We start from the raw sequence: 56,344 nt of genomic DNA on the forward strand, positions 1-56,344 counted from the left end.
AGTAAGCTCATAGCGTCGTGGGGCCATTGGGAAATCTCCTTCGCATGTCATCTTACTGAATAAGATAACACATTAGAAGTTTTCAGACACTACCTAGTCTTGGGATATTTGAAAATATTTAATAGTTAAAAAAGATCGATGGCTTTAACTAAGATGAAATTTCAACACTCATCTCTTTTGACGATGAAAAAAGCTCTCCTAAGGTGGCAGAGGGTTATACAGATTGCGATGGTCGATTTGATTATCAGCGTAGTTGACAGTATAAACAGGATGTATTAACAGAACGGACTAGGGGTGAAAATGGAGGATGAAGGACCTTGAAAAATTAAATCATTATCTGCGTGTCCATCGATTAGAAACTGTGTTTAATGAGCAGTTAATCCCCCATTTATCACTATACAGATTTGAACGAGGGGATTTTATTTGTTCCCAAGGAGATGCTGCACATTATCTGTATATACTTGTCAAGGGAAAGGTTAAAGTCTATACCAACTCATCAAAGGGTAAAACCCTCATCCTCTCTTTTAGGACGCCCCTTGATATAATCGGAGGTGTGGAGTATGTAAGGGGGATTGACTCAGTTTACACCGTTGCGGTGGTATCGCCGGCCTGTATGATCGGTGTGCATTATCGTTGGTTAGAAAAATACGGAAAGTGTCACCAGCCTCTTCTACAATTTTTACTGGAACATATCACCCAAACACTCTACAATGAATCTCATTCTCTGAGCATTAAACTAATGTATCCTGTGGAGATGAGATTGGCAAGCTATTTAGTATCTGTGTCTTGTGATGAATTTGATTTACCATATGGACAAATAAAGACATCCTGTCTGATAAATGCAGCCAACTTAATCGGGACTAGCTATAGGCATTTGAATCGAATTATACAACGATTCTGCACGGATGGTTTGATTGAGCGCAATATGGATGGCATCTTTGTTAAAGACAGAGAAAAATTAAGAGCATTGGCAGGCCATGATATCTATGAACAAACTTACTCATCCATCTAGAAAGCAAGGTTGGCTACTATCTTTTCTATAATCAACAGGGAGGCTTTTCCTGCTTATTAGACAGGAGGTGATATCATGGACAGAATTATCAGCATCATAATTGATGGAATGAGGCGATAATGAAGAAAAAATATTTAGCTATAGCCTGAAGCAGTCCTTTCTCGAGACAATGAGGAAAGACTGCTTTTTTAGTTTTAGAAAGAGTGATAATAATTTATAAAAATAAGGACGCATGTCCTTTACCAAATATCTATATATATTATTTAATAAAAGGGAATTATTAAGAAAATTAATTAACCATCATGAGGAGGATCACAGATGAAGAAGAACATAGTACCCAAGCTTGTAATCACACTTTTGATTTTCGGATCTGTAGAGACAGGTATGTACAGTACTGCTCTAGCGGCGAACCATGCTGCAACAGAAGCAAATAATAATGTATGGGATATTGTAAAAGCTACGATTGCCCAGAAAGTACAGGCTGGATCTCCTGAATTTAAAGAGATAAGACCAGGTAAAGTGACACCGTTATTGGACAAGGAGCATAAAGAAACCGTTTATTTTGTTGAATTAGTGAAAGCAAGCGAAGCAAAGATCGGTGGTTATATGGTCGCATCCAAAGGAAAAGTCATTGAGTTTTCTCTAGGGGATACTCATCCATTACAAAATGTTGAAAACCCTGTATATTATCTAGGGCCTATCAATTACGCTGAAGATTTAGGCAATCATTATCTAAGAGATTTGAGGACTGGAGAAAAGTTTTCCAAGGATTCGATTGTCGTAAATAAACAGAGAAGGTCGAATGAATCGAATGTCATGCCAGCCTCTAGTTCTCGGCGCGTTATTTCAGGTGTTCCTGACTATCAACAAAGCGATAATACATCGATGAGAAATGACTGTGTTCCTACAGCATCGGCGAATGTAATGATGTATTGGGATCAACATGGATATCCAAATTTATCAGGAGATAACAACTGGAAAACAGTAGCAAATCGCTTTGGAGTCCTTATGGATCATCATGAAACTGGAGTCTATGTATCCGATATTGAAGATGGTTTGGAAGATTATATTGAAGAACGTGGCTACGAGGATCGCTTTACGGTGGATCGGGACTGGCTAATTTTTGATTTTAGTACGATTGAAAACCAAATAAAAGCTGGAAATCCAACATTGCTTAGTATCGATGATTATCGTGGATCGGATGGTGGTCATGCTGTTACAGCGGTTGGAACAGATATTGGAATCACTCATAAATTTGTTGCTGTCCATGATAACTGGGCCAGTACTCCAAAAGAAGTGTGGTTTGAATATGATGCTGAAGACATTGACGATATATTTAAAGTAGAGAGAGAGTAAGATGTTTCGGGGTTACTATCTATCTATTTTTAGAGTTTAGTAGCCCATGCATCTTTTTTGAATCAAACATATATGAAGGGGCTGTGATTATGAGATCAACAAATAAAGGAATTTATTTGTTGTTGGTGATGACTTTGATAACAATAACGCTCATTCCCGTTATATTGCCGATGGAAAGTTATGCTACAGGAAAACTAGATGGGTCTTATCGAATTTTAAGTTATAATGTACACGCAAAAGAACCGATCCTTGAAGAGACATTAGACGATGACACAGAATATCCTATGGATGCTAAGGATCGTGGTGCGATGATTGGTAACCACATTCTAAAAGGGGACTATGATATCATCGTTCTTAGTGAAGTGTTTGATGAGAGCGATCTACCTGATGCCGATTTCCAAGAGGGATTACTGAGCACTCTTAAGGATAAATATCCATATCGAATCGAAGAACTTGGTGATATGGAGACAGCATTCGATCCACTAAACCCTGACGTTGTAAGAGAAGATAGTGGTCTTATGCTACTTACAAAATTCAAACCTCTTGAAAATGATAACCTTAAATCTAGTGGCTCATTTAGTTGTGTGAAAGACATCGATCATGTAGGCTTTACCGAGGGATGTAGCAAGGGATGGTCTCCATACCCTTTAACACCTACTGAAGATGCTCTCGCTCAAAAAGGGGTAGGCTGGGTTCGTTTAGAAAATCCGAACTCCCTCAACCCAATTAATGTCTTTTTCACTCATACTCAAGCCCACCAAAGCGGCCGCGAGATACGAGCGTATCAGTTCCTCCAAATAAAAAAATTTATGAACGAAGTTAAGAAGGGATCTTCTCCGAATAGACCAGAAGACATGGTCTTAGCAGGGGATTTAAATGTTATAGCCGATACAGATGAATATAGGGATATGATGAATGTTTTTAGTGATGTAGGTTTGGAGGATACTTGGGAGCTTGGTTCAAAGAAAGATCCGGGATACTCTTGGTCTGCTCTCAATGATCAGCATCCGGGTTCATCAAATGAACGGTTAGACTATATTTTAGCGAATATTCAAGGTTCTTGCTATCAGCATGCGGCCTTGCGCCGTGATTTTGATAGTAAGGAGGGTCTTGACTTATCCGATCACTATGGGGTAGAGCTGACTATTGCTCCTCATTATGCTTATTGTTCACCGGCAGCTGCTTTAACCAATCCAGGAGAAGACATATCACGCATGCGTATCAATAAGCAAGGGAATTATCAGTGGGTACACTTTACCAATCCAGGAACCTATACCTTTACAGTAGCTTCTGAAACAGATAATACGACACCATTTGAGATTATAGCTTATCGGGATGAGGATCTATCAACTCCGCTGAAACCTTGGAAAGGAGATAGTTTGATTGATAAGGGTGTACAGTTGTCAAAGGATACGGTTTCGTTTGCTCCATCAGGTCCTTTCTATTTGCGAATCCGACCCGTAAATGCGGACCAAACGCACAATAAAACATGGACTGGGGATATTAACTTAAAAGTCCATAAGCATACAGGTGTTTCTTGGGATGATGCCATTGCTTTGCATCCGTTCAAAGAAACCAATGCTAGCATGGCTGCTGACACAGGAATAAATCCGATCCAAAAGAAAACCTATTTTGAACTTCGGACTGAACAATTACTTTCCTTGAAAAAACAAGACTTCTCTTTCACGCTCACCCAGAAGGGTGTCAATAGTTCAGGAGAGTATACGAAACCAGCTTCTGGAACATCCAAAGAAAAATTTGGCTATCAGCTGAAAGCCAGTATAGACGGTCCTGATTTGTTCAAAGTAGATGAGACACAGGTTGGAGCGTTATGGAGTCTACCTTATTTAACCAATACAGCAATTTCTGCAAAATCTGATGAATATCGTCTGATTGTTACAAGACCACAACCTACAAGCAATACACAAGCCCATTTTTCGATGCGTTATACGACGAACTTACGCAACTTGGATATTATGACGCTTCGTTGTAAGGATCAGGAAGATTCCAATATTTTAGATGCTGAAGATGATGACCCTTATCTTAAGCTGAATATTGACGGGGAGTTAACTCGGACACTATGGTATGGTGATACAGATGAAAATCAGTCTCACCACGGTCCCAAAAGGATTCTCGGTGGTAGCTTGAACACGCATAAGATTCCATTTACTTCGGTCGAATCTACTTTGTACGAAGAAGATGGAGATGGTACTCCAGACTACGGAGATCCAGATGCTGGAGATACCGATGAGAATCTCGGATCTCTCAGAATTGAATCCAGTCCTCACGATCCAAATTCCGACGCACTCTCCTATAAAACAACCGATTTCGATCGGGATCCAGATGCTCTTTACAGAATGGGCTATCGGGTCTACCTGCCTGGTGCAGAGTATAGTGGAGAATAGGGAACAACATTCTTACCCAGAAGAATCAATGAATAATTAACAGTTAGGTATTGGTGTATTTTCAACAATACAATGTTTAGTAAGCCCTCTCCAGAAGCTATATCATTACCTAAGGGAGGGCTTTTATTGCTTACTGTATCTTCATTTGGTTCAATTATTGAATGTTATGTGAGATTATCATCTTTCAAAAGGGGACAAAAACGGAAGGATGAGCAAAGATGAAGCAAGTTGATTGGAGAGCACAGTTAGTACCAAGGGAAGTGAATCTTATGAGTGCCAATCTAGTCATACGTGAGGCTACCATTCAGGATTTAGAGAAAATTAGACTAATCTATAATCAAGGTATTGAAGATCGTATTGCTACGTTAGAAGAAACATCTAAGTCGCAAGAAGATATTCAGAAGTGGTATGAAGAACATCAAGGGAGATATTCGATATTAGTCATAGAGTCTGATCAACAAATACTGGGCTGGGCATCATTAAATGCTTACTCCCCCCGTCATGCCTATCAAGGAGTGGCGGATTTATCTATTTATATGGAGCGTAGTTGGAGAGGAAAAGGGTTAGGATCCCATCTACTGAAAGCGATAGAGAATAAAGCAAAAGAAAATCGATTTCATAAGATTATTCTTAGTACTTTCCTGTCTAATTCGTCGGGACAAGGGCTCTATCGAAAAAGGGGATTTCGAGAGGTTGGGGTATTTGAGAATCAAGGTATAGTAGATGGACAATTTATTGATATCATGACAATGGAAAAATGGTTAGGTCTAAAATAATGGGTTGATCTTAGGAAAACATAGTCTAGATCCATAGATGTTTTTTGTTCCTGATAAAAGTCAACTGTGATTCATGTTGACCTGATATAGTGAAATTGTAACACCACAAAGATTAGACGAGATATAATTAAAGCAATAGAAAGTGGTGTTGCAAAGTGAAAAGAAAGAATTACGACCCTATTTTAAAAGAGAAACTGGTGCGCCTGCATCTTGAAGAGGGAAGAAGTGTAAACAGCCTGACAAAAGAATACGGACTGGGAGCAGGAAGTCTTAACAGCTGGGTCAAGAAATACCGCGAAGAATGCAAACAAATCAATGGAATCAATCAACCTAACCAAAAGGATGTATTTGACCAACTAGCTCAATTAAGAAAGCAAAATGAAGAGCTTGAAAAGGAAAACCGCTTTTTAAAAAAGTCAGCAGCATTCTTTGCGAAGGAAAGCGAAAAATAGTTTATCAATTTATTGATCAGTACGCCAAAGAATTTGGCGTTAGATGGTTGCTAAGACGGTTCCAACTCTCCCCTCATGCATACTACAATTATCGTAAGCAACGAAAATCAAACTATCTCAAACAGAAAGACGTAATTCTCACCTGTATTAAAAAATTTATCATCGTTATGGTGGGAAGATGGGTTACCGGATGATCCAGCGAAGGCTGGCTCATGAAGGCCATTTATGTAGCCAAGTAACTGTCTACAAATATATGAAGGAACTGGATTTGCGATCCATTGTGTTCAAGAGGAAACCACCTTATGTAAAGGGTAAGAAACACAGAGTGTTTCCTAATGTCTTAAATAGAGAGTTCTCTGCTGAATACCCCAATAAACGATGGTGTATCGATTTCACGTACCTTCATCTGGCCAGTGGGCAACTTTATTACAATTGTTCTATTTTAGATCTGAACAACCGCAGGATTGTTGCTACCAGAACGGCTCCATACATAACTGCTGATCTAGCTATTGAGACTCTCCAAGAAGCTTTACACAAATACTCACCTAAAAAAGGATTGATTTTGCACAGTGATCAAGGTGTTCAGTTTACTTCGAAATCCTTTACTGAATTCTGTTCGCAGAACGGGATTGTACAGAGCATGAGTAAATCAGGATGTCCCTATGACAATGCTCCAATGGAATCATTCTTCGGAAAACTGAAGAATGAGCACTTGAATCACTACGTGATTAAAGATCTTGATCATTTAAACCAATTAATTGAAGACTATATTTTTCGCTATTATCACCATATACGACCTCACAGTGCCTTAAATGGAAAAACTCCAATGGAGGTATAGTCGATTTGTTTTTTTCAATGGAGCGTTACAATTTTGCTTGACTATGTCAGTGCTTGGTCACATGATGTGCTATGTCTAGAGTCAGAAGCGATTCCCTACTACGAACGAGCCATAGAATTGGGTTTATCCAAAGAAGACGATTTAGAAGGAGCTTTACTTGGATTAGGGAGTACCTATAGAGTATTGGGACAATACGAAAAATCGATCTACGCTCAGAAAAGCTGTAAATGAATTCTCAGATAATAGATCTTTCCAAGTATTTCTCTCCATGGCTCTCTATAATACTGGAAAGTAGCATGAGTCAATGACTCTCCTCTTAAAAAATATAGCTGAGACAACAAATGACTCAGCTATATTATCCTATAAAGAAGCTATCTTATTTTATGCAGAAGATCTAGATAAAGTATACTGAATGAAAACGGTTCTCTTCTTATAAATAATCCGGGAATGTATGACAACTTTTGGCTTGTTCTTGATCGTGTCCGAAGAAAACGGTAGTGGGACGATATTCCTGAATCAATTCCTGCATACGTTGAATGGATTTAGCAGCCATTTCGGGATCAGATGTTAGGAATGGGACTCCATTATCAAAGTTCGACCGTACATAAGCAACATCAACAGTTAGTAGTACATATCCGGATTTTTCGGTTTTAACCAACACGGATTGGTGTCCGGGCGAATGCCCTGGTGTAAAGAGAATCTGGACGCCAGGCCTAACTTCGTAGTCACCTTCAATCGCTTGATACGGTAAATCAGGCAATATACATTCTTGCGGAGCATAGTCATGATTTCCGATGGCAGCGTCAAGTTCGGCTTTCTGAACGAAGATGGGTGCTTGATGGAAATGTCCGTTCCCACCTGCATGATCCAAGTGCAGGTGGGAGCTAATAAGCGCTTGAATGTCCTCTGGTCGATAGCCAACGCGTTTTAGCACATTTATAATCCGATCGCCATCTGACATATTTGGAACAACTCGACCCTCTCTTTTTGTCCCTTTATAATAGTCGGGGTTATTCACAAAGGAATCAGGCATTCCCGTGTCAATTAGGATGGGCCCATCGCTTGTTTCTAAGAGAAAAGACCAAACTGGCATTTCGATTAATTTACCAGGTGGAAGAGTCCGATTGACTGCTGATTGATCTAAAAAACAAGATCCGGTAGGTAAAAAGAATAATTTCTTAACTGACATAAATAATCATCCCTTCATAGATAACTATATTAATAATTAGAATGGTATTAGTTTGTAACTATGAATATATTTGTTTCATTTAAGATATTTATATCACATCTGAAGTAAATACCATAAAGGAAACGTATATTATAAAATGGAACATTGAATATTTCAGAATTATACTATATAGTTAAACTTGTGTGTTAATTTGTTATGTAACTAGGTGTCCGTACTACATAAGGAGAATGATATGAAAAAGATATCTATTATCCCAATTATGGCTTTGTTGGTATCCGTAATTCTATGGGGTTACAATTTTATTGTCACGAAGCTTCTATTATCCGTATTAAGTCCGTTTGTATTAGCTTTCTATGCCATTTTTGGGGCAGCGATTGTATCGGTTGTTATCTTTTGGAAAGGGTTATTTAGCTATGATAAAAAAATCTTAATCAACATATTTTTCGCTAGCTTTTTTGGGATTTTTTTGTTTAATGTACTCGTAAATTATGGGATGAAAAAAACATCTTCTGTTGATGCTGCTCTGATTATCGCCTTAGTTCCATTAGTAAGTAATATCCTAGATGTTATTTGGCTAAAGAATAGATTACGAGCGATAAATCTATTTGGAACTTTGCTATCTATTACAGGAATTATTTTGTTGGTTACAAATGGTGACTTTGGTTCGATCTATTTTAGTAATGATCATTTATATGGTAGCCTCATCTTGTTTGTAGCCGTTATTTCGTTCGTGATCTATATATCGCTCGGGAAAAGCATTATGAATTCTATTAATCCGATCCACTATTCTACATGGTGCTTTATATTTGGGAGTATATTGCTTTTTATTCCGGCATCGATATTTGGAGATTTGACAGCGTATAAAAAGCTTGATCTTACCTCTCTACTGTATGTACTGTTTGCTATTTTGTTTGCAAATTTAGTAGCAGATATGGCTTATAATTTTGGGGTTAAGAAAACCAACATTATTATTCCATCGTTGTTTTCTAATTCCATCCCTATTTTCACTATGTTATTTTCGATTGTAGTTTATAACGAACCTATTTCAAATGTAAAAATAGTAGCGGGTTCTTTAGTAATTATTGGCTTAGTACTACCTACTATTGCAAACAGAAACGAGAGCGTGAAAATATGAAGGTGATTGTTTTTGATTTGGATGAAACGCTATGTAATCATACTCGGGGTGAACAGAAGAGCCTAAGAGAAATTTTTAACATCTATTTTTATGATCGTGGCCCTTCATTTGAGGAATTCCATGAGGCTTTTTCTAAGTTTAATCGAATGGCTTGGACGAACTTTGAGAAGGGGATCCATGATGTAGAAGAGACTTTGATATATCGCTTTAAGTTACTCTGTGATTTTTATGGAATGGAACAGAAGTTAAAGGAAGTTTCGACGGATTATAAGGTAGCTTATATAAAAAATTGTGTGCCATATCATGGAGTTGAGCCATTACTAAGCAAATTAGCTGAGAATTTCTCACTTGCTGTTTGTAGTAACGGAATGGAACAAATCCAAATGGGTAAGCTGCGATATCATAAAATGGATCCGTTTTTTTCTTATTTTCTTTTTGGGAGTTATCATCCATTTTGTAAACCTCATCCCCCGTTTTTTCAACGCTTAGTGGATGATCTTTCTACCGATCCAAAAGATATTTTGTTCATTGGAGACTCTATCACTAATGATATAATGCCAGCTAAAAAATTAGGGATGAAAACTCTTCATATTAAGGAAGAACATGTAGTGGCGGAGGTGCTCCAATGGAATCTAGTATTGAACCAAATAGAAGAGCTGACAGGATCATTTTAAAAAATGCAATGTATTACTCGGATCAGCACGATTTTCGCCTTGCGGATATTGTTATTTCGGACAATAAAATTGAAAAAATATGCCTTCCCAATTCCATTGATGGTGGTAATGTCATGGAGTCTACAAACCTTATCATCTTACCCGGACTCATTAATGCGCATTTGCATCCAAGTAAAGAGCTATACGGAGGGTTACAAGCATTTAGTAGCATAAGTGATGTTTTGGATGCAGTTCATCGGAATAATCATTTGGAAACCGAAGAAATTCAAGGTTTATCTTCTTTATACTCGATATTAAATTCGTTGCGTCAAGGTATAACCACTCTAGGGATTTTTACGAGCCGGGCTGAGGTTGATGCGGAGCAAGCCAAAAAAGCGGGTATTAGAGCCGTTATTCATTTTTCACAAAATGATCAATGGCTAGGGAAAGAGTCAAAGCCGAGTTCGTCCTCCCTTGAAGATGTTATAAAGCGCTACTCTGATTGTGTACATAAGTATGAATCGGATTTGATAAAAGTCCATCCAGCTACCGCTTCAGAGCTTTCTGCAACTCCAGAGCTAATGAAGGAGCTTCATAAAATTGCCTATCAAGAAAATAAGAAATTTGTTATGCATGTTTGTGAGGGCAAAAGTCAAGTTGAGCAGTGTGCTTCACATTATGGGGAATCTGGGATTCAGGTTCTCGAGAAACTAAATTTACTAGACTCGTCCACATTATTGGTTCATGCTTCAGCACTTTCAGATGAAGACATTGGTGTGTTATCAGGAAAAAAATTGAATTTTATACACTGTCCAGTCAGTAACAGTTTTACAGGAGCAGGGCGCTTCCCATTTAAAGCTTTATTACACAACCAAATTGGATTAGGGACCGATGCAGCGATGGTAAACCCGTTTCATAAATTGGCTTTCGATGCTGCCTTCTCTCTGTATTTTCATGGTGAATCGAACTTGGACGAAAAGGTGAATGTGATCGACCTAGTTGACTCGATTACAAAGACGGGAGCATCGGCATTAGGCTTAGATTATGTAGGGAGTATACAAGAAGGGATGTTCGCCGATATTTGCTTTTTTGAGCGAGGTGATGTGATGGTTGAATCACAGGATCCGAGCTTACTATTTTTGGATACCATTTTGAATCATAATCCGGCTCATGTGATGATAAATGGGGAGTTTGTTGTTTTGAATGGAAAGTTTCTTCATTGTGATTTTGATCTAATCAAAAATCACTTTCTAAAAAACAAAAAATTTGAAAGGTAGAGATTATATGAAAAAGAGAGTAGCATTTCTTTTCTCTGGGCGTGGATCATTAATGGGAGCGGTGCAAGGCGGTTTAAGTGGGACATCAAGTGAACTTGTTTTAGTGATTACGAACAATCCCAATGTTGATTCTTCACAACTACCCATACCAGAAGGCTGTGAATTTTATTGCATTGATCACAAAAGTTATCATAGTCGAAGTGACCACGAACAAGAAATTGCCTTGCTAATGGATAGATGCCAAATTGACTTGATTGTGTTAGGCGGATATCGTCGGATTTTTAGTACTGAATTTGTTGAGAAATATGGCCATCAAACCATTAATACCCATCCGTCGCTACTTCCGGCATTTGTAGGAGATAAGGCACAGTTAAAAGCCATTCAGAAGGGTGTTAGAATTACAGGGGCTACTGTACATTTTATCAATAATGAGGTGGATCAAGGTCCGATTATTACCCAAGCAGCCGTTGAGGTAAAACCACATTATACAGAGTCTGATTTGAGGGAAGCCATTATAGGGGTTGAAAGATTGGCGTTAGCGAGGGCGGTAAAGTTATTTCTAGATGATAAACTTGAGATTCAACATAATGTGGTTCATGTAAAGAGTGGGTATGAAGATGAACTTTTTGTTTAAAGAGAATGGGAGGGTCATTTGTTGAGGTGGAAGTGAGGGATAAAAAATGAAGTCCGATTTACCATTTTCAAGTCTCTATTCAATGGCATATATGAATCGCAACGTAAATAAGAATTGTTGTTTTGTATTTGTTCATGGTTTCTCTGAATCGGGTGTGTGCTGGGATGACATCATAAATCCGATCAAGGACCATGCTAATTTTGTAACATATGATTGTGTAGGACATGGGAATAATGCACATTTGTGGGAGCGTGTTTCATTCCATACATATGTTCATCAATTAGGCGAACTTGTTAGCTACTTGAAAGAAAGAGAGTGCTTTTGCAACATCATACTCGTTGGCCATAGCCAAGGAGCAGCTATTGTTTCGCAGTATGCAATCAACAGTGCAAAGAACGTAGATGGACTTATTCTTATATCCCCCTTTTTCTATATAGGAGCACCCCTTAAAGCACTTTGGACAAATTTTCTTCAGTTGGTAGAACAGGGAGAAATAAGACGGTTTTGGGATGTAAACAGTAGCCTGTTGCTCGGTCCTAAATCGGAGAGCTGGGCTCAATATAGAGAAGACTCTATACAGCAACGTCTCAACTTTTTTACGAAAGAACAATTGACGGTTTTGATCAAAACGTTGCTGAGTCTTCAGATAACAGGCGAAATCTCCACTTTTAATCATAAACCGATGTACTTGATACATGGTCAATATGATCTTATGTTTCCAAACTATTACAGCAAAGAAATACAGAAACAGGTGCCTGTGGCAAAGTATATAGAAGTGGATGGCGCTAATCATTTATTAATCGAATGTGAATCAGAAATTCGCCAAGTGTTGCTGGACGTAGTCAATTTGTGAATTGATAAACGAAAAGGAGGGAATTGTCTTCCAGGGTATGTGTCGGTGCTAAACTGACATATACCCTTTCGTGTGCGCCCGGCATGGGCGTAGTCTATAGGGTGAAAGTCCCGAATGGTGAAGGTAGCAGTAGTCATTAGCTTATGACAAGGGTGTCCACCGTGAGGTGGAATCTGAAGGAAGTCGGCGGCAAACCTCCGATCTGAGGAACACGAATCTCATATAAGGCTAATATTCGTTGGATGAGTCTGCATGACAAGACAAAGTCCTTGCTACCGAAGGCGAATGAGAGTAGATGAGACAGATAGGTGGAGGGAAAGACTACGTTCTTACCCGGGGAGATCTGCATGGCAAGCCATGCTCACATGGTAACCTAAGCCGAAAGGCTTAACTGAACATGCAGAATTCGGCAGATGCCATAGTACCTGAGTAAAGGACGCTTGAAAAGGGAAGGGCTGAACATTTAGGAAGAACGATCCACTATGCGTTCACTCTTTACGTTGATACAGACAACCTATAATAGGCTTGCCTAGAGGAGGAAGTGGTGAAGTCCATGGGGGACTCTAGGAGGGTAGAGTAAGGAATGGTACAAATAGAACGGAGCGTTCACGAGGAAGGTTATATCGATGTTAATGAAACGGCTACTCTCACGAGAAAATCTCTTGAAGGCACTCAAACAAGTGGAAAAGAATAAGGGTAGCCATGGGATGGATGGAATGTCAGTAGAATTCCTACGAGAACACATCCAGGGAACATTGGACTTCAGAGAGCACTGTGATTATTTAGTCGATCGGATTCTAAACATGTATGATGACCAAGCTCCCCTTCGTTTTTATGATCATGTGCCGATTCGTGATAAAATGACGACTCATACGAATGCTGGACTTTTAGGAGGAGTATCAGGGATTGCTCTGGTGTTGCTAAGTTTGATTCATGATGATGATCCAGATTGGGATAGTGTATTCCTAATAAGTTGATACATGGTCATAAATAGTAAATGTTTGCTATACTTGGTATGAGTATAAGGGTAAACAGTTGTATAAGTAATGAGGCTGTCCAAAGGGATCAGCCTCTATTTTTGTGCCGATTGTTAAGGAAAACGGGGGATATCAGTATATGAAAATGAGACCAGTAGAGAAGTCCGATTATTATAAAGTTATTTCCGTAATCGATGATTGGTGGGGTGGTAGACGGATGGCCGATATGCTTCCAGAGTTGTTTTTCGATCACTTTAGAGATACCTCCTTCGTAGTCGTTGAAGATCATGATGTTCTCGCGTTTCTGATTGGATTTGTTTCACAATCAAGTCCACAGGAAGCATATATCCACTTCATTGGAGTTCACCCAGACTATCGAAAAGAGGGGTTAGCAAAGAAGTTGTATGAAAACTTTTTTGCGATAGTCAAAGAAAAGAATTGCTGTACCGTCCATTGTGTTACGTCTCCTGTCAATCAAGTATCGATTGCATTTCATAATAAAATGGGATTTTCCATGGTGGGGGGGAAATGGTACCGTACAAGGTGTGCCGGTCCATACGAATTATGATGGTCGAGGGCAAGACCGGGTTTTATTTGTGAAGGAGGTTATAAGTTTATTTTAAAATCTTAAGGTTGATTATGGAAATATAGAACCTCTTACAATGAAGTCCCCTTAAAATAAAACACGTTACTCGTGTACTGTACATAAGTAACGTGTTTTTAGTTAGAGAAAATACCTGTATACCAAGAGATAGACTAGCCCTTGTAGAAACTAGTTCCCTTTTTTAAACGATGCAGAAGCAAAGTTGACGGAAAAGCGTTCACACCAAATCGAAACGGTCTGGTACTTGTTTAAGTCAACATTGTCAGGGATTTCATAGTTTTGATCTCCCTTGTTCCCCTTTATTTGCCCCAATGAGATAAAGTTGTCTTTGGTTACCTCTTTACTTTTTTTGATTTCTGGAAGGGCAACGAGATAGATCTTTACGTCAGGACCGTTATCTGTCTCAAACTCTGTAAAACGTAAAATGCGCTTCCCATTTTCCAGCTGATGAACGGTTGCAGTTCCTTTGCCTTTATGAAAAGTATCTCCACTGTGAAACTGACTTTGGTATAGAATTTTCGATGCTTGAGTTTTTCCAGCAGGTGTTTGAAGCGCTTCATTTACTGTTTTATCAATAAACAATTTTTCGGGACGGAATATAAACCAAAGACCCGCAAGTAGGATAAATATAATGGATATGATTTTCCAGGTTTTCTTCTTCACACAAGAAACCTCCTTAATTTCATCTTTATTAAAGTGCTACATTAACAGATTACATTGTTTGTTTTTTTATTCAATAGATTTATATTTATTCAGGTGAAAAAGTTAACCCTCATGAAATGGAGTTTAATTGATGATGAAGTGATCAGGAATACTTAAATTGAATGTAATTTTTGTTATTATGACTTTTTTATAAATATGAAAAAAGTGTATGTTTATACTACAGTAGGGGTAATGGTTTTTGGAGATTCGATCTGCCCGCCTATGGTTCAGAAACCGCAGTTGACGATGGAGCAGTCTTTGGACAGCCAATTTGAACAATGGAAATAGATGATAGAATGAAAAGGATCGACGATGTCAAAGTTGCAAGCTTTCCAATCGCTTGCGCGTGTATACATTGCGGATGAGAATCTTACAGTCCTAGAGAGTACCATTCATCAGATTGCATCTCAGCTTCACTTTCATTATGAGTAATCGGAGTGACTTTTCGAAAAATAGAGTTTGAATGAAGAAGATTGAGGGGTATATGTGTTAAGGTTGTATTTGTAAAGAACTATAAATTTTTAGATTAGGAGGAAGTGAGTTATGTTTTTTAAGTTGATTCATAACGAAAATATTAAGACATCTTTTCGGTTATCTACATGGATTATGATGGGTCTCTTGGTGGTATTTGTACTGCTAAGCACATTTTTTGGAGGGTATAAACAGCCCGCAGATGGACAAGCGGACTTACAGAAGGGAATCAAGAAGAATACAGCAATACTAAATGAAAAGGATGTAGATGAAGATACGAAGGCAACGGCACAAAAGGAAATAGCAAAAAGTGAATATCTCTTGGCCAATAATATCAAACCATACACGATCCATACATATTTAAATGATGGGCAAGGGATGATTATTTTCTTTGGTGCTTTCTTTGGAATCATTATCGCTGCTAACAGTGTAGCAAGTGAATTCTCAACGGGAACCATTAAATTATTGTTAATTAGGCCTATCCATCGGCTTAAAATATTACTTTCAAAATACGTTTCTGCGCTCTTCTCTACAGCTTTCTTATTACTATTAGGGGTTCTTCTCTCCTTAATAGCAGGTGGATTATTGCTTGGCTTTGAAGGAATCACTGCATCTCATGCTGTGATGCAAGGGGACCATATGGTAAAGGAAACCTTCCTTTATACTTGGGGTAAAAGCTTTTTGTTATCGCTTATTTTACCATTTTTCGTCATTACATTTACGTTTATGATTTCAACGGTATTTCGCAGTAATGGATTAGCAATCGGCCTCTCAATGGCTGCTTATTTTGGAGGTAATATTGCAACAGTATTCCTGCTAAAATATACGTGGGTTAAGTATACGCCATTTATCCATATGGAGTACTTGGCTTCAGAGGAATCCCTTATTAAGGGAATGACTACTTCCTTCTCCTCAATCGTACTCGGTGCCTATTTCCTCCTCTTCTTGGCTATTGCTATGATTACTTTCAAAAAAAGGGACGTCGCCATTTAGAGAGAAAGGGGAATGGATCATATGAAAAAAGCAATTGTACAGATAAAAGACTTGAAGAAGGTAATAAAAGGAAAAGAAATCATTAAAGGTTTAACATTTGATATCTATCCAGGTGAAGTCTTTGGTTTTCTAGGACCAAATGGAGCCGGAAAAACAACAACGATTCGGATGATGGTAGGTCTCACCTCGGCTTCAGCTGGAGATGCCATCATTGATGGTAACAGTATTCAGAATAATTTCGAGAAGGCCGTTTCCAAGGTTGGGGCCATTGTAGAAAATCCGGATATGTATAAGTTCTTATCTGGATATCAAAATTTAAAGCAATATGCTCGTATGGTGAGCGCCACAGACAGCCGTATTGATGAAATCGTGAAATTGGTCGGTCTAGAGAATGCGATTCATAATAAGGTAAAGACGTATTCGCTCGGTATGAGGCAACGTCTGGGATTGGCCCAGGCACTTCTTCATCATCCATCTGTTCTAATCTTGGATGAGCCTACTAATGGACTCGATCCAGCAGGAATTCGCGAATTACGTGATTATCTCCGGAAATTGGCTCGTGAAGAGGATATAGCTGTGATTGTTTCGAGCCATTTACTAAGTGAGATGGAACTGATGTGTGATCGAATTGGGATTGTGGAAAAAGGTAAGCTGGTAAAAGTAGAGGATATGAATGAGTTTATCCATGGGGATAATCAAGAGACTCAAGTTACGTTCCAAGTAGAACCGCTTGATCTTGCAGAGCGCCACGTGAGAGAGCAGTTTCCGAATAGTCAGGTGGCCATAAAAGATAATGGACTCGTCCTCTCTATTAATAGAGAAGAGATTTCGGAAGTAAGTAGTTTTCTCCTTCACAATGGAGTACGTATATATGGCATTCAAAGCAAAGCGAAATCTTTGGAGGACCGCTTCCTAGAGGTTACGAGTCAATGATGAGAATAATGGTCTATGTCAAAGCAATAGTCTATTTTGCATTTGGTTTAGGAGTAGGCTTACTTGTTACAAAAACCGTTTTCTAGTATATGTTATGAAGAGTTAGGAAGGAGATGCTCATATGGCGTTTCAATTTCAAGGGTTTGATCATATCCAATTGTCTGCACCAGTAGATAGTGAAGAGAAAGCTCGTGCTTTTTTCAGTGATATCCTTGGGATGAATGAAATCCCAAAACCAGATAATTTGAAGAAGCGAGGGGGAGTGTGGTTTGAGGTGGGGACACAGCAACTGCATATTGGAATTCAAAAAGACTTTTCTCCAGCTCAAAAAGCACATCCTGCATTTCAGGTTAAAAACTTAGATGGATTGCGTGAACAGCTCATTCAAAACGACATCGATGTAATAGATGATGAACCATTAGAAGGTGCTAATCGTTTTTATGTTCAGGATCCATTTGGTAATCGGATAGAGTTTTTAGAAAGAATATAGGCTTTCAACAAAAAGCCCTCACTTCTCAAGTAATAGAGATTGTGAGGGCTCATTTTTTCTTCATAGAACCGGTGTGTATCTAGGAGATGAAGTCTTTTTTTAGTGTTGGATTTAGGAAGTTTTTACTATGTTTCAGAGATTTAACCCAGTGGTATGTACAATAAACGTAGTCTATTGTTAAAAGGATTCGTTTAGGGATAGTTTGAATGTGAAATTGTACTCATTTTCAACAAAACTATTACATAGCTTGTTTTCGCTTTTTGATAGAATGAAGGTACTACATAGACGGAGGTAATGGTATGTTTAAAAATTTGCTTGCTAAATTTGGTCATGGTTCTGCGAAGGTTGATTTAGTGTTGGATAAGCAATCTTTTACACTGGGCGAGGCTGTTAGTGGAAGCCTTATGATTCAAGGTGGAGAGGTTGAGCAGAAAATCAACCGGATTGACATCGATTTCGTGGTGGGTATCCGAAAAGATAGCCATGAGTATAAACAAGTGATTCAAACGTTTCCTTTCCATCATACATTTCATATTCAACCTTCAGAGAGACGTACTTTCCCATTTTCATATACGATGCCGAATAACTTACTTGTATCGGGCACTTCGGTTGCGTACTTCTTTAAGACTCGTTTAGACATCGCAGACGGAGTTGATTCTTCGGATCGTGATTTTGTTCACATTGACCCTCCAGTCCGTCTTCAACAAGTCATTCATGCTTTCCAACAGCTGGGCTTCCATGAAAAATATGATTCACGTTCATTTGATGGATATATGCAAGAGTTTGCGTTTGCACCAACTAACTATTTCCGAGATAAAGTGCAGGAAGTAGAGTTTAAAGCCGCGATCGAAGAAGGCGGAATTCGGTTGCTTCTAGAGGTTGATTTATACTCTTTCTTTGGAGAAAGAGAGATCAAGCGGGAAATCTGGCTTACGAACGAAATGCTAAATCAGACTTCAGATTTGGTCCAGTATTTGAACCAAGTGATTACAGAGATCGTGAATGATCCAAGTATGTACTCTCAAGGGTATTCGGGATATTTCCATCACGGACATCATGGGCACCATGGACATCGTCATCATCATCATGGACATCATCGTAGTCATTCCTCCGGTGGAATGGGCAAAACGGCGATGGGCGCTATCGGGGGCTTTGCCGCGGGTATGATCGCAGCTGAGGTAATGGACGAGGTCTTCGATGGTGCGGAAGATATGGCAGGCGGATTTGATGACTTCTTTGGTGATGATGGGGAAGTTTAATGCTGTAAAATTTTTTAAAACAAAAAACATTCGTTTCTCACTTTGAGGAATGGATGTTTTTTGTTTGTTGATTTTTGGGTATACAATACTAGATTTGTTGTTGATGTATTATAGTATTATATTAACTTTATGAAAGTAGCAGGTTCTTAAGGTATCTTACAAAATAGTAAGTTAAGCGTAAGATTATCCTATGGTTTTTAGTAGGGTTTCCATTTACTATAGAGTGGTAGAAAACGGGATTCGTTTGTTTTATCAACAATGAGGGGGGACAAATTTATGATGAAAACACTATTTACAAAGTCTAATCTAATAGCGCTTGCTTCCATTTTGTCGATCCCATTGCTAGGACTTATCTATCAATATCTGAATCATCCACAGGAAAAAGTATATAGTTTAGTAACGAGTTTCGATCAACAAACCCCTCTACTAAAAATATTTGTGATACCCTATATGTTTTGGTATGCTTTTGTGTTTATTACATTGCTTTACTTAATGTTTAAAAATCGCAAGGTTTATTATGAAACGTTATTGCAATATAATCTCGGACTATTAATTTGCTATAGTATTTATATCATTTATCAAACGCATGTACCGCGTCCTGTAGTTGAGAGAAATGACTTTTTAAGCCAAATGTTGCAATGGATTTACCAGAGTGACGCACCTTATAACTGTTTTCCGAGCATCCATGTCCTGACTACCTATGTGGTAATGAGAGCTGTGCTGAAAACTGATGTATCTCGCATGATGAAATCCTTGATAGCAGTGATGGCAGTTTTGATTATTGCTTCGACCGTATTTATTAGACAACATGTGATCTTAGATATAGTAGGTGCTGTTCTGGTAGTGGAAGGATTAATGGTGGCTACGTTATTAGTGAAACAAAGTCGACGGAGAGAAGTTTTCGTTGCAGATCAACGAATGGCGGATACAAGTACTTTCAAGACGTTAAAGCGTGGAGCATAGGTAGATGGGAATTGGATAAAGCGTAGTTGTATTCATGCAACTACGCTTTATTTTTTTGCATATACATATTTTGATGACCTTTTAACATATAACAAATTCTCAATAATAGGATGGTGTTGTTGAGGTGAATAATATGAAATCCTTATCAGGAGATGATTGGGTACCTCCTATTATGGGTTCTTATATTGATGGTATTGGCCATACTCCGCTTGTGAGATTGTGCTCCCTGTTTAAAGAGACAAATATTTGTTTATATGCAAAGCTTGAGATGTTAAATCCTGGAGGAAGTATGAAGGATCGTCCAGCGAGATATATCATTGAACAAGGCCTTCGTGATGGTACTTTTCAACCGGATACTCATCTTATTGAAAGTACGTCAGGGAACTTAGGAATCGGCCTTGCGCTGGTAGCCCAGTTTTATGGGTTGCCATTTACGTGTGTAGTGGATCCCAAAATTACCAAAACAAACTTGCATATGCTGGGTTGTCTTGGAGCCCAGATCGATATGGTTCATGAACCTGACGAGCACGGTGGATACCTACAAACGCGGATTCGTAGGGTCCAGGAGTTAGTAGAAAAAATCCCGAATTCTTCATGGATAAATCAGTATGCAAACCCACTAAACTGGCAAGCTCATTATTATGGCACAGGGAATGAAATTGTAAAACAAATCGATGGCCCAATTGATTATTTGGTTTGTGCGGTGAGCACGACGGGGAGTATCCTAGGGATTTCGCGCAGAGTAAGAGAGACGTTTCCTGATGTGAAAGTGATTGCAGTCGATGCGGTCGGATCTGTGATCTTCGGTACGCCTTCTCTTCCACGGGAGCTTCCGGGAATTGGTGCCAGTCGTGTACCCGAGTTGTTTACGCCGGATGAGATTGATCAAGTGATTCATATAAATGATCGAGAATCAGTCGAGGGTTGCTATCGGCTGTTGGAGCGAGAGAGGATTTTTGCCGGAGGGTCATCTGGATCGATTGTGGCGGCACTGCAAAAGCTAGTACCTCGTTTGCCGAATCATTCTAGGGTGGTTACGGTACTGCCAGATCGTGGGGAGAGATATCTGGATAGTGTTTATGACAAGGAATGGGTGAGTAAGCTCCCTTAACGATTCATTAATTTAGAATGATTAGTTAACTAATTCTTGTGAATCGTTTATAATGAGGATGAATCTACCAAATAATAAATAGGTAGATTGTAAGAGTTCATTGTAAAAGTGAAGGGGAGAGCTTTGTGAAGGGTAAAGGTAGAATCATTTTTGTTACGATACTTCTAGTAGCAAGTACCATTTTTCCGCTTCAAGCTTTAGCGCATGTAGATCCTTCTCATTCTATAAACCCTAATTGGTCAACGGGTCATCCACACGAGGAGGGAGCAAATTCCCATCTGTGGATTGTTTCACGTAGTATCGACATTATGTCAAGAAGTAACGAAGTACAGTCGCAAGAAGTATCGCTTTTGAAAAAATGGAAAGCTGATCTGGCACAAGGTTTATATGATGCAGATCATATCGTAACGTATAATAATTTTGGAACGTTTAGCTCTCACTTTTATGATCCGGATACAGGTAAAAGCTATCTTGATCTACCCGGTGTGAAAACAGCTAAAGAAACAGGGGCTAAGTATTTTCATTTGGCGGGAGAGGCATATCGAAGCAACGATGTAAAACAGGCTTTCTATTATCTGGGGTTATCACTCCATTTCTTGACAGATTTGACCCAGCCTATGCATGCATCAAACTTCACAAGTGCGACAATGCCATGGGGATTTCATTCTAAGTTCGAGGATTTCGTAGATAGCTTTAAAGATAAATACAAGGTTACAGATCATATTGGGTACTGGAATTTCTCAAATACAGTTGAAGGATGGCTACATAAAGCGGCTGTTCAGTCGAAAAAGGATGCTCCAGGGATCTTAAATTCACAAGTTTTTGATTGGTATACGAGAGCGACCTTCTCGGATACCTATGCCGCAAAGTGGCGGGAAGAAGTGACTCCAACTGCTGGAAAAAGATTGATCGAAGCGCAACGCACAACTGCTGGATTCCTTCATTTTTGGTTTGAGACGTATGTGAATTAGGTTTATAAAAGAAAGACTCCCGCAACTTATCATGTGGGAGTCCTTTTTATGTGTAGTTTTTCACTTTACATACCCTAGTGGGGTATAATAGAATCGTAATGTACACCGCTAGGGTATGATAATGGAATCTATGAAAAAAGAAGATAAAGGAGATAGATAATATGATTCAAATTCTACAAGTAGAGGGTATGTCTTGTAATCATTGTGTGAAGACGATTGAAGGGGCATTGGAGAAGATTGAGGTAAAGGCGAACGTGGATTTAGTGGGTAAATCTGTAACAGTGGAGTTTCATGAAGAAAAGGTAACTCTAGAACAGATTAAGGAAGCAATCGAAAATCAAGGATTTGATGTGATGTAGGGTTGACTCGAAGGATTGAGTTCAAAGGATAGAATGTCTATATGGGATAGAAGATAGGAGGGGAGGTTTGAGTATGACCAAGCAAACAACCTCGTTTCAAGTGACAGGGATGACGTGTGCCGCGTGTGCGAATCGAATTGAGAAGGTATTAAGTCGATTAGAGGGCGTGGAGAGTGTAGCTGTTAACTTTACATTAGAGACAGCCAAAGTCGAATATTCTTCAAGCGTTGTGTCAGCAGAGGGAATTATGAAGAAGATTGAACAAATCGGCTTTCAGGCGAGGGTAAACGAGGAAGATAAAAAGCAGATGGAAAATCGCCTACAAGAGACTGAGAAGCAGAGAAGGAGATTTATTTGGGCCGCTATATTCTCTTTTCCGCTTTTTTGGGCGATGGTAAGCCATTTTTCCTTTACTTCGTGGATTTGGGCACCTGATATTTTGATGAATCCGTGGTTTCAGTTTATATTAGCTACGCCTGTCCAATTCATTCTCGGGTGGAATTTCTACATGGGTGCGATCAAAGCACTAAGGCATAAAAGTGCTAATATGGATGTTCTCGTTACACTAGGGACTTCCGCGGCCTATTTTTATAGTGTCTATCTGACCTTGATAAGCTTTTCACATGTAGGGGATTATGTAGAGTTATATTACGAGACTAGTTCTGTGTTGATTACGTTAATCATTTTAGGAAAATGGTTGGAAGCGAGAGCGAAAGGGAGATCCTCCGAAGCCATTTCGAAACTGATGGGACTGCAAGCGAAATCGGCTCGTGTGATTCGAGATGGGCAGGAGATGTTGATTTCTACGGAGCAAGTAGTGGTTGGCGACCATGTTATCGTAAAGCCTGGAGAGAAAATTCCGGTTGATGGAGAAGTGGTAGATGGAATTTCGGCCGTTGATGAATCGATGTTAACGGGTGAAAGTATTCCGATAGACAAAAGAGTTGGCGATACAGTGATTGGAGCTACTTTAAATAAAAATGGTTTGCTGGTCATACAAGCTACAAAGGTTGGAAAGGGTACAGCCTTAGCGCAAATTATTAAAGTGGTCGAAGAGGCGCAAGGGTCCAAAGCGCCTATTCAACGGATAGCAGATCGAATCTCGGGTGTGTTTGTCCCCATTGTAGTGGGAATCGCTATGATCACATTTTTGATCTGGTATGTTCTGGTGGAGCCGAATCAATTTGCAGGTGCTCTGGAAAAAACAATCGCTGTGCTCGTTATCGCTTGCCCGTGTGCATTAGGATTAGCCACTCCTACCTCGATCATGGCTGGTTCGGGGAGGGCGGCAGAGATGGGGATTCTGTTTAAAGGTGGAGAGTATCTAGAGTCTACCCAGTCCATTGATACAGTCGTGTTAGATAAAACAGGCACGATTACAAATGGGAAACCGGTCCTCACAGATGTCATCTTTACAGATGAATGGAATGAAGATTCGTTTTTATCGTTGATAGGTACGACTGAGAGGAATTCGGAACATCCCTTGGCGGAAGCGATTGTGGCAGGTGTGATAGAGAAGGGGTATAAGCTGGGAAGACCGGAGGAATTTGAAACGATTCCGGGGTATGGAGTTCGTGCTTTCGTCCAAGGGGAAGAAATCCTCATTGGAACAAGAAGATGGATGAATCAACATGGTATTGCGCTTCAAGAGGCGGAAGAGACGACGATGTCTAACTTGGAGAGCCTGGGTAAAACAGTGATGATCGTTGCGATTAGATGCCAGTATGCGGGATTGATTGCAGTGGCGGATACGGTTAAGCCTACTTCACTCGAAGCGATTCGACGTTTAAAAGAGCTTCATTTAGAAGTGATTATGGTAACAGGAGATAATCAGCGTACGGCACAGGCGATCGCGGATCAGGTTGAAATGGATCGCGTGATGGCGGAAGTACTCCCTGAAGGTAAGGCTGATGTAGTAAAGAAGCTTCAAGAAACTGGCCGTAAAGTTGCGATGGTGGGGGATGGGATTAATGATGCTCCTGCACTGGTAACGGCAGAAGTAGGTATGGCCATTGGAACGGGTACAGATGTTGCGATGGAAGCGGCCGATATTACCTTAATTCGGGGTGACTTGGGTAGTGTGGCCGATGCGATGATGATGAGCCGAAAAACGATGTTAAATATCAAGCAAAATCTGTTTTGGGCACTTGCCTATAACATGCTTGGAATTCCGATTGCGGCACTGGGTTTGTTAGCGCCATGGCTAGCAGGAGCGGCGATGGCATTTAGTTCGGTTTCGGTTGTTTTAAATGCGTTGCGCTTACAACGAGTTTCGCTTGAGAGTAGTAAAGGCAAGTAATATTAATCTAGCAAGATTATCTTGGTTTCTTTTATCGAAAATAGATCAATATATTGGTATAAAAATAAAAACAACCTTTAAATGGTTGTTTTTATTTTTATAAATAATCCTACTATTTGAGAACTATTGACTAAATCATTCGTGGCTGATACATTTATTTCTAATTGCTTTAGTCCGATAAAATGATAAAAATAGAAGGGAATGGGAATTAGATGCAGCAACAGAATGGGTTGCGGAGAGAATTAGGATTTATTCATGCTTTTTCTATTGTAGTAGGATGCGTAATTGGTTCTGGTGTATTTCTAAAACCAGGCGTGGTTTTAGGATATACAGGAGATTCAACTATTGCATTGTTAGCATGGCTATTTGGTGGAATTATTACGATTGCATCAGGTCTTACCATTGCTGAATTAGCTGTAAAAATCCCGAAAACGGGTGGACTATATACCTATATTGAAGAAGTATATGGATCGACTTTAGGATTTCTAAGTGGATGGATGCAAACGGTTATCTATGGGCCTGCACTCATTGGAGCCTTGGGATTGTACTTCGGATCGTTGTTAGTTCACTTTTTCTCATGGCCTGAAAGTTGGCAGACGGTTGTCGGGATTATCACGGTTCTGTTTTTAACGGGGATGAACTTGCTAGGAGCTCGTTTTGGCGGGTGGATCCAAACTCTTACTACTTTTGGTAAACTGATCCCCGTTTTCTTGATTACAGTATTTGGATTATGGTATGGAGATTCTCAAGTTCTAAATGTTTTATTTAAATCAAGCCAAGAATTTAGCTTCTCTTCAGCGGTACTTGCTACTCTATTTGCGTATGATGGTTGGATCTTAGTTGGTTCGGTTGCGGGAGAAGTGAAAAATCCTGCAAAAGTATTACCAAGGGCTATTACGGCAGGGCTCTTGCTCATTATGGCCGCTTATATGTTAATTAACATTGCGATTTTGCATGTACTTCCTGCAGATCAAGTGGTATCTCTAGGTGAAAACGCTGCTGGAACAGCATCCACCATCTTATTTGGAGACTTTGGCGGTAAGCTACTAAGTATTGGAATTTTGGTATCCATCTTTGGTAGCTTAAATGGAAAAATTTTAAGTATGCCACGTGTACCTTATGCAATGGCGACTCGAAAACAATTACCTTTTTCCTCTGTATTTGCGTATGTTTCGAAGCGTTTTGGGACTCCAGTGAATTCTATTTTTCTCATTACTGGGATTGGAATTATTTTTATGTGTGTCCTAGATTCAAATCGCTTAAGTGATATAGCTACGTTCTCGATTTTTACCTTCTATATTTTTGCCCTGGTGGCGGTATTCCGCTTACGCAAGGGGAGTGAAATGAAGCCAGGAGAATATCGTGTACCTTGGTATCCATTTATTCCGTTAGTGTCGATACTTGGTTCTCTGTTTGTCGTATTTAGCACACTGTGGGAAAAGCCGATGGATAGCTTGCTATCGATTCTACTTACTTTAGTAGGGCTCCCATTATTTTGGTATCAAGGTTCCAAAGAGAAGAAAAAAGAAGTTTCATCTAATTAAATAGGAATGTATGAAGCCCTTCTAAACGATTTGTTTGGAAGGGCTTGTCTATAGATGAATAATGATTCATAATAGATGTTGACAGGTATTTTTGCATTTTCTAATATTGTTATATGATTTTCAGAATAAATGGCGAGGTGGACTAATGTTATCTGACATGAAGCCGATGGAATTTAGTGAGCTAGAGTGTAAGATTATTCAGATGATTATACAAGAAATGCCAAATAAAGAGATTGCAAGAGAGCTACATTGCTCACAGCGAATGATTGAGTACCGTATCCAAGGTATTGCAAAAAAGATGGGTGTTTCTACCAAAATTGGGATAGTGGCTGGTGCTTTTCGGAGTGGATTTGCAAGTTAAAACAAAAGCGAATCATTTGTTAATATATAATTATCAATTTCTTCGGAAAAACGAAATTGAGCCTATATACTATATACTCTATAATTTATATGTGGATAAAGATAAAGGGATATAAACATATGGAGGTAGATATATAATGGGTTGGTTATCAAAAGCAAAAGCAATTGCAAATGCAATTAAGAAACATGGTCCTAAAGCCTGGGACGCAATTAAGAAAGGCGCTGGAAGCGTTTATAACTCAGCAAAAGCTGCTTGGGATAAAGGATTCTGGTCATTTGTTTGGTGGCTAGTCGAGCACACAAGTACTCTAGGTATCATTTATGATGCACTACAAAAAGCAGGTTTGCTCTAATAAAAAGAAACTCAATTTTACACTCCTTCGACTTAGTGTAGAAAACTGAGTTCCCTTTTCATGATATTATAAAGATAAATACCCTTTATCTTTATCCCTAAACACTCTAGAGGTGAATTTTCACTATGTCCAATGTTGAACTTGCAGTCGATGTACGTGGATTATCCAAGTCATTTGGTGAAAAAGCGGTATTAAAGGATATAAACTTTACGCTTAAAAAAGGAACCACAGCAGTCATAAGAGGAAGTAATGGCATAGGGAAGACCGTTTTTCTTAGTTGTCTATTAGGTTATCAAAGTGTAGAACAAGGGGAAGTTGCGATTTTAGGAAAGAGTATTAGGGATCGCGTTTTTTTACGTAAAAACACAGGATTCATCTCATCGGATCGACACGAATTTATGGATATTTTAACACCGAATGAATATTTTCGTTTTATTATCGATATTTATCAGTTGAGTGTCCCTCAAACTAGAATTACAGAGCTTGCGGAGCAGTTACGAGTAACCCATGAACTGAATCATTTAATTAAGGAATTATCTTTTGGAACGAAGAAAAAAATTCAACTGATAGGTTGCTTGTTATATCAACCAGCCTTATTAGTGTGTGATGAGATTTTTGAAGGGCTTGATGCTGATACAGTAAAGTATGTTCAAAAGTCCTTTCAACAACGAAAAGATTCAGGTCTTACTACCTTGTTCACCACTCACATTATGCATCACGCTGATTTTGTAGATGAGACATTCTCTCTAGAGAATGGAGAAATTATTCCTGCTATGAGCATAACAGCATGAGGGGATTGGGAGTAGGAAATGGTAACTTTATCGATTTATAGAGCGATATGGAATAAGGCGAATGAAACAGAGAATAGAAGTAAAACGCAGGCATGGATCGAACAAATTGTGTTCTGTTTCATTGTAGCGATTGGATTAACTTGTTTGGTTCATTTTTTTGGAACGAAAAGCGCTATTATCATCTATTTTTTTAGTTTGTTTTTCTTACAGCTGTCCTATTACTTTGTAACAACCCATGTGTATGAAAGTACATCTACAACGATTAGCTTTGCCAAGTCGATGCCGGTTTCGGTACATCGCTTTTTTTGGTATTATGTTTCGTGTAATAGCAATTCATTGATCTTTATTATCATCGACTCTCTTCTGGCGGCTTCGGTCTTGCTTTATTTTGATGCAAACTTTATGCAGGTCGTGATGCTACTTGTTCGGATTCAGTTAATGAATTTCGTATGGTCCTCGCTGAGCATTTATAATATGTTTCGGAAGGGCACAAATCTCTCCCCACTCATTTTTAAATCGTTCTTTTTTGCTTTTCTTATTATTATTTATAATGTGTGGAATCGATTTCATGTGAGTTTCTCGATGGATAGCGTCATGTTATTTGTAGACATGATCCTCGTTTTTCTGAGTATACTCATGTTAGTGTTTTATCCTTACATGGTACAGCGATGTCTAGTAGAGAGTGCTCACACAAGTAGTTCTAGGCTAAAAGTCCCGGCAAGAGTAGTAGGGTTCTGGTCCTCTCTATTCCCACATAAAAGCCTATTGGGTCCTGCTTTAAAAATTCACTTGCTTCGTCTCTTGCGGAGTGAAGAGTATCTTAGTAAGCTGTTAGGCATTGGAATCATTTTATTTTTTGTTAAATCTGTTTCTTACATATTTTTAGGAAAATCTGGTTCGAAAGATCATTTTGATTTGTTGTATCCTTCTTTTATGATTGTCTATTTTTCATTTAATAATCTACGTGTGGATTACCAGTTGGAAGAGAAGAACAACTTACAGGATTATCCCATTGCAAATAGATTAGACCGCTTAGGTTTAAATATTATACACGGCCTTTTTGTCTTCCTATTAGGATTGCTATTTTTCGCAGTCGAGATTCTCTCAGGGATGCTAAACCCAAGTCAGTTGCTTGATCCGATTTTGCTATTAGTTTGTTTGTATATAGCGACGTTGGTTGTAAAGGTACCCAAAGGCAAGTTGAAAACGGGGCAAAAAATGAAAGTTAGCTTTTTTTGTATATTGACTTGTTTATCGATTGAGATCCCTTGGCTCATATGGTTCAACTTCATTTATGTCAAATGGTTGCTTATGGGGATCGTCATTGTATGGGCTTATCTAGTTTCTTACCGAAAAAATGTTGAGCCTACATCATCTTAATATCATGAGGAGTGATCAGAATGAAAAAAGTGATCCGTGTAGCGGAGGTTATTTTTGTACTTTCATTTGTGACATACTTACTGTCCAGATACGTAATTGAAGGGTTACAACCATACTCCAATTGGTTCTTTACATGTGCAATTGTTGGTTTAGTATTAAAATTAGTACTCTCATTGGGTTCCAAGAAAGAAGAAAAATAAGGGATTGGCTATCTGCAGAAACGAGCAACTTCGTTTCTGTTTTTTATTAGCTTTGATCATAGATAGATATCGAAACAAACGAACTCTAGTGAATCGATTTATCTCACTAGAGTTCGTTTTGTTTGTTCGATTGAATGGTTACTTTCTTGGTTATTACTATTTAGGCATGATTGTAATAAAATCCCAAACAGGATGACGATGGCAATGGCACCGATCAGATAGATCCATTTTTTCTTAGGAGCTTCACCTGTACGTTTTCTTCTCAGTTCTAATTTCGTTCTTTGCTGAGCCTGAGCTGGTGCCTGTGGATTGGAGCGAGATCGATCTGCATTCGAGATCGAGTAGGCTTTTGAGTTTGACCTCGTTTTGGTAAGGCTCTCTGATCTCCTGCTAGTCGGATTTTTCTCCTTGGATGTAGCATGCAGAGCCGATTGAAGTGCTTTTTTCATTTCTTCAGCTGTTTGAAAACGCTTTTTAGGATCTTTTTCCATCGATTTGCGCAACACCTGTGTGAACTCAGCTGGGATGTCTGGATTGATCTTACGGGGGTCTGGGACGGGGGTTTGGATATGCTTTAATACAATTGCAATATCCTCCTCGGCGTGAAACGGGACCTTACCTGTGACCATCTCATACATAACAATACCAAGTGAATATAGATCTGAGGGAAATCCGATTACATGCCCCCTTGCTTGTTCGGGAGAGAAGTAGTGGATTGAGCCCATGATCGTTCCGGTCTTAGTAAGGTTGTTCGTGTTGCGTAATAGGCGTGCGATTCCAAAGTCAGCCACTTTATATCGTCCTCCTGGAGAGCACATGATATTATGTGGTTTGATATCGCGATGAATGATGCCATGGTTGTGTGCGTGTTGAAGGCCACTACAAATTTGAATCGCAATTTGCATAGCTTCTTTTGCGCTTAGTCGTTTCTTGGACTGGATCAGTTGCCGCAGTGCTTGTCCTTCTACATATTCCATCACCATGTAGTAGAGAGGACCTTCCTGCCCGGCATCGTACAAATTTACAATGTTTGGATGGGACAATCGGCCAGTGGCTTGTGCCTCCCATACAAAGCGTCTGACATACTCGTGATCATAAATGAGACGTTGATTCATAATCTTGATCGCAACCGTGCGATCTTGAATCTTGTCATAGGCTTTGTATACAGTTGCCATCCCACCAGTGCCGAGGATATGATGTATTTGATATCGCCCAGCTAGTAGCCTTCCTTCCATCGGCATCACCTTTTTCTGAGATCGGATGGCTTATCATCTATCTTATAATAAAATTAGCATCGTTAAAGGATAACGTACATATCTATTATTCCGAAAAAACCCTCGTGTTACAAGTTTTTTTCCTCCTTGTTAACAGAAAGGACACGCTAGACTGGTTTAAATCACTTTTTTATAGTGGAGGCTCGTATGGAAAAACGTAGATGGTATGTAGTCGGATTAGTGATTCTCTTCTTCCTTGTGCTCGGGAAGTTATTGAAGTTAACGTTTGCTGCATTAGCGATATTTGTGATGCTGGGTGTCCTTCTCCTATATTTATTTAAAAATAAATCTTGAATGGCTGAACAAATCTAGCTAATATAGGTATGACAGGAGAAATGCCTTATCTAATAAGGCTGTCCTTGATTGTTAGGAGGGTTAAGCTTGAACAAAACCGAATTGATCAATAAAGTTGCAGAAGTTGCTCAGCTGACGAAAAAAGATGCAGGTCTTGCTGTAGATGCTACATTGAACGCGATTACAGAAGCTCTAGCAACAGGCGAGAAAGTTCAACTGATTGGCTTTGGTAACTTTGAAGTGCGCGATCGTGCAGCTCGTAAAGGCCGCAATCCGCAAACTGGAGAAGAAATCGAAATTCCAGCTACAAAAGTACCAGCATTCAAACCAGGTAAGCAGTTAAAAGACGAAGTTAACGCTTAATTTGGAGTACATAGAGGAAACCAGCACTTACATTTGTGGATGCTGGTTTTTTCTTATCAATATATAGAATCTGGGTGATGATGGATGAAACGTTATATCGGTGTGGATCTAGGCGGGACTAAGATCGCTGCGGCATGTGTAGATGAGAGTGGGCATATTACAAATGAAACTCGAATCGAAACCGGTGCCCATGAAGGGGCCGAAAGCGTATATGAGCGGATTAGGCAAGCGATTATGCGTGCAAGTGGGGAGGAACCCATTCATGGCATTGGGATTGCGGTCCCAGGATTAACAGATCCTCGTACAGGAACCATCTTAACTTTGTCCAATATACCAAGTCTGGATGGGTTTCCACTTGCCGACAGATTAGCGAAAGAGTTTGGCGTTTCTGTTCAGATTGACAACGATGCTAATGCGGCTTCTTGGGGAGAATATCATTTTGGATCAGGTAAGGGAGCCGATTCACTCCTCTTCGTTACTATTAGTACGGGTATAGGTGGCGGAATCGTTCTAAATGGGCAGACGATCCAAGGCAAGCAAGGCTTTGCTGGGGAGCTGGGGCATATGGTTGTCGATCCAGAAGGCTTTGCATGCGGATGTGGGCGAAAAGGTTGCCTAGAGGCCGTCGCTTCGGGTACAGCGATCGCTCGCTGGGCTAAAGAAGCGGATCCACAAGCTCTCTTCTTCCAGTACGCGAAAGAACAGAATCGAGAGGTACGTTCTGAAGATGTATTCCAAGCGTGGGAAGCGGGAGACTCCATTGCAAATGAGATTGTGGAAAACGTAATTCGTTATCTAGGAATGGGTTTTGCAAACTATATCCATATCTTCAATCCAGAGCGAATCGTAGTAGGTGGAGGCGTCTCAAAGGCAGGAGTACGATTTTTTGACTTGCTACGCAAACAAGTGGAACAAGAAACGATACCTGTTTATAAAGGTACCTTTGAAATCGTTCCAGCGGAGTTGCTTGAGCGTGGTGCGATCCTAGGAGCGGCTATGTTGGGTGGGAAATAAGGGGCCTAGGTATCAGCCTTGACTAACACGAAAAAGCCCCTCAGACAGTAGCTGAAGGGCTTCTATGCTTTATTCAAGTATGGATACCGTACCAGCAGGCGACTTCTTCACCATAATCCGTGAGATCCTACGATTTTCAATGGTTTCTACTTCAAACGTATATCCAAACGCGTCATGTGAATCTCCGGTGTTCGGAATGGCTTGTAGTTGAGAGAAAAGCCATCCGCCAATTGTATCATTATCTTCATCTTCTATTCTTAGTTTAAAGTGTCTATTTACATCTTCTAATAGCAAGCGTGCATCAATCGATGTATGTGAACCTGTACTACGGAATAGGGGTAGTTCTTGGTCAAACTCATCTTGAATCTCTCCAAAAATCTCTTCCATGATATCCTCTAAGGTGATAATACCTGATGTACCACCAAATTCATCGACCACGATGGCCATCCCAACGCGATTTTTTTGTAAGGTAAACATAACATCTTTAATCTCCATCGTTTCGGGCACAAAGGAGACGGGACGAGATAAATCTTTTAATGTGGGTTTTTTTCCTTTGGCCAATGCTTCAAATACATCTCGTATATGGATAATCCCGATAATCTGATCTTTGTCTTGTTCACAGATCGGAAATCGAGTATGTGTCGAGTTGACGATAATATCTAGGTTTGTAGCGAAATCATCTTCCGAATAGATACAGGTCATCTGGGTTCGGGAGATCATCACTTCACGAGCAATCCGCTCAGTAAAGTCGAATACATTATCAAATAGCTGCATCTCTGTTTTATCAATATAACCGCTTTTATGGCTCTGCTGGAGAACCAAGCGAATCTCTTCTTCGGTATGGGCAGAGTGATGTTCATTCATCTCAATTCCACTTGCACGTAAGAGCCAGTTGGCGGAACCGTTGAGGGCAAAAATAAAGGGTCGAAAGATAGAGTAAAACAGGTGTAACGGTGTAGCGATCCACAGGGTAACTTTCTCAGCTTGACGAATCGCGAGTGTCTTGGGTGCCATCTCACCTACTACAATGTGTAAGAAGGTAACGATCAAGAATCCAATGGCCACAGAGATCGTGTGGATCAACCATTCGGGTGTTTGGAAAAGTACGAGCATGGGTTTTAGAAGCCTAGCAATAGCTGGCTCTGCTACCCAACCAAGTCCAAGGGAAGCGAGGGTAATACCTAGTTGTGTGGCTGATAAATATGCATCTAGATTGGCAAGCACCTTTTGCGCAAGTCTACCGCGTCGATGCCCTACTTGAGCAATTCGAGTGCTTCGAACTTTCACGATAGCAAATTCAGCAGCAACGAAGAATCCGTTGAGGAAAACGAGGAATAAAGCGAATAGCAAATACAGTGAGTTACTTATGACCCCTTCCAAAAGGTCAACCTCCTAGTAAAATAGAATATAGTGTTACAACTTTAATCATAAGTCACTTACGTAATGAAAGTAAATAAAAAATATTGTTTTTTTAATTGAATTAATAAAAAAATAGACCCTATGGAGAGTCTATTTTTTTATTAAGAGCTTCGTCTAAGCGAGGTATGCTTCTCGGATTTGTTCGTTTCCAAGTAGTGCATCGGCATGGTCTTGTAGAGCGATGGAGCCTGTCTGGATGACGTAGCCACGATCGGCTATTTGTAGGGCTTGATAGGCATTTTGTTCGACTAAGAGGATGGTCATCCCGGTCTGATTTAGTTTTTGGATGATCTCAAAAATCTGTTCGACGACGACGGGAGCTAGGCCCATAGAAGGTTCGTCGAGTAGGAGAATTTTAGGGTTCATCATGAGCCCGCGTCCGATGGCAAGCATTTGTTGTTCCCCGCCGCTCATCGTTCCTCCTTTTTGAGAGAGTCGTTCTTTTACTCTCGGGAAATATTGGAAAACTCGTTCCATCCGCTCGGTAATTTGCTTTTTATCTTTTACTTGGAAAGCTCCCATCTCCAAGTTTTCTTTTACTGTGAGTCCGGGGAAGATACGTCGCCCTTCGGGAACATGAGCAATCCCTAATTCGGCGATGGTGTGGGGCGGATGGCTTTGAATTTCGTTTCCTTCAAATAAAATCTTTCCTGTTGTTTTCACTTGTCCACAGATGGCTTTGAGAGTGGTTGATTTTCCGGCACCGTTGGAACCGATTAGGGTGACAATTTCTCCTTGCCCAACGTGTAGGGATATGTCGTGTAATGCCTGGATCTGGCCATAAAAGGAGCGAATGGATTGTAGTTGAAGTAGACTCATAAGGGTCTCCTTTCCTATTTTTCTATACTGAAAGTGCACTTTTCCCTAGGTAAGCTTCGATGACATTGGGATTGTTTCGGATCTCTTCGGGTACACCTTGTGCGATCAGCTGACCGTGATCTAGCACATAGATTTGCTCTGAGATTCTCATCACGAGTTTCATATCATGTTCGATTAAGATAATGGTGATTTGTTTATCATCCCGGATTTGTAGGATGAGATCGGTTAATTCAGTGGTCTCTTTTGGATTCATCCCAGCGGCCGGTTCATCAAGGAGTAGGACTTTGGGATGGGTCGCTAGCGCTCGGGCAATCTCTAACTTGCGCTGTGCTCCGTAGGGGAGATTTTTTGCTTGATGGTTTACCCAATCAGCTAGGCCGACATATTCGAGAAGAGAATACGCTTCATAGCGGGCTTGTTCTTCTTCGGCGCGAACTTTAGGTGTGGAAAAGAGTGTGCCGAGGAAGCCGGAATTTAGATGAATATGCATACCAACCATTACGTTTTCGAGGACGCTCATTTCTTTGAACAAACGGATGTTTTGAAATGTGCGTGCAATCCCTTTTTCGGCGATGAAATTAGGCTTTAGACCGGTGATTGTTTTTTGATCGAGATGGATCTCTCCGCCGTCAGGGGAATAGATTCCGGTGATCATATTAAAAAATGTCGTTTTACCTGCTCCATTTGGTCCGATGACGGCAGTGATAGATCCTTTTTCAAAGTTGATGGAGACGTCTTTGACAGCGGTGAGGCCGCCGAAGTGTTTGGTAATGCTGGTGGCGGTTAACATCGACATGGATTGATTCCTCCAAACATTAGATGGAAGTAGTTGTTTCCTTGGACTTACCTTTTTTCTGTGTGAGCTTCGCTTTGAGATCGGCGATTTTGTATGTTTTGTTTTTGGCGGGGATGAGTCCTTGGGGCCTGTAGATGGCGATCCCGACGAGGACGAGCCCGAATAGTAGACGTTGCATTTTAGCTGGCGAGAATACCTCAGGTACATGTAGGTTTTGGGTGAGAAATAAGGTAATCTCCGTTAAAATTTGTAGGTTGAGAATGGAGATGATCGCAGCTCCTAAGATGACGCCGGGAACGCTGCCCATTCCTCCTAAGATGACCATCACTAAGATGGTGATGGATTCTAAGAGAGTGAAGCTGGTAGGATCGACGAATTGGTTTTTTGCGGCAAAGAGAACGCCCATCATACCGGAAAAGGAAGCGCCCAGAGCAAAAGCCCATAGTTTGGTTTTCACTAGGGGAATTCCCATGGCCTGAGAAGCGATCTCGTCTTCTCGTATGGCTTTCCATGAGCGCCCTAGTTTGGAGTCTTCAAAGCGTCGAACGGCGTAGATGACGAATCCTAAGACAATTAAAACCACGAAGTAAATGTGGGAGGATTGTGTAAAGGTGAAACCAAATAGCTTGGGTTGGGGGATCCCGGAAATACCGAGTGCTCCGTTGGTAATATTGACGGGCTTATCCAAGTTGTTAAATACGATACGGATGATCTCACCAAATCCTAAGGTGACAATGGCTAGATAATCCCCTTTTACCCGCAAAACGGGAACGCCCAAGATAATACCAAATAACGCCGCCACCAGTGCTCCTATGATAATAAAGAGCCAAAATGATTCTCCACCGAGTGGGAAAATGGAGGAGTTTTGAAAGAGGGCTTGTGCTTGTGGGGAGGCAAAAATCCCATACACATAAGCTCCGAGTGCGAAGAAGGCGACAAATCCTAAATCGAGTAAACCTGCAAAGCCGACTACGATATTTAGCCCGAGTGCCATCGCGATATAGATTCCAGCCATGACGGCGACTTCCATATAAACTTGCTGGGAAGGACCGCCAGAAGCAGCAACTGGAATAACGGCAAAGGCGATTAGGGCACCAACGCCCCATTTGATCCAGTTGGAAAAGGTTGTGTAGTACAGAAGTAAGAAAGAGCAAAGTAAAAGTAAAAAGGATGTGACTGATTTATCCATGAGATAGAGGCTGGTGCTCGCACACAGGACAATGAGAAGAATGAGAACCGACTGGAAAGTGCGGCTGTTTGAGAAGAGAGAAGTTAATTTTTTCATGATTTTCACCTACACTTTCTCTTTTACTGCTTGGCCGAAGAGGCCTGCAGGTTTAAAAATGAGGACTAGTATGAGAATAATAAATGCAAATACATCTTTATACTCAGCGCCTAAGGCTCCACCAGTGAGAATACCTAGGTTAGCGGCCGCAAATACCTCTAATAATCCAATTAAAAGTCCACCAAACATGGCTCCGCGGATATTTCCAATCCCGCCTAAAACAGCAGCGGTAAACGCTTTCAATCCAAGGATGAAGCCGATAAAGGGGTTAATGGTAGCATATTGTTGGGCATAGAGAACGCCTGTCGCTCCACCGATCGCCGAACCGATAAAAAAGGTGAGTGAGATTACTTTGTTTACATTGATCCCCATTAGGGCCGCTGTAGCGCGATCTTGAGCCACGGCACGCATGGCGATTCCCCATTTGGTACGGTTTACGAAGATATCGAGTACAATCATGATTAGAACTGCGATTCCGATTACAATCAGTGTATTTGACTTGATAGCGGATGCATGAACCTCATACCCACCTACCGAAAATGCAGGGATTGCAATCTTGTTTTCAAAGATGGTTTGTCCGGTCACGATGTAGTTTCCTGTTTTATACTCCGCGACGAATCGGACGACATCTTGAAGGATAAAGGAGATTCCGACAGCAGAGATCAAAGGAATGAGTTTGGGAGCTGTTCGGAGGGGACGATAAGCGACACGTTCAATCCCGACACCTATCACACCTGTTAATAAAGAAGCAAAAATGAGAACGAGTACTAAGGTTACCCAGTTTAAGGCAAGGCCAATGTCTACAAATCCAAATAAGAGAGCGGTTCCGATAAAAGCTCCTGCCATAAAAATCTCACCGTGTGCAAAGTTGATCAGTTCCAAGATTCCATATACCATGGTATATCCAAGCGCGACAACTGCATAAATGGCACCGAGGGTCAGACCGTCCAAGAGTACCTGGGGTAGTGTGGAGAGGATCTCTTGCATAAGGGTCCATTCCTTTCTAGAACGTATAGTTTTATAAGTTTTTTTGTAAAAAGGAGATGAAGGTTTGATCCTTCACCTCATAGAAAAAGGACTACTGTTTCTCTATAACTCCAACTTGCTTGCCTGGATATTTGTCTTCAAATTGGAAGACGAATACTTTTGCGTATTTGTTATCACCTTTCGCGTCAAAGCCTACTTTGGTTGCAATTCCTTGGTAGTCTTGGACTGCCCGGATTGCATCTCTCACTTGCTCACGCGATGGTTTTTTGTTGCCATTTTTCGTGATGGAGTCTTCGAGACCTTTGAGGATAACGCCCATACTGTCATATCCATAGTAGGAGAAGGATTGAACTGCTTTCTTCTCACCAAATTTGGCTTGGTATTTCTTCACGAAATTTTGGCCCTCTGGAGTATTGGAGATGTCAGCTGCTACCGATGTGTAAAAAGTGTTTTTCACGCCTTTACCAGCGATTTTCACCATATCGGAACTATCGAATCCGTCGCCCCCCATGACTGGCATATTAAGTCCTTTTTCACGAGCTTGTTTGACAAGTAGGCCGCCTTCACCGTAAAGTCCACCAAAGTAGATGAGATCCGGTTTTTTGGCTGCAACTTGGTTCAAAACGCCGTTAAAGTCCTGCTCGCCGACTGTAATGGCTTCATAGGCCGAGATTTTCGCCTGTTTTTGTTCGGCTACTTTTTTGAAGTTTTCAGCCAGACCTTGTCCATAGGCTGATTTATCTTGAATAATGAAAATATTTTTTGCTTTAAGATTGTCTGTTGCAAAACCATAAGCAGCAGGTCCTTGGAAATCATCGCGTGCCACGATTCTGTTAACTGATTTTTTCCCTTGTTCAGTTAATTCAACAGCTGTGTTGGCTGGTGAAACCATCGCGATGGAATTGTTTTCATAAGTAGATGAGGCAGGGATGGCAACTCCTGAGTTTAAGTGTCCTACGATCCCGAGGATACTTTGGTCAGCGGCTAATTTTTGCGCGTTGGCCACACCCACTTTTGGGTCTCCTTGGTCATCATATGGGACAAGCTCTAGAGTAAAGCCTAGTTTCTTAAACTTTTCTTGGTTTTCTTCCAGTGCTAGCTGAGCTCCTAATTTAATTGCTTCCCCTAAGGTGGAGCTACTTCCGGACAGCGGGCTTTGTGTTGCGATTTTGATTGTGTTATTGCCTCCAGCATCGGTACTACAGCCGACCACTGTGGTGGTAACAAGCCCAATAGCAGTGAGAATAGTAAGGAAATTACGTTTCAAAAGGGTAAGCCTCCTCTTTAATGTTGTAACTATAGATATATCATACACGCAAAAGGTTTAGAATTCACCACGAATTTATATAAGAGTTAAAAATAAATTTATTTAAAAAATTATAATTAATAGATATATCTTTTTATAAATAGCAAATGGAGAACGACTAGTGATCGATGAGAAATTTCTCAACTAGTTCATTCTCCATTTATTGTCTGGTATTCATTTTAGATCGCAACCTAGGACTGGAACTGTCCATAAGATCACTCCTATGCGTTTTTAAAAATAATCAATGGGAGTTAGATATGCAAAATTAACTGAGCCATCGTGAAGTAGATGATAAGTCCTGTTCCGTCTACTAAAGTAGTAATGAGCGGGCCCGATACGACGGCAGGATCGATTTTGAGACGGTGGAGCATGAGTGGCAAAAAGGATGATACAAGTGATGACCAAAGCACGATACATAAGGCAGAGATCGAAACGACATATGTGACATTGAGATCTACACCCATCATCCATGCCCGGACTAAAGCGATGACGCCAATCGAGGAGCCAATAAGAGCACCCGTGATTAACTCTTTACGCATAACCCGAAACACATCTGAAAATTGGACTTCTCCGACTCCAAGTGCACGCACGAGAGTAGAGACAATTTGGGAACCTGTATTTCCTCCGGTGCCGGTAAGAAGTGGGATGAAAAAGGATAAGGCTACCACTTGGTGCATAGCGGACTGATAGGATTCGATTACATTCGATGTGTAGGCTCCCCCTATAAATAAAATGAGTAGCCATATGATTCGTTTGCTGTAGAGATTCCAGACGGTTGCTTTGAAGTAGGGTTCTTCTAGCGGCTGACTACCTCCAAGCATTTGGAAGTCTTCTGTCGCTTCTTCTTCTAATACGTCTACTACATCATCGTGTGTGATAATGCCGACGAGACGTTTCTGGGTATCGACAACGGGGAGTGCATATAAATCATAGCGGGATAAGATTTTCGCTACTTCTTCTTGCTCCATCTCAGCGGGTACGGAGATGAGTTCCGCTGTTGCGATGGTCCCGATTGTCGTATCGAGGCTTGCTAAAATCATTTCTTTCAAAGAGGCGACTCCTACTAGCTCACCACGAACATTGGTGACATAGATATAAGAGACGATTTCCGCTTCATGCCCTACTTTCCGAATATGCTCTAGGGTGCGATCACAGCTCCAGTATGCTCTAGCAGAGATATAGTCAACGGTCATGAGACTGCCGGCTGTATATTCTGAATAGGACATCAATTGATTAATTTGTTGCCGATAATCTTCTGGCAACAGGCGCAAGAGGCGTTCTGCTTGATAAGGATGGATCGCGAGCAACGTATCTACTACTGCATCACTAGACATTTGTTTCAATAATAAAGAAGAAACGGAGTTGTCGAGATGCTGTAGGATGTTGTATTGTACCTCTGGTTCTAGGTATTCGAGTGATTCTGCAGCGATCGGGATAGGTAGACTTGGAATCAATTTAAGTTGCGCTGGTTCCTCTAAATGACCGATAATTTGCGAGATATCATACGGCTGTAGCGGTTGGATGGCCTCTAATAACTCGGCCGAATTAGGGCTAGTGTCGAGTACGGTTTGAATCCGATTTTGAACTAAGGTGTAGTCCATCTAGTTCCCCTCCTCACAAAAGGCATAGAATAAAAAAAACTCTCAATCCATTTGATGAGGGTTTTTAAGAGAGATGGGGCCCTAAAAATGCCACGAAAAAAATAGCAAATAGACCTAATCCCTAGTTGTCCCCCTCATTTGAGCTTTGGCACTATACGGCATAGGTCTTCATGACCAGCTACATTAAGAAAGACCTTCTCTCCGATCTTTCCTGTTGACCCATTGGCGTCTCTCGACATTGCTGGGCAGTAGCGTCTCTCCGTATAGGAGCCTCACCTAATAGAGACAAAATATAAAATTGTCTAGACGACACGGAAATTATACTCCTCGTCTTTTTTGATGTCAATGTTAACTTTTTGGTAAGAAAGAGATTGGTTCTGTATGTCAAGAATGTTCTGTTTTTGTTATAATATTTAGAAAGATACTGGTGTGTGCTGATAAGATCGATAGACCTGATATGCGGTATAAAACCTACATGGAAAGGGATCGATTGCTGATGACTCATGAAAAACAAGCTCTTGAAAAGGCAATTGCAGAGATAACGGAAATCGCAGAAGGGTTTGGACTTGATTTCTTTCCGATGAGATATGAGATTTGTCCAGCAGACATTATTTATACATTTGGAGCGTATGGGATGCCAACGCGCTTTTCCCACTGGAGCTTCGGTAAGATGTATCACAAGATGAAGACGCAATATGACTTTAATCTAAGTAAGATCTATGAATTGGTGATTAATACAAATCCATGCTATGCCTTCTTATTAAAAGGAAACAGCTTGCTTCAAAATAAGCTGATTGTAGCGCATGTCCTCGCGCATAGTGACTTTTTCAAGAACAACGTTCGCTTTGGCAATACATCCAGAGACATGATGGAGAGGATGTCTGCTAGCTCCGAGAGAATTCGTGAATATGAGTTTCGCTATGGCAAAGAGGAAGTGGAGACTTTTATCGATCATGTCTTAGCGATTCAAGAGCATATAGACCCCACATTATGGAAAGCGACACGAAAGCCACCCCAGCTGAAAGAAAAGCCACCTAGTAAGATGACTCCGTATGACGATCTGTGGAATCTGGACTCTCCTAAGTTACCAGCTAAACCTTCCACAAATGAACCAGCGAAAAAAACATTTCCTGAGCATCCACAAAAAGATCTTCTATTATTCCTCATGAACCATAGCCCAGACCTGTCCGAATGGCAGCAGGATATCTTAACAATCATGCGGGAAGAGATGCTGTACTTCTGGCCACAGATTGAAACCAAAGTGATGAACGAAGGATGGGCGTCCTACTGGCATATTCGGATTATGCGAGAGTTAGACCTAAGTGAAGCAGAGACCATTGAATTTGCTAAGCTAAATGCTTCTGTGATCCAACCTTCTTCCACTTCGTTGAATCCGTACTATTTGGGATTGAAGATGTTTGAAGATATTGAAGAGAGATGGGACCATCCAACGAAAGAAGAACAAGATTTATATAGAAGAGTTCCGGGGAGTGGGCGTAAGAAAATCTTTGAAGTCAGGGAGCTTGATTCGGATCTTTCTTTTATACGAAACTATCTAACAAAGAAATTAGTAGAGGACTTGGACTTATATGTATACGAGAAGAAAGGGAATGAATGGATTGTTACGGATACGGCATGGGAAAATGTGCGTGAACAGCTAGTAGCGAGCCGGATTAATGGGGGGAGCCCTGTTATTCTGGTGAAAGACGGGGATTATCAAAATAGTGGGGAGCTATTACTCGCTCATCGATTTGAGGGAGTAGAATTAGATGTAAAGTATCTAGAGAAAACATTGCCGCACGTCTATGCTCTTTGGGGAAAGGCGGTTCATATGGAGACGATGGTAGAGAAACGGAATGTGATTTTTAGTTTTAATGGGAAAAAAGTGATTAGGCGGTATGTGTAATAGACAAGGGAAGGGCCGTGTAGGGTTACACTCTACACGGCCCTGTTCTTTACAAGAAAAAGACCAAAGCGGTCTAGAGACTTACGAAACCGCTTCGGTTATAGATTGATAGAGCTAATCCCACTTATATTTGGTTGAACGATCTTTTTTAGTGGAGCTGTCTTTTTTATTAGAAGGAATTTCTGCTGTAACGATTTCGTCTGTGGAATGTACATCAGATGAAGTGATTTCCGCTGTAATGATTTCATCAGAGGAATCTACTTCCTCAGAGATAAGAGTTTCTTCTATATTAGATGAAGTGATGTTTGCTGTAATGATTTCGTCTGTGAAATCTACTTCCTCAGAGATAAGAGATTTTTCTTTTTTAGATGAAGTGGCTTTCGCTGCTTTCGGGATATCTTCTTGTACTGATGAGATAGAGGATATTTCCACAACTTCTCTTAATAAGTCCTCTGGAGCAATCTGCGTAGATACGTGGGTGGGAACAGTAGCGATCCATGAAATATATCCTGAGATCAATGTAGAGGACTTGGGCCCTACGTGTTGAACGCTGATTATGAATTTGTCTGGGGTTTTTCGATCCAAGGTTGCAAAACAAGATGGCTGATTGGTCATCGCTACCACGATATAATCATCTGCTGCCGAAAATGGCACGTGGATTTGGATGCTCTTTTGGTTTTTATCTAGTGCGAAGGGGCAGATTCCTGAGAAGACGGAAGGCTCGATTTGTTCTTTTAATTGTGGGGAGAGATGGCTATATTGAATGGCTCCTGGTTGAACGTGATTTTCATTAATAGAGAAGTCTTTGAGATGTAAGGATTGAATGACATGAGGTGCGATTTTTTCGGTCACGATCGAGTAGTTTGCGATATGTGAGGATTGAATAGAGTCGGGTTGGATGTGTCTAGATGAGATGCTTATGTCAGCAAGTGAATCCTCTGTGATCGATTTTTTGGCTAGATGCGAAGATTGAATGGAGTTATCGGCGATATGGCTCTTGGTAATCGCTTCATTTTGAATATGGCGGGTGCCGATGGAATTGGGAGAGACGAGTTTTTCTGTGATCGCCTTTTCTTTTATATGTTTGGTGCCGATGGAGTCAGACGCAATCTGTTTGTCCGTGATTGCTTCTTCTTGTATGTGCTCCGTGTGGATCGCATAAGGAGCGATCAGCTTATCCGTAATGGACTCCCCTTGAATATGACAAGTAGCGATGGAATCAGGAGCAACGAGTTTTTCTGTGATGGATCCTTCTTGAATATGATCTGTGCGGATTGATTCTGGAAAGATCAGGTCTTCCGTGATGGATTCCATTTGAATGTGATGGGTGCAGATAGATTCAGGAGCAATCAAATCTTCCGTAATGGCCTCTTTTTGCATGTGATTTGTGCCGATAGAGTCAGGAGCGATCAGCATCTCTGTGATTGCTTCTTTTTGTATGTGATTTGTACCTACGGATTCAGGAGCAATCAATTTATCTGTGATTGCCTCTACTTGAATATGATTTGTGCGGATCGAATCGGGAGCAATGAGATCTTCTGTGATGGACTCCTCTTGTATGTGGTCTGTGCCGATGGAGTCAGGAGCAATGAGTCTCTCTGTGATCGATTTTGCTTGGATATGATCTGTGACTACGGAATTAGACGAAATGAGTTTTTCTGTGATGGACCCTTTTTGTATGTGATCTGTGCTGATGGAATTCGGAGCGATGATTTCTTCTGTAATCGAGTCTTCTTGCATGTGTTTGGTGCCAATGGTGTGAGGAGCAATGTGATCTTCACAAATGGCTGCATGATGGATATGTTCTGATTGAATGGAGTTTAGTGCGATTGCTTTCGCCGTAATCGCTGCTTCATGGATATGGGTAGATTGAATGGATGAAGGAATGATATGTTCTCCGTGAATTGATTTATCAACTATTTTCTCTCCATTAATCGCTTTATCAGCAATTTTCTCTGTGGTGACAGATAAATTGATTAGCTTAGAAGTGGAGACTGATTCAGGAGATAATTTGGATGCGGTAATCGAAAGGTCTATTAATTTAGCTCCGGAAATGGATTGATTGCGGATGTGTTGTTCCATGATGGATTGCGGCTGGATGTGATTTTTTCCGATAATCTCAGGTGTGAGATGTTCTTCGTGAATGATGTTAGGTGCGAGATGGTAATGTTGAATACATTTGTCTTGAATCATGCCTTCATCAATGGCTTCTGGGGCGATCAACTCATGGGTAATGGCTTGATTTGCAATATGTGGCGTGTGAACAGCTTGATAGGAGAGATGGCGGGTTTGAATGCTATGATCAACGAGGTGCTCTGGTTGAATCGATAGATCAGCGAGTTTTTCTGCTGTGATCGCTTGATTTTGTAGGTGTTGTTCATGGATAAGATGGTGGGTTAAGTGATTGGTGGATATGGATTGATCCGATATTTTATTTCCAGTGATGGCTCCATCTTGGATATGGGTATTGTGAACGGCATTGGATTGAATTTTTTCAGTGGATATAGAGGCATTGGCTAATTTGGCATGATTGACAGCTTGATTGGTTAGATGAACGGTTGAGATGGAGCCATTTTTAATTTGTTCTGCTGAAATAGCCTGTTCCGAAATATGTTCTCCTTCGATATGGCCGGGTGCAATATGCTGTGCGAGGATGGCATATTCTTGAATTTTGGACGAGTCAATGGAACGATCTGCTAATAAGTTTGATTGAATGGAACGTGGTTGTACATGTTTGGTGGTAATGGTTTCTTTTTTGATATGGTTCCCGGTAATCATTTCTTCTGCTAAATGCTCTTGGCGAATCGAGTTAGGAGCAATTTTGGACGATGTAACGGCTTCAGAGGCAATCTTAAATTCATCGATTACTTCATTGATAAGATGCTCTCGGTGGATGGATCCTCTTCTAATCTTGGATCCGTTTACTGCTTGATTGGCGATTTTTTCCGTTGTGATAATCCCATCGGTTAGATCGTTTGTGTATAAGTAAGGTTCTTTGGAGTTATGGATTTGAATTTGATCTTTTATAGATATTCTAGTGCTGCCTGGAGGGGATGGAATGATTTTAGACTTGCGGGCATGAATTTGGGTAGAAAAATCTTCTGAATAGGGTTGACTGGTCGAAAGAGATAACTCTTGTGATAGGTCATAGTCGCTTAAGTCTGGAGTTTTCTCCTCGTAGGAAGTTTCGCTATCTGTTAGAGTAGGATTTTTTTCTTTTAGTGGACGCCATTCAGAAGTGCTGTTATTTGATAAATCTAAGGTGACTAACCCTTGATCTTCCGGTGAGGGTGAATGGTAGGGTTCAATGATGGGGTCATTTCCATCGAAGGCAATATTTGGGAAGAGAGTACGCTTGACAGAACCTGGTTTACGCTTACGATTTTTCATTAGACAAGACTCCTTTCCATCCATAAAAACACTTATGTTTCTAGGTATATTCACTTGTGCCCAGATTCGTCACAAATGTATCAAAAAGAACTAAAAAAAAGAGGTTTATTTCTGTGAAAAAGGAGTTTGTTTCTGTACATATTATGTAATTTTACTTATTGTGGTAAATTTTACATCTAAAACAAGGTTTAATTTATGTTACGATGGTATCACTTCGGAGGGGACAACCTTACCGGAGAATAAAATTTTATATCCTGAGGAGGATTTGATGCTTAACGTTAAGACTTTCAAGAAAGTTGCCGTTACTGCTACTGCTGTCTCTGCTTTAGGTTTAGCTGCACTGTTCCCAACCCACACCACGAGTGCTCTCGCGAGTACAGGCTCGGATGCCAAAAAAGGTACATCCGTAACGAGTGGACAATCTACAGTGACTGTCGCTGACAAGATTATTGCTACCGGGGAAAAATACCTGGGGACTCCTTACAAATATGGAGCACCATCTGGCCAGACGAAAGTATTTGATTGTTCAACGTTTACACAGTACGTGTTTGGACAATACGGGATTAAACTCTCAAGAACTTCTGCAAGTCAATACGCTACGGCAGGAACTGCTGTTTCGAAGTCAAACTTGCAAGTAGGAGACCTTCTATTCTTCTCATCCAGTAAGTCTGGAAAAGGTAAAGTAGGTCACGTTGGAATCTATGCAGGTAACAACAAAATTCTTCACACATACGGCTCGGGCGGGGTTCGTTATGATAGTCTAAGCACCAAATGGTTACAAGACTCCTATATCGGAGCAAAACGTGTTCTTAAAGGTAACACAGGTTCAACAGGTAACACAGATAAGCCATCAACAGGTAACACAGATAAGCCATCAACTGGTGGTAACACAGGTTCAACAAATAACGAATCTTCACAAGGATCTCAAGTTGCAGATAAAATTATCTCTTTAGGTAATAAGTACTTAGGAACTCCTTACCAATTCGGAGCAAAATCAGGTCAAACCAAAACTTTTGACTGTTCTTCGTTCCAACAATACATCTTTGGTCAAAACGGGATTAAGCTTCTACGTAGTTCTCGTCAACAAGCTACCCAAGGAACTTCTGTATCCAAAGATGAACTTCGTAAAGGTGATTTGATCTTCTTTAAGACAAAGTCTTCAAATGGTCAAATTGCACACGTAGCTATGTACGCTGGAGATGGTAAGATTCTTCATACTTATGGTCCAGGTGGAGTGCGTTACGACAAACTAAGCAACTGGATGAGCACATACCTATTTGCGAAGAGAATGATTAAGTAATTGTAAGCTAATGCTTTAAAAAGATTGGCATAGTAAAACCATTTATCCGACTGATCCGATGGGATTTAGGATAAATGGTTTTCTTTTTTATTTAACTGATTGATTCCGGTTGTACGACGTCCTCTTTTACAAAGTTTCCTCCGCCTAGCCATAGAGTGGGCTTTCCTGTAGGGCCTTTAACAAGATGAAATGCTTTTAATCCACATGAAAAGCAAAGTTTTAGGCTAGGAATGTTATCACATGCGACTCGTGTATAAACCTTACCTAGCTGCTGTAATGCTTGGTTAAGTAATGTTTCTCCAATCCCATGCTTTCGGAAATCTGGATGTACGACAATCATTGCTTCTTTTCGTCCATAATCCCCCATAATCATCGCGCCCGCTATTTTGTTATCTTTCCATGAAATGGCGACCCAGTTTCCATCTCTGACTTCGTTAATAGGTAATTGCCGAAACCATCTAATTCCTTTGGCTGTGATTCGGCCATCGCTATATTTTTTTAGAAAATGGATAAGAGGATCTCTCACGCGACCTACTTCTTCAGATGAAAGCGTTTTTGTTCTCATGCTCTTGTCTCCTGATTCTTTTTAGCCTTTTCACTTAGATAGAGGCAGTATTGAATGAGTCTACGCAGAGATTTTTCACGAATATTGGGTTCATCAAATTTCATCGGTTTTGCATTTGCTTCGAAAAACCACGGACGACCGTTGCTTTCAAGTCCGATATCCATTGACATCTCTCCTAGAGGATATCCTTGCTTTTTTTCAATGGTTTTGGCAATCGTGATACCGATTCTTTCTAATTTATCGCGAAGTTTTTTTGCTTCTTGGTCACCAAATACGGATGTAAATACTTTAGCGGCACTTTCAATTCGTCCGCCCATCGGAACATGTGTCGTAATGGATTTTTCGCCTGCTACCCGAATGCCAACTCCTGTAAGTCCCCATTCCCCATTCATGTTTTTTTGACATAGCATCCGAACATCAAATGGACAATTTCCATAATGAGCGAGAGGGATATATTGTTGGCCGATGTAGGCACGACGTTGTAGATGTGGGGAAATTACGCGCCATACGTCGGATATAGTAGCGAGATTGTAACGCTTTTTCTCTCGTAGGGTTTGGATGATACATTCATATCCCGCTGGTTTTTTCGTGACTTTCATCATCCCGATCCCCGCTTTGCCTTCAATGGGTTTTAGCATAATGGAATTGTGGGAGGCTAGGAGAGTTTTTAAGACGGACTCTTGATCAATTCGCATCGTGGCAGGAAGATATTTGGCACAGTTTTCATCTGAGGAGAGCTGTTTGTGTAAGGTCCATTTGTCGAAGTAGTGAGGATTAAAAATAGGAGTGGATGAATGCTTAATTTGCTTTAATACGGCTTGAACGCTCACTTGTTTTTCTGCTTTTCGACTCGGAATGCGGTTATAGATCACATTTGGCCTTGGAAGGATAGCTGGAACCCATTTGATTCGCTTTGATCGGCTATCGAGTAGATACCCCTTTACGACATCCCCTGTTTGGGAGAGGTATTTGGGTGTGGTTACATAAACCGTGACACCCATTTTTTTTCCCATTTTGATAATATCGCGAAAGTTATAGTGATTCCCGGAGAATGGATATCGATGATCGGAGCTGAGGATTGCAATAAATGGGCCAGCTAATATTTTTCCATTTTCTTTTTTTCGTAATCGAGTCGGCACGACCTGATGTAAGTTATGAGGTGGAGTCAGATTGATCGGGAGATCTACTTCTGATTCTCCATCAAAAGAGATCGGTAGCTTTTTTCGGTTTTGTAGGGAGCGATGAAAGGAAGGGTGAGGAAAAAATGTATGAGGCTTTCCGTTGGCGAGGGAAAGCCAGCCAGTAGGTAGATGATCCATATATCTATCCTCTCCTTAAATAAATTCTGCTAACTTCAGACTATATTCGGTAATACAACGTGCTGATTTTTTACCAGCATCTTTCAGGCTTGGATGGAGGAAAATGTGTCTACCTGGTTTGGAATTGGATTCAAACATCCATATTTTTCGATTCTGATCAATTCCCATATCCAATCCTAATTCTCCAAGGGGCTCTTGAAGTTGTTTTTCGAGTGATTCCGCAATCGTGATAGAAGCTTTTTCTAATTGACTTTTGATTCGTTGTGAGTCTTCGCCAAAGGTAACACGGAACAGATCTTCAGTAGGGACTACGGTGCCGCCTGTGCGCATGTGAGTGGTAACACTACCGCTACCGGCTGCTTTAGACCCTACGGCCACGACTTTCCATTTGCCGGTATAGTCTTTGTGCAAGTGAACCCGGAAATCGACCGGATTATCTTTTATTTTAATCAAATGGATCCCTTGCTGAGCGAGATAGCCTTGAAAGCGGCTTCCTCCTCTTCCAAACATATGAGTAATTAATTTGGAGAGGGAAGGGAAACGATGGACGAAGCTTTTTTTCCCTTGATTAAAACGGCAATTGTACCCTTTTTGTGGGTGACGCGTCACTTTAAATATGCCTAGACCTAAGCTCCCTCTAGCAGGTTTTAGATAAACCATTGAGTGTTGGTCCATCATTCTTTGTAGAGTGGATAAAGAAGGGGCTAAGACGGTCTCGGGGATGTATGGATTGGCTTTGGGATGAGTGCTCAGATGTTGGTGAATGGTCCATTTGTTAAAGAAACCTTGATTAAAAATGGGGATTTGAGCTATATTTCGTAGTCGACTTACAGTCGATCCTATGGAATATGAGGTTTCTGCTTTACGATTTGGAGAGCGTTCATGAATGACGTCTGGGAAAGGGAAAGTCTTCTGGCTCCAGCTACTATTCTGGTAATGCCATCCCTGTATTACTTTTCGCTGCCAATCAATCATGTTTGGAGTAAATACATACATACATGGATATAAGGCGGAGCCAGCTGAAGTAAAGTAGCTGAAGAGTCTAGAGCGTGATCCAAACGGTTTACTAGGATCACCTGTAAATCCCGTGGTGAGAATCCCGATTACGGGCCCGATCCGGAGACGACGATCTTGATAGGTAACCAGAAGTTTCCCGCTAAAAGAAAGAGCGAGGCTCTGAGCAAGCGAGCGGGAAACATTGATTTTACCATCTGGCGATTTATTGAGAACCACCCGTGTTTCAACGCTTTTTTTCCCAAATCCAACTTTTATGGTCTGACCCTTCGTAATTCGAAATTGCTCCATTAAGCTACGGGAAAGTGCGATGGTAGGTGATTGTAAATGAGAGGTAATCGATACTTGGCAAATGATCGGATTCATAAAAACCCTCCTACTAGTTCACTAAAAGAGATTGTGCATACTGCATAGGTAACTGAATAGAACGTTTTCGTATTTCGTGTTCACCTGTGCGCAAAAAGATCATGCGTCCAGGCTTGGAATTGATCTCTAGAATCCAAACTCTCCCATTACGATCGATTCCAACATCAAGGCCAAGCTCAAGGAGGGTGCCATGATTCTCTTCGATAAAGCTTGGAACCACAGATGCTAGTTTTTGGATATCCTCGTTGATTTTTTCAACTTGTTCGGATGTAAAATGTTGCTTGATAAAAGGTAAGAGTCGATGAGCATTTCCGCCGCCATGTAGATTGGAAGTGATGCTATTTGGCTTTCCGGCTCGGATGGCCATGCCCGTGGTTTCCCACTCCTGCTCTTTATTTTTCTGGATGAGGATTCGTAAGTCGAATGGCTGACCGTCTGGAGTAGAAAGGGTTAGGTACGGTTGAATGACGAAGCGGGTTGTGCCGATATACTGCTGGATCCAATTGCGCAATTGTGTTTTGGTTTCCACGATGGTTTGGAAAGCTTGATTCTTTCGATCGCGACCTTTTATATAAAATCCTTTTCTTTTTATGAGCTGGAAGACAGCGATGACTCCGACTCCATGACTTCCGCCATTTGGTTTGATCACAATATGGGTATAGCGATCTAGGAAATCAAATACTTGAGCTGGAGATTGATATGGTACGGTTTCCGGAAGATAGGGTGTGATTTCTTTATTCGCTCGAAGGATGGAATAGGTTTGGATTTTGCCACTGAGCGGACGACCTAAAATTTTAATAGAGGGGTCTTGGTTTAGGAGTGCGAGAAAGGGTCTATAGGTGAGATAGTGATTGCTTGTGTTGTAAAAACAGCGATCATAGATAAGATTCGGGATCGGTTTGGTTACCATTTCCCATGAATCTTTTTCGGCAGCTGGAATATAACCTGTGGCTGTCCGCCGTTGCCAATTCATCTTTTTCGGATTAAATACGAAGATATTAATTCCTAATGGTTTTCCAGCTTCAGCTAGGAGGCGAAAATATCCACTTTCGCCAAATGGGCGCTTTTTCTCGGTTTTTCCTCCACATATTAGTATGCCTAGTACCTGATTGTTAGCAGTTGGTTTGCGTAGTAGAACATCCTTCATCTCGGTTTCCTCCTTTTTGATATAGATTGTAAATAGCCTTGGTGTGGAGGATGTGAGTGCCTGTTACGTGTATGTTCGCTAGTAAGGTGAATAGTGTATTCCATAAGACGGACCACAGAAGGCCTAGCAGATAATGTTGGATTGTGAACGGTGTCGTCAGTTTTGGATGGCTTAGAGTTTATTTCGATTAACCAAAGGCGTCCATTTTGATCTAATGCAAGGTCGATTCCCAGTTCGGCAAAGTGTCCGTCTACTTGATTTTCAAATGATGCGGCAATGGATTTTGCGACACTTCGAATGTGTGCGCTTGTTAGTTTGTTAGGTAGATCACCTAATTCAGCTAAAATATCCTTGACCCGGCGAAGAGTCCCCCCTTTTGCGACATTGGAGACGATTTGCTGATCACCCGCTATTCTGGCTATAGAGGAAGTAACAGCCCATTCGCCGGTTTTGTTTTTCTGTACGAGAATTCGGAAGTCGAGCGCGCGATTCTGAAAGCGGACCAATTGTAGACCTTGTTGGACGAGATAGGCGCGTTTTTTAACCTTGGTTCTCAGGATATGATTTAGTTCGGTAAAGGTTTGCGCTGTATGACTGGTCGTCGTGCCATTTTGTACAGATGATTGAGCAATCCACTTATCGTCTTTTCGCGTGACCCGAATAATTCCATCACCCAGACTGCCGTTGGTCGGTTTTAGATAAAGAATCGGATATTTTTTCGTCATATTCTTCAACGTTTCAATGCTTAGATAGTGGGTTTCAGGAAGCATTTCGACCGCGTCTTCATCTTGAATTAATAGCTGATGGACCTGCATTTTATTTAGGAACCGATCGTTGAAAAATGGGATAGAGCAAGAGTTTTTGAGATGTTCCACCATTTTTTGTACAGATTCCGTTCTTTCGATGCGTCTAGAGGTGATTCGATTATAGATCACATCGGGTAAGGGAAGTGAAACGCGTTTCCATTTGCTCTGGTCTTTCACATAGCCTTGGATACTCCGACTTTCTAGATGAATCAGATCAGGAGAAATGACTGCAATTCGTAACCCATGGCTGTCTCCTGCTTGCACACATTCGTCGAGAAATTTGGTAATCTCTCCAAATGGAGAATCTGTCCCCTCCTTGGGATGTGAGTTAATCAAGATACCCAGGAGAGGGCCAATCTTTAATCGTCTTGTTATGTTATCAAAATAGGCGGAAATGGTGGTTTCATTTTCAATTCGTAAATGTGCAGCAAGTTTGGAGCTGATTCGTAAGACGGGGTTATTACTTTGCCGAATCGATGCGTATCCCGTTTCTGTTGCTGATCCGAATGAAATCCTAAAGGGGGAACCTTGGATTCCTAATTTTTCAGCAAGCGTCTGGCTTAGTACCATGTTTATATGAGCGGGAAAGTGGCGTTCATGTAGAACCTGGATTTGGATTTTTGCTTGCCCCATGACAATCCCCTTCCGCCAGAAAAATCACTACTGCAATCTATGTGGGCAAGTATAAGAGGGTGCTGAAAAAGGGCTTGACCAACCCCATGACTAGGCGCTTTTTCGTTAATGGCCAATTTATAGCTCTTTTGTCCATAGCCCGAAGATGATAAACTAAGATGGAAGTTTCTTGAAAACGAAAGGATGATAATGATGAATAATCCATACGATTTTGCACATGGACTAGCTCGTTCGCTAAGAGAATCTGATGTGTTTGTAGAGATGAAAAAACTAAAAAGTGAAATTGAGTCCAATGAAAGCTATAAAGAGATGTTGAAAGGCTATCATCAATTACATATCGAAATGCAGACAGTTCGCATGCAAGGAATTGAGCCAACGGACGAGTTTAAGGAGAGAGCAGAGAAAACGACGCTAGCTATTCAAGGAATTCCGGTTATTATGCAATATTTACAAGCAGAAGAAAGGCTTAGTATCTTGCTGAATGATATCCAGAAAATTATGCTAGAACCTGTTCAAGAGATTATGGATTTTTCTTAAGATAGGCTTCAAGGGAGAGTGGAAACATTGAAAATTACATTTCACGGTCATGCGGCGGTTGAAATCGTTCATCAAGGACTCCATTTTTGGATTGATCCATTTCTTACTGGAAATCCAGCTTCTACTGTCCAGGTAGAGGATCAAAAAGCAGATGTGATTTTGCTTACACACGGTCATAACGATCATGTAGGAGATACGATCGCATTGGCTCAGAAATACGACGCTTTAGTAATTGCTCCTTATGAACTCGCAATCTATCTAGAGGGAAAAGACGTTGCCCGGACTCACGGGATGGGGATTGGAGGTCCATATGATTTTCCATTTGGGAGAGTTATGTATACAAATGCCATCCATGGCAGTAGCTTTGTAGACCCAGAGACAAATCAAATGGTCTATACGGGCCAACCGGGTGGGATTCTCCTTACACTCGGCGACCGAACGATCTATCATGCTGGAGATACCTCCTTATTTTCAGATATGAAACTGATTGGGATCGGGCAAAAAATAGATCTCGCCCTTCTTCCCATCGGTGGAAATTTTACCATGGGTCCGCAAGAAGCTTTGCTTGCGGCTGAGTGGATTGGGGCAGATCAATATGTGCCGATTCACTATAATACGTTCCCACCGATCAAGCAGGATGGAGAAAAGTTCGTGAGAGATTTACAGGAAAAAGGCCTAACAGGGGTTGTCCTAGAGCCTTATGAATCAATCCATTTATAGAGATTGCTAAAAAGGTAGACTATGTCCTATTTAAGGAATGGTCTACCTTTTTTGTTGCACTTGCTCATAACTAAGAAATTTCGAGGAACCTTTTATTCGTATATTCATAGAATATTGCAGATCGATATTATGGCTAGTGGAGGCGAATCATATGGGGCGATTAAAGGAATACTTTGATTCAAACAATAAAAGATTAATTGATAAGTGGATTCATTATTTTGATGCATATGAGAATCACTTTCAGCGCTTCGTTAATCAGAAAGTCAATATTCTAGAAATTGGTGTGTTTCATGGTGGTTCACTTCAAATGTGGAAAGATTATTTTGGCCCACAAGCCACTATATACGGCTTAGATATTAATCCTCAGTGTAAATGTATTGAAGAAGACCAAATCAAGATCATTATTGGAGATCAAGGAGATAGGGATTTTTGGAAAAGAATCACTCCAGAACTTCCTCAATTTGATATTATCATCGATGATGGTGGTCATTTTGCGAATCAACAAAAGATAACGTTTGAAGAAATGTTTCCTCTTCTTTCAGATAACGGGGTTTATCTTGTAGAAGATCTTCATACAAGTTATTGGAGTGAAGCCGGAGGAAGTTTTGTTGATTATTCTAAAAACATAATTGATTCTATGAATGGATGGCATCAGAAACCACCAAATGTAGATTCCTTAACGTCTTCTGTGGGGTCAATGACATATTATGATTCTGTTTTAGTTATTGAAAAAAAACCTAGGAGCGCACCTTACAGATATACGACAGGAAATCTTTCTTACTAGGAGTTTCGATGCAACTGTTTGATAAAGAGAGATGGTTAACATGCCATCTCTCTTTTTATGTCATGATCTAGAAGCTTGGACATATAGTGTAGAGGAGAAGCAGAGGAGGTTTCGTATGACGATGCGTTGGATTGGAGTCAAAATATCGGCTGTTTTAGCACTGTGTACGGTTTTTATAACCAATATGTCCAAACAGACGACTGAACTGAAACAGTTATATTTTTGGGGAGTGTGGGGTGCTTTCGCTCTGTTAGTCCTGTTGGCGTATAGGCAAGAGTGGCAGAGATTGAGCAAGAAAATGAAGATTCAAAAGGAATACAGACAACGGTTAGAATGGATGCATAAAGAACGGGAATATGATCAAGAGAAGAAGAGAGTGCAAAGATCCTTTTATACATAAGAGACGCTAATCGATCAGATTGGCGTTTTTTGTTCTGATCTAAAAAAACTGTAGACTCGTCTCTTAGAGACATAGTCTACAGTTTTTATCAAAAAGATTAGGTCTAGACTCTATCATATGATTCTTTTTGTCTATGATTAAGCATTTTCAAGTGTTAAATTGTATAGGTTTGCAATTTCTTCCATGATTTCTTTATTCCTCGATAAGACTCCTAATCCAGCTGAATGGCTAAAGTAGCAACGATACAGGTTAGCTTCATCGTAGACTTGCTTTACGGATGGGAAAGAGATTACATCGTGCATCAACATAACTCCGTTTTCTTGTAGATGAGGTAGCCAATGAAGGAAGTCTGCTTTAGTACTATCATATGAATGAAATCCGTCTAGGTGGAGTATATCGATTGGTTGTGTCCATGTCTTCGAGACTTCTAAGAAATCTCCTTTTATGAGTTGAATATTATCTATTCCATAATTATTCTTTAGAAGATCTTTGATGCTTACTACGAAATCGTAGGTGTTTCGATACCCTGCATGTCCATCCCCTTCGAAGTGATCAACACCATAGACAGTCCCAATTTTAGGAGTTGCTAGCGAGAAGGTAGAAAATCCAGAATCAACACCTAAATCTACAATAACTTGAGGTTGCAGTCTTTGTACTAGCCACATAGCAAAGGATTCGTGCCCTCTCCAAGCTGTCGGGATCTGTTGTACCTCGATTGGAATACTCAATTATCTCAACTTCCTTTCAAGTAGAATGTTGGATACTCTTTATAGTAATCATCTTAGTACCTTCCCGTTACAACACTTGTCTATAAAAGATAGAAAAATAGTAAAAGATAGAATAAGAGACTAAGTTTAAGGGAACATGAACTGCACCCCAATTGTTGGACACGAAATACAATCCAACAGTTGGAGGTGCTTTTTCATGACTAAGTATTCGTTTGAGACAAAATTAGAAGC

52 protein-coding genes, 2 pseudogenes and 1 riboswitch are annotated in these 56,344 nt (G+C 40.6%); of the genes and pseudogenes, 37 read left to right on the forward strand and 17 right to left on the reverse strand.

The genetic code is table 11. From position 1 onward, the window contains the following. The first annotated feature begins 307 nt into the window (after positions 1–307). The 6 genes and pseudogenes from EDD57_RS07070 to EDD57_RS14775 all read left to right on the forward strand — a co-directional run bounded on the left by EDD57_RS07070 (position 308) and on the right by EDD57_RS14775 (position 7,070). Complete coding sequence (locus tag EDD57_RS07070) at positions 308–1,012, forward strand: Crp/Fnr family transcriptional regulator (RefSeq protein ID WP_131848762.1); 705 nt, start codon at positions 308–310, stop codon at positions 1,010–1,012. Positions 1,013–1,330: 318 nt separating this feature from the next. Further along, positions 1,331–2,368, forward strand: a complete 1,038-nt coding sequence (locus EDD57_RS07075) for a C39 family peptidase (RefSeq protein ID WP_131848763.1) — start codon at positions 1,331–1,333, stop codon at positions 2,366–2,368. 89 nt (positions 2,369–2,457) lie between these two features. Then, complete coding sequence (locus EDD57_RS07080; protein WP_131848764.1) at positions 2,458–4,773, forward strand: endonuclease/exonuclease/phosphatase family protein; 2,316 nt, start codon at positions 2,458–2,460, stop codon at positions 4,771–4,773. A 218-nt stretch (positions 4,774–4,991) separates the two neighbouring features. After that, positions 4,992–5,549, forward strand: a complete 558-nt coding sequence (locus tag EDD57_RS07085; protein WP_243649472.1) for an arsinothricin resistance N-acetyltransferase ArsN1 family A — start codon at positions 4,992–4,994, stop codon at positions 5,547–5,549. Between the two features lie 155 nt (positions 5,550–5,704). Next, positions 5,705–6,839 (forward strand): annotated as a pseudogene (locus EDD57_RS07090) (IS3 family transposase). A 33-nt stretch (positions 6,840–6,872) separates the two neighbouring features. Beyond that, positions 6,873–7,070, forward strand: coding sequence for a tetratricopeptide repeat protein (locus EDD57_RS14775; RefSeq protein WP_243649473.1), 198 nt, complete (start codon positions 6,873–6,875; stop codon positions 7,068–7,070). 199 nt (positions 7,071–7,269) lie between these two features. On the opposite strand, the gene aiiA is transcribed toward EDD57_RS14775, so the two are convergent. Continuing rightward, positions 7,270–8,028 carry a quorum-quenching N-acyl homoserine lactonase AiiA gene (gene aiiA / locus EDD57_RS07100; RefSeq protein WP_131848765.1) on the reverse strand — a complete coding sequence of 253 codons (759 nt, stop codon included), beginning with the start codon at positions 8,026–8,028 and terminating at the stop codon, positions 7,270–7,272. A gap of 232 nt (positions 8,029–8,260) precedes the next feature. On the opposite strand from aiiA, the gene EDD57_RS07105 reads away from it, so the two are divergent. The 7 genes and pseudogenes from EDD57_RS07105 (at position 8,261) to EDD57_RS07135 (ending at position 14,180) form a co-directional block, all read left to right on the forward strand. Next, positions 8,261–9,163, forward strand: coding sequence for a DMT family transporter (locus tag EDD57_RS07105; protein ID WP_131848766.1), 903 nt, complete (start codon positions 8,261–8,263; stop codon positions 9,161–9,163). Continuing rightward, positions 9,160–9,837, forward strand: coding sequence for an HAD family hydrolase (locus EDD57_RS07110; protein WP_131848767.1), 678 nt, complete (start codon positions 9,160–9,162; stop codon positions 9,835–9,837). Before EDD57_RS07105 ends, EDD57_RS07110 begins: the two co-directional genes overlap by 4 nt. After that, entirely contained in the window at positions 9,789–11,093 is a 1,305-nt protein-coding gene (locus EDD57_RS07115) for an amidohydrolase family protein (RefSeq protein WP_131848768.1), read from the forward strand. Before EDD57_RS07110 ends, EDD57_RS07115 begins: the two co-directional genes overlap by 49 nt. Before the next feature lie 7 nt (positions 11,094–11,100). After that, entirely contained in the window at positions 11,101–11,727 is a 627-nt protein-coding gene (gene purN, locus EDD57_RS07120) for a phosphoribosylglycinamide formyltransferase (protein ID WP_131848769.1), read from the forward strand. 46 nt (positions 11,728–11,773) lie between these two features. Continuing rightward, the gene (locus EDD57_RS07125; protein ID WP_131848770.1) at positions 11,774–12,580 is read left to right on the forward strand and encodes an alpha/beta fold hydrolase; all 807 of its coding nucleotides are present in this window, start codon (positions 11,774–11,776) and stop codon (positions 12,578–12,580) included. A 626-nt stretch (positions 12,581–13,206) separates the two neighbouring features. Next, positions 13,207–13,557 (forward strand): glycoside hydrolase family protein, encoded by a 351-nt coding sequence (locus EDD57_RS07130; protein ID WP_131848771.1) that lies wholly within the window; start codon positions 13,207–13,209, stop codon positions 13,555–13,557. Between the two features lie 139 nt (positions 13,558–13,696). Further along, positions 13,697–14,180 (forward strand): annotated as a pseudogene (locus EDD57_RS07135) (N-acetyltransferase family protein). 149 nt (positions 14,181–14,329) lie between these two features. Here EDD57_RS07135 and EDD57_RS07140 read toward each other — a convergent pair. Beyond that, positions 14,330–14,824, reverse strand: coding sequence for a DM13 domain-containing protein (locus EDD57_RS07140; RefSeq protein WP_131848772.1), 495 nt, complete (start codon positions 14,822–14,824; stop codon positions 14,330–14,332). Between the two features lie 582 nt (positions 14,825–15,406). Between EDD57_RS07140 and EDD57_RS07145 the strand changes: the two genes are divergently transcribed. The 15 genes from EDD57_RS07145 to EDD57_RS07215 all read left to right on the forward strand — a co-directional run bounded on the left by EDD57_RS07145 (position 15,407) and on the right by EDD57_RS07215 (position 29,340). Next, positions 15,407–16,327, forward strand: a complete 921-nt coding sequence (locus EDD57_RS07145) for an ABC transporter permease (protein WP_131848773.1) — start codon at positions 15,407–15,409, stop codon at positions 16,325–16,327. A 21-nt stretch (positions 16,328–16,348) separates the two neighbouring features. Continuing rightward, positions 16,349–17,260 (forward strand): ABC transporter ATP-binding protein, encoded by a 912-nt coding sequence (locus tag EDD57_RS07150; RefSeq protein WP_131848774.1) that lies wholly within the window; start codon positions 16,349–16,351, stop codon positions 17,258–17,260. 121 nt (positions 17,261–17,381) lie between these two features. Further along, positions 17,382–17,750 carry a VOC family protein gene (locus tag EDD57_RS07155; RefSeq protein ID WP_131848775.1) on the forward strand — a complete coding sequence of 123 codons (369 nt, stop codon included), beginning with the start codon at positions 17,382–17,384 and terminating at the stop codon, positions 17,748–17,750. 299 nt (positions 17,751–18,049) lie between these two features. Beyond that, a complete protein-coding gene (locus tag EDD57_RS07160; protein ID WP_131848776.1) occupies positions 18,050–19,009 on the forward strand; it encodes a sporulation protein in 960 nt (319 codons plus the stop codon). A gap of 276 nt (positions 19,010–19,285) precedes the next feature. After that, positions 19,286–19,972: a phosphatase PAP2 family protein gene (locus tag EDD57_RS07165; RefSeq protein ID WP_165873700.1), complete on the forward strand. Its 687-nt coding sequence runs from the start codon at positions 19,286–19,288 to the stop codon at positions 19,970–19,972. 133 nt (positions 19,973–20,105) lie between these two features. After that, positions 20,106–21,083, forward strand: a complete 978-nt coding sequence (gene sbnA / locus EDD57_RS07170) for a 2,3-diaminopropionate biosynthesis protein SbnA (protein WP_243649478.1) — start codon at positions 20,106–20,108, stop codon at positions 21,081–21,083. 125 nt (positions 21,084–21,208) lie between these two features. Then, on the forward strand, positions 21,209–22,054 hold the full coding sequence (locus EDD57_RS07175) for a phospholipase C (RefSeq protein ID WP_243649474.1): 846 nt from the start codon (positions 21,209–21,211) through the stop codon (positions 22,052–22,054). 161 nt (positions 22,055–22,215) lie between these two features. After that, entirely contained in the window at positions 22,216–22,413 is a 198-nt protein-coding gene (locus EDD57_RS07180) for a copper ion binding protein (RefSeq protein ID WP_131848778.1), read from the forward strand. 73 nt (positions 22,414–22,486) lie between these two features. Further along, positions 22,487–24,712 carry a heavy metal translocating P-type ATPase gene (locus tag EDD57_RS07185; RefSeq protein ID WP_131848779.1) on the forward strand — a complete coding sequence of 742 codons (2,226 nt, stop codon included), beginning with the start codon at positions 22,487–22,489 and terminating at the stop codon, positions 24,710–24,712. A gap of 212 nt (positions 24,713–24,924) precedes the next feature. Further along, entirely contained in the window at positions 24,925–26,256 is a 1,332-nt protein-coding gene (locus EDD57_RS07190) for an APC family permease (protein ID WP_131848780.1), read from the forward strand. 145 nt (positions 26,257–26,401) lie between these two features. Beyond that, positions 26,402–26,617: a helix-turn-helix transcriptional regulator gene (locus EDD57_RS07195; RefSeq protein WP_243649475.1), complete on the forward strand. Its 216-nt coding sequence runs from the start codon at positions 26,402–26,404 to the stop codon at positions 26,615–26,617. A gap of 136 nt (positions 26,618–26,753) precedes the next feature. Further along, the gene (locus tag EDD57_RS07200) at positions 26,754–26,969 is read left to right on the forward strand and encodes a hypothetical protein (RefSeq protein ID WP_131848781.1); all 216 of its coding nucleotides are present in this window, start codon (positions 26,754–26,756) and stop codon (positions 26,967–26,969) included. 125 nt (positions 26,970–27,094) lie between these two features. Further along, the gene (locus EDD57_RS07205) at positions 27,095–27,760 is read left to right on the forward strand and encodes an ATP-binding cassette domain-containing protein (protein WP_131848782.1); all 666 of its coding nucleotides are present in this window, start codon (positions 27,095–27,097) and stop codon (positions 27,758–27,760) included. An 18-nt stretch (positions 27,761–27,778) separates the two neighbouring features. Next, on the forward strand, positions 27,779–29,140 hold the full coding sequence (locus EDD57_RS07210; RefSeq protein WP_131848783.1) for a hypothetical protein: 1,362 nt from the start codon (positions 27,779–27,781) through the stop codon (positions 29,138–29,140). A gap of 20 nt (positions 29,141–29,160) precedes the next feature. After that, positions 29,161–29,340, forward strand: coding sequence for a hypothetical protein (locus EDD57_RS07215; protein ID WP_131848784.1), 180 nt, complete (start codon positions 29,161–29,163; stop codon positions 29,338–29,340). A gap of 98 nt (positions 29,341–29,438) precedes the next feature. On the opposite strand, the gene EDD57_RS07220 is transcribed toward EDD57_RS07215, so the two are convergent. After that, positions 29,439–30,575, reverse strand: a complete 1,137-nt coding sequence (locus tag EDD57_RS07220; RefSeq protein WP_165873701.1) for a protein kinase domain-containing protein — start codon at positions 30,573–30,575, stop codon at positions 29,439–29,441. 186 nt (positions 30,576–30,761) lie between these two features. Between EDD57_RS07220 and EDD57_RS14365 the strand changes: the two genes are divergently transcribed. The 3 genes from EDD57_RS14365 to EDD57_RS07230 all read left to right on the forward strand — a co-directional run bounded on the left by EDD57_RS14365 (position 30,762) and on the right by EDD57_RS07230 (position 32,285). Beyond that, positions 30,762–30,908 carry a hypothetical protein gene (locus EDD57_RS14365; RefSeq protein WP_165873702.1) on the forward strand — a complete coding sequence of 49 codons (147 nt, stop codon included), beginning with the start codon at positions 30,762–30,764 and terminating at the stop codon, positions 30,906–30,908. A gap of 87 nt (positions 30,909–30,995) precedes the next feature. Further along, positions 30,996–31,271 carry an HU family DNA-binding protein gene (locus EDD57_RS07225; protein ID WP_093292482.1) on the forward strand — a complete coding sequence of 92 codons (276 nt, stop codon included), beginning with the start codon at positions 30,996–30,998 and terminating at the stop codon, positions 31,269–31,271. An 84-nt stretch (positions 31,272–31,355) separates the two neighbouring features. Beyond that, a complete protein-coding gene (locus EDD57_RS07230) occupies positions 31,356–32,285 on the forward strand; it encodes an ROK family protein (RefSeq protein WP_131848786.1) in 930 nt (309 codons plus the stop codon). Between the two features lie 69 nt (positions 32,286–32,354). Here EDD57_RS07230 and EDD57_RS07235 read toward each other — a convergent pair whose 3' ends face one another. From EDD57_RS07235 to mgtE, 7 genes are all read right to left on the reverse strand, one after another. After that, positions 32,355–33,665 carry a hemolysin family protein gene (locus EDD57_RS07235; protein ID WP_243649476.1) on the reverse strand — a complete coding sequence of 437 codons (1,311 nt, stop codon included), beginning with the start codon at positions 33,663–33,665 and terminating at the stop codon, positions 32,355–32,357. A gap of 153 nt (positions 33,666–33,818) precedes the next feature. After that, positions 33,819–34,523: an ABC transporter ATP-binding protein gene (locus EDD57_RS07240; RefSeq protein ID WP_131848787.1), complete on the reverse strand. Its 705-nt coding sequence runs from the start codon at positions 34,521–34,523 to the stop codon at positions 33,819–33,821. Positions 34,524–34,545: 22 nt separating this feature from the next. After that, on the reverse strand, positions 34,546–35,319 hold the full coding sequence (locus EDD57_RS07245; protein ID WP_131848788.1) for an ABC transporter ATP-binding protein: 774 nt from the start codon (positions 35,317–35,319) through the stop codon (positions 34,546–34,548). A 19-nt stretch (positions 35,320–35,338) separates the two neighbouring features. Next, positions 35,339–36,604, reverse strand: coding sequence for a branched-chain amino acid ABC transporter permease (locus EDD57_RS07250; RefSeq protein WP_131848789.1), 1,266 nt, complete (start codon positions 36,602–36,604; stop codon positions 35,339–35,341). Between the two features lie 9 nt (positions 36,605–36,613). Then, positions 36,614–37,591, reverse strand: coding sequence for a branched-chain amino acid ABC transporter permease (locus EDD57_RS07255; RefSeq protein ID WP_131848790.1), 978 nt, complete (start codon positions 37,589–37,591; stop codon positions 36,614–36,616). A gap of 91 nt (positions 37,592–37,682) precedes the next feature. Then, entirely contained in the window at positions 37,683–38,858 is a 1,176-nt protein-coding gene (locus EDD57_RS07260) for a branched-chain amino acid ABC transporter substrate-binding protein (RefSeq protein WP_131848791.1), read from the reverse strand. A gap of 290 nt (positions 38,859–39,148) precedes the next feature. Further along, complete coding sequence (gene mgtE, locus EDD57_RS07265; RefSeq protein WP_131848792.1) at positions 39,149–40,498, reverse strand: magnesium transporter; 1,350 nt, start codon at positions 40,496–40,498, stop codon at positions 39,149–39,151. 123 nt (positions 40,499–40,621) lie between these two features. Continuing rightward, positions 40,622–40,789: riboswitch (M-box (ykoK) riboswitch) on the reverse strand. Positions 40,790–40,994: 205 nt separating this feature from the next. Between mgtE and EDD57_RS07270 the strand changes: the two genes are divergently transcribed. Then, positions 40,995–42,404: a SpoVR family protein gene (locus EDD57_RS07270; RefSeq protein WP_207896808.1), complete on the forward strand. Its 1,410-nt coding sequence runs from the start codon at positions 40,995–40,997 to the stop codon at positions 42,402–42,404. Between the two features lie 114 nt (positions 42,405–42,518). Here EDD57_RS07270 and EDD57_RS07275 read toward each other — a convergent pair whose 3' ends face one another. Continuing rightward, positions 42,519–45,794, reverse strand: a complete 3,276-nt coding sequence (locus EDD57_RS07275) for a WIAG-tail domain (protein WP_165873703.1) — start codon at positions 45,792–45,794, stop codon at positions 42,519–42,521. Between the two features lie 268 nt (positions 45,795–46,062). On the opposite strand from EDD57_RS07275, the gene EDD57_RS14780 reads away from it, so the two are divergent. Beyond that, a complete protein-coding gene (locus EDD57_RS14780; protein ID WP_243649477.1) occupies positions 46,063–47,094 on the forward strand; it encodes a C40 family peptidase in 1,032 nt (343 codons plus the stop codon). Between the two features lie 91 nt (positions 47,095–47,185). Here the strand turns inward: EDD57_RS14780 and EDD57_RS07285 are convergent, their stop codons facing one another. The 5 genes from EDD57_RS07285 to EDD57_RS07305 are packed head-to-tail and all read right to left on the reverse strand — an operon-like array spanning position 47,186 to position 52,944. Further along, positions 47,186–47,659, reverse strand: coding sequence for a GNAT family N-acetyltransferase (locus EDD57_RS07285; RefSeq protein ID WP_131848794.1), 474 nt, complete (start codon positions 47,657–47,659; stop codon positions 47,186–47,188). Then, complete coding sequence (locus tag EDD57_RS07290) at positions 47,656–48,978, reverse strand: YheC/YheD family endospore coat-associated protein (RefSeq protein WP_131848795.1); 1,323 nt, start codon at positions 48,976–48,978, stop codon at positions 47,656–47,658. Before EDD57_RS07290 ends, EDD57_RS07285 begins: the two co-directional genes overlap by 4 nt. A 15-nt stretch (positions 48,979–48,993) precedes the next feature. Beyond that, on the reverse strand, positions 48,994–50,358 hold the full coding sequence (locus tag EDD57_RS07295) for a YheC/YheD family endospore coat-associated protein (protein WP_131848796.1): 1,365 nt from the start codon (positions 50,356–50,358) through the stop codon (positions 48,994–48,996). A 13-nt stretch (positions 50,359–50,371) separates the two neighbouring features. Beyond that, positions 50,372–51,505 carry a YheC/YheD family endospore coat-associated protein gene (locus tag EDD57_RS07300; protein WP_131848797.1) on the reverse strand — a complete coding sequence of 378 codons (1,134 nt, stop codon included), beginning with the start codon at positions 51,503–51,505 and terminating at the stop codon, positions 50,372–50,374. Further along, positions 51,502–52,944 carry a YheC/YheD family endospore coat-associated protein gene (locus tag EDD57_RS07305; RefSeq protein WP_131848798.1) on the reverse strand — a complete coding sequence of 481 codons (1,443 nt, stop codon included), beginning with the start codon at positions 52,942–52,944 and terminating at the stop codon, positions 51,502–51,504. The genes EDD57_RS07300 and EDD57_RS07305 overlap by 4 nt, the downstream gene beginning before the upstream one ends. A 192-nt stretch (positions 52,945–53,136) precedes the next feature. On the opposite strand from EDD57_RS07305, the gene EDD57_RS07310 reads away from it, so the two are divergent. The 4 genes from EDD57_RS07310 (at position 53,137) to EDD57_RS07325 (ending at position 55,385) form a co-directional block, all read left to right on the forward strand. Continuing rightward, positions 53,137–53,481, forward strand: coding sequence for a YlbF family regulator (locus EDD57_RS07310; protein WP_165873704.1), 345 nt, complete (start codon positions 53,137–53,139; stop codon positions 53,479–53,481). A 27-nt stretch (positions 53,482–53,508) separates the two neighbouring features. Continuing rightward, on the forward strand, positions 53,509–54,201 hold the full coding sequence (locus tag EDD57_RS07315) for a metal-dependent hydrolase (protein ID WP_131848800.1): 693 nt from the start codon (positions 53,509–53,511) through the stop codon (positions 54,199–54,201). Between the two features lie 151 nt (positions 54,202–54,352). Further along, positions 54,353–54,985 carry an O-methyltransferase gene (locus EDD57_RS07320; protein ID WP_131848801.1) on the forward strand — a complete coding sequence of 211 codons (633 nt, stop codon included), beginning with the start codon at positions 54,353–54,355 and terminating at the stop codon, positions 54,983–54,985. A gap of 115 nt (positions 54,986–55,100) precedes the next feature. Continuing rightward, the gene (locus EDD57_RS07325; RefSeq protein WP_131848802.1) at positions 55,101–55,385 is read left to right on the forward strand and encodes a hypothetical protein; all 285 of its coding nucleotides are present in this window, start codon (positions 55,101–55,103) and stop codon (positions 55,383–55,385) included. A 137-nt stretch (positions 55,386–55,522) separates the two neighbouring features. Here the strand turns inward: EDD57_RS07325 and EDD57_RS07330 are convergent, their stop codons facing one another. After that, on the reverse strand, positions 55,523–56,113 hold the full coding sequence (locus EDD57_RS07330; RefSeq protein ID WP_131848803.1) for a class I SAM-dependent methyltransferase: 591 nt from the start codon (positions 56,111–56,113) through the stop codon (positions 55,523–55,525). Positions 56,114–56,344 lie beyond the last annotated feature (231 nt).

Origin of the sequence: Baia soyae, from assembly GCF_004341445.1 — a bacterium.
Taxonomy (GTDB): Bacteria; Bacillota; Bacilli; order Thermoactinomycetales; family Thermoactinomycetaceae; genus Baia; species Baia soyae.

What these genes read in the sequence shown, in the direction of transcription:
- EDD57_RS07320 (WP_131848801.1), top strand. Translation starts at nt 54,353, where the DNA reads ATGGGGCGATTAAAGGAATACTTTGATTCAAACAATAAAAGATTAATT.
- EDD57_RS07085 (WP_243649472.1), top strand. Translation starts at nt 4,992, where the DNA reads ATGAAGCAAGTTGATTGGAGAGCACAGTTAGTACCAAGGGAAGTGAAT.
- EDD57_RS14780 (WP_243649477.1), top strand. Translation starts at nt 46,063, where the DNA reads ATGCTTAACGTTAAGACTTTCAAGAAAGTTGCCGTTACTGCTACTGCT.
- mgtE (WP_131848792.1), bottom strand. Translation starts at nt 40,498, where the DNA reads ATGGACTACACCTTAGTTCAAAATCGGATTCAAACCGTACTCGACACT.
- EDD57_RS14365 (WP_165873702.1), top strand. Translation starts at nt 30,762, where the DNA reads ATGGAAAAACGTAGATGGTATGTAGTCGGATTAGTGATTCTCTTCTTC.
- EDD57_RS07300 (WP_131848797.1), bottom strand. Translation starts at nt 51,505, where the DNA reads ATGAAGGATGTTCTACTACGCAAACCAACTGCTAACAATCAGGTACTA.
- EDD57_RS07110 (WP_131848767.1), top strand. Translation starts at nt 9,160, where the DNA reads ATGAAGGTGATTGTTTTTGATTTGGATGAAACGCTATGTAATCATACT.
- EDD57_RS07180 (WP_131848778.1), top strand. Translation starts at nt 22,216, where the DNA reads ATGATTCAAATTCTACAAGTAGAGGGTATGTCTTGTAATCATTGTGTG.
- EDD57_RS07145 (WP_131848773.1), top strand. Translation starts at nt 15,407, where the DNA reads ATGTTTTTTAAGTTGATTCATAACGAAAATATTAAGACATCTTTTCGG.
- EDD57_RS07310 (WP_165873704.1), top strand. Translation starts at nt 53,137, where the DNA reads ATGAATAATCCATACGATTTTGCACATGGACTAGCTCGTTCGCTAAGA.
- EDD57_RS07255 (WP_131848790.1), bottom strand. Translation starts at nt 37,591, where the DNA reads ATGCAAGAGATCCTCTCCACACTACCCCAGGTACTCTTGGACGGTCTG.
- purN (WP_131848769.1), top strand. Translation starts at nt 11,101, where the DNA reads ATGAAAAAGAGAGTAGCATTTCTTTTCTCTGGGCGTGGATCATTAATG.
- EDD57_RS07245 (WP_131848788.1), bottom strand. Translation starts at nt 35,319, where the DNA reads ATGTCGATGTTAACCGCCACCAGCATTACCAAACACTTCGGCGGCCTC.
- EDD57_RS07115 (WP_131848768.1), top strand. Translation starts at nt 9,789, where the DNA reads ATGGAATCTAGTATTGAACCAAATAGAAGAGCTGACAGGATCATTTTA.
- EDD57_RS07205 (WP_131848782.1), top strand. Translation starts at nt 27,095, where the DNA reads ATGTCCAATGTTGAACTTGCAGTCGATGTACGTGGATTATCCAAGTCA.
- EDD57_RS07185 (WP_131848779.1), top strand. Translation starts at nt 22,487, where the DNA reads ATGACCAAGCAAACAACCTCGTTTCAAGTGACAGGGATGACGTGTGCC.
- EDD57_RS07220 (WP_165873701.1), bottom strand. Translation starts at nt 30,575, where the DNA reads ATGGAAGGAAGGCTACTAGCTGGGCGATATCAAATACATCATATCCTC.
- EDD57_RS07275 (WP_165873703.1), bottom strand. Translation starts at nt 45,794, where the DNA reads ATGAAAAATCGTAAGCGTAAACCAGGTTCTGTCAAGCGTACTCTCTTC.
- EDD57_RS07105 (WP_131848766.1), top strand. Translation starts at nt 8,261, where the DNA reads ATGAAAAAGATATCTATTATCCCAATTATGGCTTTGTTGGTATCCGTA.
- EDD57_RS07230 (WP_131848786.1), top strand. Translation starts at nt 31,356, where the DNA reads ATGAAACGTTATATCGGTGTGGATCTAGGCGGGACTAAGATCGCTGCG.
- EDD57_RS07200 (WP_131848781.1), top strand. Translation starts at nt 26,754, where the DNA reads ATGGGTTGGTTATCAAAAGCAAAAGCAATTGCAAATGCAATTAAGAAA.
- EDD57_RS07150 (WP_131848774.1), top strand. Translation starts at nt 16,349, where the DNA reads ATGAAAAAAGCAATTGTACAGATAAAAGACTTGAAGAAGGTAATAAAA.
- EDD57_RS07070 (WP_131848762.1), top strand. Translation starts at nt 308, where the DNA reads ATGAAGGACCTTGAAAAATTAAATCATTATCTGCGTGTCCATCGATTA.
- EDD57_RS07155 (WP_131848775.1), top strand. Translation starts at nt 17,382, where the DNA reads ATGGCGTTTCAATTTCAAGGGTTTGATCATATCCAATTGTCTGCACCA.
- EDD57_RS07130 (WP_131848771.1), top strand. Translation starts at nt 13,207, where the DNA reads ATGTTAATGAAACGGCTACTCTCACGAGAAAATCTCTTGAAGGCACTC.
- EDD57_RS07305 (WP_131848798.1), bottom strand. Translation starts at nt 52,944, where the DNA reads ATGGGGCAAGCAAAAATCCAAATCCAGGTTCTACATGAACGCCACTTT.
- sbnA (WP_243649478.1), top strand. Translation starts at nt 20,106, where the DNA reads ATGAAATCCTTATCAGGAGATGATTGGGTACCTCCTATTATGGGTTCT.
- EDD57_RS07240 (WP_131848787.1), bottom strand. Translation starts at nt 34,523, where the DNA reads ATGAGTCTACTTCAACTACAATCCATTCGCTCCTTTTATGGCCAGATC.
- EDD57_RS07165 (WP_165873700.1), top strand. Translation starts at nt 19,286, where the DNA reads ATGATGAAAACACTATTTACAAAGTCTAATCTAATAGCGCTTGCTTCC.
- EDD57_RS07075 (WP_131848763.1), top strand. Translation starts at nt 1,331, where the DNA reads ATGAAGAAGAACATAGTACCCAAGCTTGTAATCACACTTTTGATTTTC.
- EDD57_RS07285 (WP_131848794.1), bottom strand. Translation starts at nt 47,659, where the DNA reads ATGAGAACAAAAACGCTTTCATCTGAAGAAGTAGGTCGCGTGAGAGAT.
- EDD57_RS07190 (WP_131848780.1), top strand. Translation starts at nt 24,925, where the DNA reads ATGCAGCAACAGAATGGGTTGCGGAGAGAATTAGGATTTATTCATGCT.
- EDD57_RS07210 (WP_131848783.1), top strand. Translation starts at nt 27,779, where the DNA reads ATGGTAACTTTATCGATTTATAGAGCGATATGGAATAAGGCGAATGAA.
- EDD57_RS07125 (WP_131848770.1), top strand. Translation starts at nt 11,774, where the DNA reads ATGAAGTCCGATTTACCATTTTCAAGTCTCTATTCAATGGCATATATG.
- EDD57_RS07295 (WP_131848796.1), bottom strand. Translation starts at nt 50,358, where the DNA reads ATGAATCCGATCATTTGCCAAGTATCGATTACCTCTCATTTACAATCA.
- EDD57_RS07215 (WP_131848784.1), top strand. Translation starts at nt 29,161, where the DNA reads ATGAAAAAAGTGATCCGTGTAGCGGAGGTTATTTTTGTACTTTCATTT.
- EDD57_RS07270 (WP_207896808.1), top strand. Translation starts at nt 40,995, where the DNA reads ATGACTCATGAAAAACAAGCTCTTGAAAAGGCAATTGCAGAGATAACG.
- EDD57_RS07250 (WP_131848789.1), bottom strand. Translation starts at nt 36,604, where the DNA reads ATGAAAAAATTAACTTCTCTCTTCTCAAACAGCCGCACTTTCCAGTCG.
- EDD57_RS07160 (WP_131848776.1), top strand. Translation starts at nt 18,050, where the DNA reads ATGTTTAAAAATTTGCTTGCTAAATTTGGTCATGGTTCTGCGAAGGTT.
- EDD57_RS07325 (WP_131848802.1), top strand. Translation starts at nt 55,101, where the DNA reads ATGACGATGCGTTGGATTGGAGTCAAAATATCGGCTGTTTTAGCACTG.
- EDD57_RS07195 (WP_243649475.1), top strand. Translation starts at nt 26,402, where the DNA reads ATGTTATCTGACATGAAGCCGATGGAATTTAGTGAGCTAGAGTGTAAG.
- EDD57_RS07290 (WP_131848795.1), bottom strand. Translation starts at nt 48,978, where the DNA reads ATGGATCATCTACCTACTGGCTGGCTTTCCCTCGCCAACGGAAAGCCT.
- aiiA (WP_131848765.1), bottom strand. Translation starts at nt 8,028, where the DNA reads ATGTCAGTTAAGAAATTATTCTTTTTACCTACCGGATCTTGTTTTTTA.
- EDD57_RS07080 (WP_131848764.1), top strand. Translation starts at nt 2,458, where the DNA reads ATGAGATCAACAAATAAAGGAATTTATTTGTTGTTGGTGATGACTTTG.